We start from the raw sequence: 56,370 nt of genomic DNA, 5'->3' as shown, positions 1-56,370 counted from the left end.
GGTAATCATAGTCACTAAATGTTTGTTTCGCTTTGTCTGGTCGTTGGTTAAGCGAAGCGTTCCTACGACCCCAAACGGAGAAGAGCATCTTGCTCGTAATCGACTCTTCTACTCTCAAGCAATGGTTTATGATATTACTTAAACAATATGAAAAATAGAAATACCCTAATAATTACCTTTTACCTATTGATGGTTTTACTCTGGAATTGCGGTAAAACCAAAGATGTAGTAATATTACCTTACTACGAGAAAACAAATATGTTAAAATTAGAGGTTGACAGTATTTTGTTTCCTCCCGAAATATTAGTATTTCCTGTACGCTTGAAACTTACTAATAATACCAATAAAAAAATAGCAATGTCATTTAAACCTGATGTAAATAAGGAATTTAATAAGAGTTTGATGTTTATTTCCACTAATAATGACACCATTCGATTTAAGTTTACAGATAGCTTGTTAACTTTTAATGAGTATAGTAAAACATCTTTTACTGTTTCTGGACTATACAGCTTAGAGCAGTTTGAAAAAGGTTTCAAAGTATTAAAAAGAAATTTTCAAAACGGGAAATTAATATATACTGGAAATACATATCAAAAGGAGTCAATTAAAATTTCTAAACAATCTTCAATAGATACATTATTTATTCCCTTCTATTTAGAAGCAAGTACCAAAAAGACAAATTTTGTAGATTCATTTTTACAAGGCTCATATTTTCTGGTAACTGATAAAATTGATAAGAATAAGTGAGATAATAATTCCTTAGCTCGTCATAGTAACCCAGTTTGGTTAAAATATATCTAAAAAAGAAGATGGTTAATAAAAAACAAATATTAAGCCTAAATACGACATTAAGTAGTGTGGGGTATTTACTAGGTGCTATTTTAACTATTATTTTTGGTACCATACTCTTTATTTTGAATGCTCAGATACTTTTTGTTATTATTTGTTTATATTCTTCAATAAATATGATTTTAATTTCAACATTTTGTCAAATTTCTAAAAATAACGATATGTTAGAAGTAGATAATTTGTTTTTTGGTAAAAAATATTACAAGAGAATAGATGTTTTGACTATTAAATCAAAAATTGTTCATTGGTATATATTTTTTTTTCCAACGGTTCAAATATCTTTTATTGATGGAAGGAACGCAACATTTATTTACAGAGACTTTATCTCAATGAGATTAGAAAATAAAGATATTTTTTAAATAAAACTTTTGGTAAGGCTGAGTAAATAGATAGTGGAAATCCCTACTCGGCGTTATATTTTCACTCCGTCTGGTCGTTGGTTAAGCGAAGTGTTCCTACGACCTAAAAGTAAAAAAGAGCGTCACCTCATAATTGGCTACCAGCAAAGTTGATGGTAAAATTCACGCTATTAGAGCAATTTGAAAGATTAGTGAAATTAAATTTAAGATAATGCAAATGAAATTTACAAACAAAATTATTGTTGGATTTGCTTACTTGTTCATATTCAGTAGTTGTATATCCTGTAAAGAAGAGAATGGTTCGATTGACAAGTCTAAGCTAATAGGCTCAGATTATAGGCTATTTCAAGACACAAAAGCTTGGGAACTTACCAAAGCAATTCGAGCAGAAGATGTTGAAAATATTGTATCAACAATCAAGAAAGATACTTCGTTATTGAATTTTCAAGAAGAAACAAGAGGGACTTCATTACTTATGATTTCAATTTTACACCGTCAAACAGAAATATCCAAACTACTACTTGAGGCGGGAGCTAACCCAAATCTATATGATAAAAATGGCAGTTCTGCTATTATTATGGCATGTAGGGACAAAGAATTAAATTCTACGATTATTCAGGGTTTACTTAATAGAGGGGCTAATGTAAATGATATGGAGATAGGAGAAAGACGAGAAGGAAATACTACCCGATATTTTCCACTAATGGCTGCGGCACGTAGTGGGAATTTACCTTTGGTAACATTTTTGGTATCACAAGGAGCCTTAGTAAATAAAACAAATGAATATGGTCAAACTGCAATAGCAGCGGCAATTTTACAAGAACATTACGATACAGTTCTTTTTTTGCTAAAAAATGGAGCAAACCCAGATACAGAAATCTTCAAACGTCCAGAGGAAAATAACAAATCCTATAAATTAAAAGATGTTTTACTTGAAGAAAATTCTAACAGTGACTTGAAACAACAAATATTTCAATTCTTGAATAAGACTAAATGAAAGCTTTTTAATTACTGGTTTAAGTGGTAAGCGAAGCGTCACTTATACCTAAATAAAAATTCTGTCTTTAATTGAACAAAAGCTTTACAACATAGTAGTATTCGCCAATCTCATGATTGGCAAAATACTACTAAAAATACCATTTCAGTCATCAACTGCCAGCAAACACTGACCGCTGATGACCGAAAGCTGAAAACATTACATTATTTCTGCCCATAAATTTTCAATTGCCTCATCGACCAAGGAATATCGTCGCCATCTTTTGGAACACTTGCTTCTAGTTTAATTCGCACAAACTTAGCTTTTGTGGAATTCAATGAAATGATATTCTCGCCTTCATTTCCTTTAATATTTTGTATATTTTCCTGCCAAGTGTTGCCATCAACGGACGTTTCAAGAATAAATTCTCTCGGATACGTTTGAATAAACGGAATAGGAGTATTGGGTTTGAACTGCCAACCTTTTTTAACATTCTGTGGCGCATTAAAATGTATTTCCGAAACAGCCATAACCGTAGGAAGTTCTACTTGATACCACATTCCTTTTTCTTGATTAATCCCAGTTGACCAACCTTCATAAGTAAAGGCACTCAATGGAGAAACGTTTCCGCCAATACGAGTGGAAGCTGTATGGCTTGCAGTAACTTTCAAACCATCTTGTACTAAGATTTCTTTCGGAACAGATTTTAATAATTTATCATGTTGATAGATTGTTTTTTGCTCCGCCGTTCTAGCCCTAATTTTCGCTACTTGTTGAGGCGTAATCAAAGAAGCATCATTCGATAAACCATTTCTGATATAGGAAACTACGTCTGCAACCCATTCGTCAGATTGTTCTTTCATACTTGCCATGATGCCTGCAGTATAAGTTTTACCGTCAATGGCTCCTTCCATTCCATGCAAAATTGCTCTTACTGCATACTCTGGATGTGACTGAATACGAAGTGACCCAGCCAAAGCTGGTGCCATTAATTTGCCAGCTCCAGCAGGAGTACCCATTCCATTATTTCCATGACATTGCGAACATAATTCATTGTAAATTACTGAACCTCTGGCCACTATTTCTTTTTGTTCTTTACTTAATTCTGGCGCACCAAATGGTCCCATATTTCTGCTTTTAGGAGGCGTGATAATTTGTTCACCAATTAATTTTACACCTAGAGCTTTGTCCTTTTCCATCGCCATTTTGATATTGCTATCTAAATTGGGTAAATTCAAAAACTTAGCCGTCATCATCGCTTGAATCACGACGTCTGTATTGAGATCGCTCAAACTACTTGTATAATTTGCTTCTAAACTTTTTTCGCCCGCTTTGTACAAAGTTTCGCTCGCTCTAAGTGCCTGAATGCGAATACGTGGATTTGAATCTTTGAATAGTTTTTGAAGTACATTCGTTTTCAAAGCGCCCAAACCTTCTAATGACCATAACGCATGAATTCTTGCTAACACATTTTTATTAGTCAGCACCATCGCATTTAGAGCTGGCACAACCGACAGGTCTTTTCGTAAAACGATCAATTGTTGTGCTGCATCTCTTCTCCAGCCGTTTGGATGTTCCAAATGTTTTACCAAAGTAGCAGTACTTTCATTCAACATTTTAGGCTGATTTTTATCACGCTCTTTTCCATCATACGTAATTCGCCAAATTCTGCCCAAACCCACTACTTTATCTAATTGATATTGTTCAATTTTAGTCCGAAGATATGTCCCTTTTTGTGTCCATTGTCCTTCTTGAATAATGCCATGATACATATCGACGATGTACATTGTACCATCTGGCGCAGTTGCCATATCGACAGGTCTAAACAATGGGTCAGTTGAACGCAAGAATTCAGATTTTTGGTCTTGATACACATTATGAAGTGTAGTGAGTCCTTCTGTAACCACAGGATTTACTTGTCTGACAATTCTTGCTACAGGTTCACCATAGAAGTATTGTCCTTTCAGTTTATCAGGAAGACGGTCGCCACGAAAAACATCATTTCCAGCCGAGCCAGTTACTCTGTTCAAAGAACCGTCAGGCTGACGCACTTCATCCATACCACCTTGTACGTCAGCTAATTTTATCGCTGCACCCCAAGGAATATCAAAGCCTTTCGCAAACTCGTTCGGTACTTCAAAATTGCCATATTGAACAGGAAACTGAAAATGAGAAGGCAAGCCACTTGCTCCACCTTGAAACCAGAGTTTCCCGTCATCATCATGTGTTACACCCCATTGCGCTCTGTTGAAACCTGTTTTCTCTCGAATTACTCCGTTGGGAGTTTCTCTTACTCTAAAAGCATTTACAGTACTGTATAGCCAGTTGTCCATGCCATAATACATAAAAGCTTGCTGATGTTCTACATTGCCAGAACGACCATATTTCGTTGTAAAAAGCTCTTTTTTGTCCGCTTTTCCGTCGCCGTTTGTGTCAGTATATTTATAAACATTATCCGCATCCGATTCCATCGTGAGAATACAATCCTTACCATAAGGCAGTACAAAACGAGGGAAAATCAGGTTGTCAATGAAAGTTGTTCCAGATTCATATACGCCATCATTATTTTTATCTTCCCAACGAGAAATTCTGCTGGTTGGCTCTAATTCATTTTTAGAATCTGCATCCAACATATACGAACGAAGCTCTAACACATACATTCTGCCGTTTCCATCAAAGGCAATAGCACCCGGCTGTTGAATAGCGGGTTCAGTAAGAATTGGTTGAATATGATAACCTGGAGGTAATAAAAAATGTTTGGTTTCTTCATCTGCTGTTAATGGCTGAACAGGCTGTTTAGGAGTTAAATCTATGCCTTTCCAATTTTCATCGTTAGGGTCAACGCCATCAGGAAGTTTTACTTTTGGAAGACTATCCAATGATACAAATGGAAGTTTTTGGATAAAGTATTTTTTCTTTTGAGGATCAGAAATGATAAAAGAACATAATACAAATGCCAGTAAAGTAACCATTAAACCAACTTTAATCTTTGATTTTGAATGAGCAACCTGAAACTTATTTTTCATTTTTTTATGATATAATTGGATTAAAATAATGATTTTCAAAAGTAGCTATTTTAGATTAAAGTATTTGAAGAAAAACGACCATTACCATATAATACCAGACAACTTGACCTTTAGAACCGATTTTAAGCATTTGTTGATAGATGAACAGCATAATTGAAACAGAAACCTTTTTTAAGAAGATTCATGAAGAAGAGTATCAATAGAAAAAATCAGTCATATGAGTTTCCCTCAATAAACATAAAAAATCCACTTAGATTATAAGTGGATTTTATTAAAATGAATATCAAAAACAATTTTCAAAGGAAAGCTATTAAAACGCCAACTTTAATTTCATTATCCCTAATTTCATCAAAGTTCTCTTTTCTTCAAGGCTTTCACGGCATAATCTGCGGCACGAGCGGTTAAAGCCATATAAGTAATGGAAGGATTTACACAAGAAGAAGAAGCCATCGCTGCACCATCAGTCACGAAAACATTTTTTACTGCGTGTACTTGGTTGAAAGCATTCAAAACTGATGTTTTAGGGTCACGACCCATACGAGCGGTTCCCATTTCGTGAATACCCAAACCTAAATGTACTTCTGGACGATTATAACCAGTAACATTTTTGAAACCAGCAGCATCCATCATTTCCATTGCCGAATTCATAATATCTTTACGCATCATAATTTCGTTTTCGCCAAAAGCTGCATCAAAAACAATCATTGGTACGCCCCATTTGTCTTTTCTGTTAGCGTCGAGAAACATACGATTTTCTGGATTTGGTAATACTTCTCCAAAACCACCAAAACCGATAGACCACTGCCCCGGTTTGGTTAAATCTTTTTTGAAATCTGCGCCAAAACCATCAGCATTTACGCCTCTGTTCCAACCCTCACGACTTGCTCCGCCCTGATAACCAAAGCCTCTGAGATAAGATTGTTTATCATTTCCCCAATTTCGGAATCGTGGAATGTATAGGGCATTAGGGCGTTGTCCGTAAACATAATCATCCAGAAAACCTTCAACAGTTGCCGTTGCACCCACGCCCAAGTGATGGTCCATAATATTTCTACCTACTTGGTCGCTATCGTTTCCTAAGCCATTCGTAAAACGACTTGATTTTGAATTGAGCAATAAAGCCGCTGTATTCATTGAACCTGCATTCAAGAAGATAATTTTTGCAAAATACTCTTCTACTTGCATGGTGTTTTGATTAATCACACGTACACCTGTGGCTCTTTGTTTTTGTTCGTCATAAATAATTTCCGAAACGATGCTATCATGCAAAATACTCAATCGTTTGGTCAAAATTGCTGCAGGAATTGCCCCTGATAAAGAACTGTAATACGCACCATAGGGACAGCCACGAGCACATTTATTGCGGTACTGACACGAAGCTCTGCCCAATTTGGTATGTATTTCTTGTGGCTGAGAAAGGTTTGCAACACGCCCAACCGTAACAGGACGGTTGAATTTATCAAGCATCATTTTTTTGAAATGAAGTTCTGGAGCAAACAAAGGCATGGCAGGTAAGAAATGTCCGTCGGGCAAAACATCTAAACCTTCTTTCTGACCACTAACGCCTACGAATTTTTCTACATGAGTGTACCACGGCTCTAAATCTTCATATCTAATTGGCCAATCTATGCCTACACCTTCTTTGGCATTGGCTTCAAAATCTTGTCTATTAAATCGGTAAGATTGTCGTCCCCAGTGCATCGATTTTCCGCCAGTATGATAGGCACGAATCCAGTCGAATGGACGTTTTTCTATATACGGATTGTTTTTATCATTGGTAAAGTGTCCGCCAGTTTCTTCATTAGCTAAATTACCAAAACGCTTATTGGCCCAAAGTTCTTCCGCCGAATGTGCCGTTACTTTTCCACGATGCTCAAAATCCCAAGGTTCTTTCATGGCAGTGTCATAATCTTGCGGATGCTTGATTTCACGACCACGCTCTATCATCAATACATTCAGTCCTTTTTCCGTCAGTTCTTTTGCGGCGAAGCCACCCGTCATTCCCGAACCCACCACTATCGCATCAAAAGTATTATTTTTATTGGCTTTTATATTCAAATTCATAATTGAAAGGTTTTTAAAATTGAGTGATTCATGATTGATTTCAAAGTTTCAATCACAAAGCTTTTATTGAAATTCCTAAATCACATTGTAAATCAATAAGCATACGATTTTTGGTTAGGCTTTAATTTGATATTTTCAACTTTTCCCGGAATCTGTACGTACTCAAAAGAAGCTTTGATACCTGCTTCGGAAGTGAAATAGCCCAAGAGCGTTAATTCTTTAATCAACCGCCAGAAAGGCAGTCCTTTAGGTGCTTTTTTGATGTCCTCGTGGTCATCGTTATCGCCCATTTTGGTTTGTTTCATTTGGCGAGCTTTCATTTCTGATTTAGTCTCTTGTTCCAAATATTTAAGTACTCCATGGCGTTCGCTCTGATTCATTTCCAAGAACTTGGCTTGTTCTATCGAAGTCAAACCTTCTACAAAACTCAAATGTTCGGCTTGTGCGTAGCAATCTTTGAGCATCATTTCGATAAAGGCAGGAACGCCCACATCTTTTGCTCCGGGCGACGCTTCGCCGTGAGTATCGGTTTTGGGGATAATCAATTCTGCAATTTCAGCAACAATCTTTCGCTGTGTTTCTGTTAGACTGAAAGCAGCAATACTGGTATTGGTTTTTATTCCTTGCTCCCAATGATTCATCGCCATGAGTGTTGGAGCAGAAAATGTTCCACCCAATATCAAAGCTACATTTTTAATGACCTCTCTTCTGTTCATTTTATTTACAGGATTGAATAATTTTAAGAAACAAATATATTTATTCAATACTGAATTCCATTCACAATGGCTTATTTTAATTCTTATCTATTTTATTTTGAGGGTAGAGTACATGGATTTATAAGCAGATACAGTTTAATGTCTATCATTTGCCCAAACTTTGTTCTATAAAAAGTGAAGGGAAATAACAAGAGTGTTCATGATTTGAATATGTATAATTTATGAAGGAATTGAAGAAGGTGTAAAACCAGTACTCAAGTTCGAGCATCCAAAATCGTTTAACGATGGATGCTCGAACTTGAGTGCTCTTTTGTAAAAAACCATTATGGATAAATCATTTCACTTCTAAAAAATCAAATTCTTTTTTCAAAAATCCTGCTTTAGATTCTACTTTATCATCCACTACCAAAATTTCTCCTTTTTGTTTGTCATAACTTTTCCATAGCGGTAAGTTTTGTCCATTCGGGTTACCTGTTTTGGCAAAATTGACCCAGTACGATGAAAATGTATTTTCTATTTCTTTGTCTAATGCTTGCCACGGACGATTCCAAGTATGCAAAGTATGAAGTACATAAGGTACTTCGGAAGTATGAAAAGCACCATAATTTGGGAAATTGGGCTTATCTGGTGGCACATGTCCGAATTGATAAACATAACTTGCTTTGCTATTAAAACTTGCTAACAGGTGTGAAGGCAAACCTGCAAAACCTAATAAAGTTAATTTTTGTTTGGCAACTTTTACTTCATCAGTTGTTGTGGCAGGGAAAATACTTAAATAGCTATCAGCTCTATCGCCGTATTTTGTTTGAGCTTCTTTTTTGTAGTCTTCAACAGTCATTTTGGTATCTCCCAAAAAACTTCCATCACCAGTTACCCAACCTGTTAAAATCGGGGTTTGGTTATGCAAGCCTTTTTGAAAATGTTCAAATAAATTCAAAGGTAAAACATAGCCGTCCATCGTTGTTCCAAATCTGCCAACCTCTTGGTTATTGCTCAATATTTGTAATTCTTGAGCTGATTTTTTTCTCAGTTCAGCAATAGAATTAGTATTCGCTTTCTTCATAAAAGCAAGACCTTGCGACTCTGCTTTTTCTAAATTCTGACTAAGCATATTCGATAACAAACCACCACTTTGTGGAATAGCTTTGTGAAATAAGCCTTTTGCCAAAGGTGAAGCTATCAAAGCAGTTACGCTAAAAGCTCCAGCTGATTGTCCGGCAATCGTGACGTTGTTTGGGTCGCCACCAAAGGCAGCGATATTTTTTTGTACCCATTTCAATGCCGCAATTTGGTCTAAAAAGCCATAATTTCCCGAAGCCTGATAACCTGATTCTTTCGTTAATTCAGGATGAGCCATAAAACCAAAAACGCCAACACGATAATTGATGCTCACAAAAACCACTCCTTTTTTTGCCATTTCTTCACCATCGTAAATGGCACAATTTGTAGAACCACTATTTAAACCACCGCCATAAATCCACACTAATACAGGATGTTTTTCGGATTTTGATTTTGCTATTGTCCAAACATTGAGGTACAGACAATCTTCGTTGAGGGGCTCTGGTTGAGCAATAAACTCTTCAGTCCAACAATAAAAAGGCTGAGGTTTATTTTGTATAGGACTTGCCGAAAAGTTTGTACACTCTTTGATACCTTTCCAGTTTTGTACTGCTTGTGGAGCTTTCCAACGCAAATCGCCCACTGGTGGAGCAGCAAAAGGAATACCTTTAAAAATACGAACAGTATTGTCTGAGCTGTTCAAGCCTTGGACTTTACCATTAGTTGTTGTTACAATTGGTTTTTGAGCTTTTACAAACATTGGAAAGCCCAAAAAGAGTAATAAGAGGATTTTTTTCATAGTCTTGTTTTTGGAATACTTGTGTAAATTTCAATAAAATTTACTCATAATCATAAAAACCTTTTCCTCCTTTTTTCATTCTCCTTTGGCTTATTTTTCGACTACTAGGGCGACACTCTAATGGTTTAAACGAATGGAATGGTTGATTGGACTAAAAAGAATATAGAGACAGTCTTCACAATCAATTGTCTCTTATCCAAAAATTTTAAGTTACTATGTCTGTGAATTAATAAAAGCCATGTGCATGTTATGTGCTAAAAGTCTATTTACTCATTTCAATAATTCAACATTTTTCTATTTTCGCCCATTTAGAAGAAGTACATTTTCCTTCAAAATTTTCCATCAATTTATTGAACAAAGGTCTTCGTACCGAAAGAGTAGCATCGTCAATAAGTAGAAGACAATACATAACCACCCAAAAACAATTCTATTGAAAGTATGTTGTAATTAGGAGTCAAAGCCAAATACATGAAAAAAAGCGAACTTCCACAAAAAATTTGTCCTGTTTGTAAACTGCCATTCACTTGGCGAAAAAAATGGGAAAAACATTGGGCTGAGGTTAAGTATTGCAGTGAAAAATGTAAGAGGAATAAAAATATAGAGCATGCGAACAATTAAACTCATATTCCCACATCAACTATTTCAATTTAGTCCATTATTTGCTATCGATGGTCCTATCTATCTGGTTGAAGAGTTTTTGTTTTTTAGACAATATAATTTCCATAAACAAAAAATAGCTTTCCACAGGGCTACCATGAAGTATTATGAAAATTTCCTACTTGAAAAAAACTTTTCAGTAAACTATGTTCAAACAATTGAAAAAGAATCAGATATAAGAAAATTGATTCCTCACTTACATAGTTTAGGAGTAGAGACTATCGTCCTCATTGACCCCGTTGATGACTGGCTACTTAGAAGAATAAAGGCTAGTTGCCATAAATTAAATATAAAAATTAAAGTATTGGAATCGCCCATGTTTTTGAATACCACACAAGAACTGGAGCATTTTTTCAAACCTTCAAAAAAGAAATTTTTTCAAACAGAGTTTTATAAACAAGAAAGAATCAATAGAAAAATCTTATTGGAAGAATCAGGTGAACCGATGGGTGGTCAGTGGACTTTTGATGTAGATAATCGAAAAAAATATCCAAAAGGGAAATCTATTGTAAAGTGCGAATACCCTAAAGTAGATGGCTACACCAAAGAAGCTAGGGAATATACCAATCAATATTTCTCCAACAATATTGGCAGTTTTACAGATAATTTGAACTATCCAATTGGATTTGCAGCAAGTGAACAATGGCTAGACCAATTTCTTGAAAATCGTATGGCAGAATTTGGAGATTATGAAGATGCAATAGTTCACACAGAAATATTGCTAAATCATAGTTTGCTTACGCCAATGCTGAATATTGGAATGCTTAGCCCTACGCAAATTTTAAGACATACCTTGAGCTATAGTCTTGCCAATGATATTGCGATTAATTCCTTAGAGGGTTTTGTTAGACAAATCATCGGTTGGAGAGAATTTATCAGAGGTGTATATATATCAAAAGGTAGAGAGGAGCGAACAAAGAATTATTGGGGCTTTACTAAAAAGATTCCAAAGAGTTTTTATGATGGAACGACTGGTATATTTCCAATAGATGAAACCATCAAAAAGGTTTTGAAAACAGGCTACTGCCATCATATTGAGCGACTGATGGTCCTTGGCAACTTTATGCTATTGTGTGAATTTGATCCTGATGAGGTTTATCGTTGGTTTATGGAGTTTTTTATAGATGCCTACGACTGGGTGATGGTTCCCAATGTATATGGAATGAGTCAGTTTGCTGATGGTGGGATGATGTCAACCAAACCATATATAAGTGCAAGTAATTATCTTATAAAGATGAGCGACTATCCTAAAGGCGACTGGCAGGATACTTGGGACGCATTATTTTGGCGTTTTTTAGACAAACAAAGGGCTTTTTTTCTGAAAAATCCTAGACTTAGTATGCTTGTAAAAACCTTTGATAAATGGGATGAAAGTAAAAAGCAAGCAATACATCATCATGCCAATGACTATCTTAATAGTTTGTAGCTATTTTCATTGTACGGGTGAAGGTACTGCACCCAAAATAATCCCATAGAATCCTGAATCAGATTTACAGTTAATACTTTATTTCATTGCATTATTGACAGGCAGACTATCTACAAACTGTTCAAAGTTGATGATTTTCCCATCTTTCAATTTCCAAATATGTGCTACTCTGGCTTCAAAAGGTTTTCCTGTAAGCTTGTATGTTCCTGTGTATGTGCCGTAGGCTACTACTTTATCATCGCTGGCAATATAGTCTTCAGGAGTAAATTTATAATCTATCCATTCGCTTCCTAATCTACTAAAAACATTTTGGGTAACATTTTCTAAACCAACATAAGTACCAGCATAGGGGAAGCCTTTAGCTTCTGTCCAAGTAATGTCTTCAGCTACATATTTAGCTAAATTTCTACCGTTTTCTTCCGACGTTTTACCCTCGTAAGTACTTTTTATAATTTCGAGATTTGTCATTGCTTTTTTGTTAGAAGAACAACTTGACAATGTAAAGAACATTGCCAAGTTGAAGATGATTGATTTTACCATTTCATTTCTCCAGTGTTCACTTTTGCACCAATTTGCAAAGCAGTATCAAAAGTAAGTGTTGGGTATTTTGCTTTGATGGCTTTAATTAAATCTTCTGAAGTTTTATTAGTTTTCAATGCCTCTTCATAAAATTGGATATAACTTTTGGTGTGTTTTACTGCTGAAATATCGAATGGAGAATTTGAATTTGCGTGTGCTGGAATCACAATTGTTGGATGTAATGCTTCAATTTTATCTAAAACATTTATCCAGTTTTTGCGAGCTTCTGCAGTTTGTGCATCCGCCATCCAAAGATTAAAAGTCGTTCCAAAGACATTGATACCGCCAATTACTGCTTTAATTGAAGGAATCCAAACAAAAGTTTTTGAAGGAAATTCTTCTAAACCTACAATTTCTAATTGCTGACCTTCCAATTCAATGCTGTTTCCTTTTAAAACTTGTGGTAAAACAACATTTGAGGTGATGGCTTTACCTAATCTTCCTCCCCAAATGTCTAATTTTTTCTGTGCTGTAGCCTTGATAGATTCAACCGTTGCTGGCGAAGCATAAGCAGTAACTTCAGGAAAATACTTTTTGAATACTTCTAAGCCAAAGTAAAAATCTGGGTCTGTGTGAGAAACATAAATAGTCGTCAGTTTTTTACCTGAATTTTTGATTTCCTGTGCTACTTTTTCAGCATCAGCTAAAGTAAATTGAGCATCAATTAGTACTGCATCGGTTTTTCCTGATACAATTACTGATGCTACTCCAAAACTGTTTTCAGAAGCATTATATACTTCAATTTTTAAATTACTTGTTTCAATCGTTTTGAAACTTTGTGCTTGAGCGTCCATTTTGAATAAAATTAAGATTGTTAATAATATTGTTGAAATAAGGTTTTTCATCTTTGCTTTTGTTTTAAATTAGTGATGCAAAGATGGTCTCAAGTAAGGCACAAAAACTTTAAAGTAGTTTAATAAAAGTAGGAGAGGGGCTATTTTTTTAAAGAAATCTTCTTTCGAATATTGCTCAAAAAAACATTGGTAATGCCCAAATAGGCAGCAATTTGTAGGTTTGAAAGGCGTTGGATAAGTTGTGGGTATTTTTCAGAAAATTCCAGATAACGTATTTCAGCAGTTTTGCTTAGATTATCTATCATCCTTCTTTGAAGAGCAACATGAGTTTTTTGAGTCATTACCCTAAATAGTTTTTCTATTTTTGGCAAATTCATATAGGCAAATTCTTTATCCTTTTTTGATATTAGCAGTACCTCACTATCTTCGATGGCTTCTATAAAAAGTTGCGAAGGTTTATCATTCGTAAAACTATCAATGTCGGTAATCCACCAATTTTCAAAGGCAAAATAGAGTATTTGTTCAACACCGTCTTGGTCAATATGATACACCCGAAATAGCCCTTTGACAACGAAACCTTCAAACTTGCAAACTTCGTCTTTTCTTAATAAAAAACTCTTTTTCTTAATACTTTTGAGTTGAAATAAATTACAGAACTCTTCTATTTCATTCTTTGAAAGAGAGATATGTTTGGATATATTTTGTTTGAGAAGGGTTTTCATGTTGTAGGTTGTATTAATTCACCAATGATGGTTTTAACTTCTGTAAAGATACTATATTTTTTAAGCGAAGTTCAGAGCCAAAATAATTGTTGATTACCTTTGAAAATAGAAAAACGGAGAAATACCAGCGTTGAATAGCATGTAGATAGCAAAATGGTGGACAGTCAAGTAAACTAACATTACGAAACATTCTTTATACCTTTGTATCTGCTTTATTTAATCATCAAAATCAATGCACAAAAACCTTTTGACATACATTAATCAATATAGTAATTTACCCCTTACAAGCGAAGAGGAAGCCTTAATTGAAGCTACTTTTCAACCCAAAAAACTCAGAAAAAAACAATATTTTTTGCAAGAAGGTGATGTCTGTAAGTATGTTGGATTTATTGTAAAAGGGGCTATGCGACAGTACAGTGTTGACGAAAAAGGCGTAGAGCATATTGTTCATTTATACATTGAAAACTATTGGGCAGGCGACCGTGAAAGCTCTATTATGCTTACGCCATCCAACTATAATATTGATGCTTGGGAAGATACCGAAATGCTTATTATTACAAGAGCTGAAATGATGGATTTGATGGAAAAAATACCTGCATTGGTAAAAATGATACGACTAATGGACGAAAGGAATGCGATAGCTAACCAACGAAGATTAAGCTCTACCATCAGTAACACGGCCGAAAAACGCTATGAAGAATTTGCAGATAATCACCCACAATTTATTCAACGATTTCCGCAACATATCATAGCTTCTTTTTTAGGTATTACCAAAGAAACTTTAAGCAGAATCAGAAAACAAGCGATGAAGTAGCCTTCCATTTTAAATCTTGGTTTTACAGAACCGTTGACATTTGTCAACGGTTTTTTTTATCATTTCTCATCGTTTGAGGGCTTGTTCTTGATGCAATTTTGTATCGTTAAATCAATTAAGAACAACAATAAAAATTAAGAAAATGGAAAATACAACAAACACAGCAGCAACTCAACTTCTTCGTAATAGTTTAGATACATTTCTTGCCAAGGATATGAAAGGTTGGTCAGAGCTTTGTGCTGAGGATGTAGTTGCCGAATTTCCTTTTGCCCCAGAAGGTACACCTGCAAGGTTTGAAGGTCGTGAAGCACTTTATGAATACTTACGCAACTACCCAAGTTTTATAGATGTAAAATCTATTCCTACCTTAAAAATCTATGCTACTGATGATGCTAACGTTGCCATTGCAGAATGGAGTGCTTCTGGTGTAGTAATTAGCAATGGAAATCCTTACGAAATGAGCTATGCCACTTTTGTAACTTTCCGTGATGGGCTTATTGTAAACTACCGTGAATACTGGAATCCACAAGCTTTTATGAAAGCAATGAGTGGTGGAAGTTTTGCTGAATAATAGCAATACCAAGTTGAAACGGTATCGTTTTCAATCAAATTTCAAAAAAGCGTTGACTTTTATCAACGCTTTTTTTTACCAAATCTCATCGTTTTAGGGCTTCATTCTAGTGCAATTTTACATTATCAAAACATATAAATATGAAAAAGAAAACAAGTTTTTCAACAAAGGGAAGTAGTGCTGATTTAGGTCCTTTAAGTATCAGTAGAATGTTGCCCAATCGCTATGCCGACAAAGTTGGGCCTTTTGTATTTCTCGATTATGTAGCGCCTGCCATTAAAGAAACCATCACTAAAAATGGCATGGGGGCGCATCCGCATCGGGGCATTGCTACATTGACTTACATTCTTCAAGGAGAAGTGGAACATTTTGACAGTGCAGGAAATACTGGCGAAATACACTCTGGCGGGGTGCAATGGATGAAAGCAGGCAATGGAATAATCCATGATGAAAATTTTAATTATGATAGCCAAACGCACAGTAAGTATATTCAAGGCTTTCAGTTTTGGATTAATCTACCTGCAAAAAACAAAGCTGAGAAACCTGCGCACATAGCGATTCAAGCTAATGAAGTACCTGAAAAAGTATTGTCTAATGAAGATGGATGGATAAAAGTAATCGTAGGAAATTATCAAGGATTAATCTTTATCATTCCAACTTATTCAGAGCAGTTTTTATATCATATTCATCTGGAGGCTGGGAAACAATTTTCATTGAAAATGGAAGATAAAATTGAAGTTGCTGCTTTTTTACCAACGCAAAATGTAGTATTAAATGATACCGAATTTCAAAAAGGAGAGTTTGTAGAATTTGATAGAGAAGCAGGTGAAATTGAGCTAAAAAACGCATCCGACATAGCCATTGATATATTAATTTTTGGAGGTGAAGAATATACAGAGCCTGTAGTAGCCGAAGGTCCTTTTGTGATGAACACCCAAGGCGAAATAGCAGATGCCTATCGGGATTTTTATGCTGGAAAATACGGGAAAATTAAATAAACAACAAATAATCTCACAACGTTTAGTTAATCATGACAGCCTCAAGAAAAAGAGTAGCACTAGTAACAGGAGCAGCAACAGGCATCGGTCGTGCTATTGCCATCCGTTTAGCGCAAGATGGCATCGCAATAGCCGTTAATTACATGGGAAACCCCAATCAAGCTGATGAAGTAGTGGATAAAATCAAAGAAGCAGGCGGAACGGCAATAAGATTTCAAGCAGATGTTAGTTCGGTAGCCGAAATCACTAAGCTTTATAATGATGTCACTACAGCATTTGGCGGTATTGATATTGTTGTAGCCAATGCTGGTATTGCGGTTATGGGTATTCCTATTGCTGATGTTACCGAAGCTGACTTCGATCGTATCAATGCAGTAAATTATAAAGGAACTTTCTTTGTGTTGCAACAGGCAGCCAAACACGTTAGGAATGGTGGACGGATTATTCAGATTTCTTCCACAAGTTCACTTTATCCAGCAGCGGGTCTTGGTATTTATGCTCCTAGTAAAGCCGCTGGCAAAGTAATTACTGAAATATTGGCACAGGAACTTGGTCATCGTCAAATTTCAGTGAATAGTGTTTTCCCTGGCCCAACAAAGACTCCTTTAATGGAAAAAGAGGTTTCAAAAGAAGAACTGGAAAGGATTGGTCAAGCTATGAACTTAGGAAGAATGGGCGAACCAGAGGACATCGCAGGTGTAGTGGCATTTCTTGCTAGTCCAGAGGGAGCTTGGGTAAATGGTCAGCAAATAATTGTAAATGGTGGTGGTAGAGTATAAGGTTGTATCAAAAAAATTAATGGTATTTAAGCCTAATAGCGATTTAAAATATAGTTATCAACCAAAGGGGTAATAAGTATTTTGGGTCGTAGGAAACAACCTTCTAGCAACCACTTTAATTTATTGATTTGGTTTGTAATCGCATTGTCCACCTTCGCCAATTTCATACAGCCGTTTCAATATTTTTTCATCTATCCCACCATATCTTAACCCTGAAATGCAAGAAACTACAATGGCATTTATAGCTCTTTCAATTTCATCTTCAGTCTTAGGATGCTTTTTAAAATAGCAATGCTATACTCGATTTTGTTTTGCTTGAGCATGTTTGTACTATGCTAACCGCTGTAATAATACCCTAGCTATTCACTGTCGCAACAGCATTGTTGTTTGAAGTCCACGTAATGTTCAGATTGGTAGCTAAAGCTAAAGGTAGTTCTAAGTGCTTGTGTCCCACCTAAAGCAATTGTAGCAGAAATTGGTAAAACCGAAAATCCAGTTAAAGGAGTTGTATTTTTTGTAAACCGTATCTTAAACGATAATTATATAAAATTCAATAAACAAAAGAGACTGACCTTTTCGGACAGCCTCTTTATTCAGAATTAATATATTAATCATTATTATCAAAGCTGTAGCTTTAGCGTCTTTGAATAAAGAAGGTCAGCTATTCCGACCGTCTTAACCCCTATACGTGCATATATAAATCCTGTTTTGGATAAAGTAGCCTTTTGAGATGCTGATAGTGTTTTTAAATCAAGGAAAATACTATTATTACCAACTGATAAATTAGTAAATGCCTTTTCATATACTTTGGAAGTATTATCAACAATTGACGTAACGCCTAAATATATTACTACTTTTTCCAATACAGCTGTTGAAACATTTTTTTCTAAATTAAATGTTGCTTTATAAGTAGAATCACTGACCTCATTGGCATAATTAGATAACCAAAAGTAAGGTGTAACTTCAAAGTTGACATTAGTTTTAGTTCCTTGTAATGAAAAACGTAATGTATCTTTATTGGTAACCCAAGGACCTTTACCAGGTGTAATTACTAGATAATAATCCCCATCAAATGTATTTATAGTGTATGTGCCATCTTCTCTACCAAACATTTTGATATATCCTACATCCCACTTTTCTGGTCCAACCTGATTGAGTTGAAGCATATTTGTACCCGTAACATCCGAGGCAGTTCCCATTAGTTGCAGAGGTTGCCCCTTATAAAGGAATTGACCTGATATAACCGAAGTGGGATAGCTCCAGTTATCAATTTCTTTGCTACATGCCGTAATGCAAATCAGCACAACTAACATCAATGCTGAAATACTATATATATTTTTTTTCATATTGTCGTATTAAAATAGTTATTGATTAGGATTGATTACAAGCCTTGGATTATTGGTAATCCAAGAGCTCTCGATAGTTCCATAATAATTTGTGATAGGGAAATATAAAGGAGTGGTTGCTCTTTTATACGATACTTGTTTTGTAAAAACCCATTTGCCATTGTTAGGGTCTCCTTGACTAACTACCTTATATGGAAATAATGAAAACATTTGTGCCGTAGCATCGCCAGGAACACCATTCCAAAGTGTATGTGCTAGTCTCCATCTTTTAAGATCCCAAAAACGATGATCTTCAAATGCGAACTCAACACGGTATTCATTTACAATTTTATCAAATGTAATTGTTGAAGTAGTTAAAGGTTGAATACCCCCTCTGTCTCTAACTATATTGATATATTGAACAGCCAAAGCTGTTTGTCCTAATTCAAATGCCGCTTCAGCCGCTATAAGATATGCTTCAGCAATTCTGAAACGAGGCATCCACATCGCACTAAAAGTAGGATTTAAACCTGCTCCAACAGTTTCATCAAGAAATTTGCGAACTAGAAACCCTGTTTTGTTCACATAGTTATTAGAGTTTGCAATGGGGCCATTGATAGATGTCAAAACATCTCCAGCGTTCATACTTCCTGTTGCCCCAGCATTTATCACATAATTACCTGAGGTATTTTTGTTAATTTGTCCAGCCTGTAAACTTACTGCCAGATTTCGGTAAGTTGCGTTAGGCCAAATAACTGTACCCCAAAGCCTAGCATCTTTCGCTGTAAATGGATCTTCTACGCTATTGTAAAAGACATAGCTACCATCTGTGTTATTTGTTTTAATAGCTGAATTGCTTCCATCCTTGTTTTCAAAAGCCTCTACTAAGTTAAGGAGTGCTCCTAACGCATTTCCTTCAGTATAGTCACGCAACGAATAAGGCATTGCATAATTAGTAAAAGTTGTTACCACATTTGGAGCAAGTCTATCCAATGCCCAGATAACTTCCGTATTACCAGCCTTAACGCTTGTAGCTTTGTAAAACGCCAATCCCGGATTAGCCGCATCTTTCTGTATTACATACGGGCTTTCCGCAATTACCTTCTGTGCAGTAGCCAGTGCCAATGTATAGAATGCTGTTGCACTGTCTGCTGGAATACCAGCTTCCCAACCAGTTGTACGGACAGTCGGCGTTTTTAGATTACCATATTTCGCTATGGAAGCCGCATATATAGCCGCTCTGGATTTCAACATTAATGCAGCCCATTTATTAACTACAGCCGAGTTGGTTGTTTTTGAAGTGGTGAGCCGTGGTATTATTTGGTCGCATTGGTCAATGATATATCGGTATATTTGTGCTTCTGAAGAACGAGGAACTCTCCACCCAGTGACATCTACCCCTGCCTGATATGTATAAACTGTATCGCCTATTATTGGCATGCCGCCAATTGACCGAGCCATACTAAAATAATACCATGCACGCAAAAATTTAGCCTGAGCTTCCATATTTAAACGTTCAGGTTCTGGCAAAGAGGGTAAAGACTTTGCTGTCGAAGAGTTTATCCCTTTCAAAAACTGATTAATTCTTCTTACTAATCCATAGTCGTACACTCTATAAAAATTACGAGGTATTTGTTTTTCATCATCTGTGGTAGTGGCTGCACCATATTGCACATTGGCCTCGTCGAGTATATGGTAAGATCCATAGTCTCCATTCTGTTGTCCATAATTAACAGAAGTATAAAAGGCCGCAAGGGTTGATTGAATCAAAGTTTTATCATTATATACTACACTTTCAGGTAAATTATTAACCACTTCTCCATCAAGTTCTTTTACACAACTGCATAAAGCTGTTGAAAGTAAGGCTAATATGCTAAATATTGTTATTATTCTATTTTTCATTTAATTGAGATTTTGAAGGTCATTAGAAAGATGCTTGGAAACCAAAATTATACACTTTAGGGTTTGGATAAGAGTTACCAGAACTTGAAGTAATTTCAGGATCCAACCCAGCTGGCATGTTAGAAATAGTGAACATATTATAGCCAGCAAAATAAAATCTAAGATTTGATATCCCTATTTGTTTAGTTACTACAACAGGTAAGGTATAGCCAACTTCTAGGTTACGAAGTTTGACATAAGTAATATTGGTTTGCCAATAATTGTTTGGCCAATGAGTATTCATCCAGTTATTTACCCCTTTTGTTAAAAGTGGATATTTCCCAATGTTAAAACCACTGTTCTTATTCCAAATATCTTTGTACCAAGTTGAATTATCAGCTAGGTATTGTGATACGTTCCCACTAGGGTCAAAATAACGCATATAGCCTTGTTGCTCATAAGTGTACGCAGAAGCTCCTACAAAATCTGCACGCACATCTATTCCTTTCCAATTTGCTCCAAAGTTGAAAGCGAAATTTATCCATGGTGTTCCAGAGTTGGTTCTATAAGTTACATTCTTCATGTCAAGCTCAGTAATATACCCATCTCCATTGGTATCTTGATATATATAGTCACCAGGTCTAATTGTTGTATTTCCTGCATGGTCTTGGTCGATAGGATACTTAGCAATTTCTTCCCAAGTTTTAAACTGTCCAATGGCAATTAATTGAAATGACCCATCTCTGTAGCGACCTTCAGTACTACCAAGATCACGATACTGATTGTATGCAGATGACCAGTGAGGTTTGTATCTTTCGCCTGTTATCCATCTTGAAAAACTAAAATTTCCACCCACCCAGTAATTAATACCTTTAATCTTATCTTTCCAATCCAAAGAAAGCTCAATACCTTTCGTATAATCGCCATTTAAATTTTCAGATGGAAGACCGAAGCCGACTTCATTAGGTAAAAGAACATCATAACGACTACCTAGTTCTCCTGTTTGGTGACGGCTGAACCAATCAAAACCACCTTTTAAACGGTTGTCTAATAATACTACATCTAAAGCAAGGTTTAATGTTTTAACCCGCCCCCAAGTATATATAGTAGGCAAACCAGATACGGTAGTTGTAGTTACATTGGCTCCATTTAATATTGCATTACCTGTATTATAGTTATATCCTGTAATAAAAGACAAGGCAGACCCTAGTTCTTTTCCCGCTATACCATAGGAAGCTCTCAACTTTACATCATTAAAAGTATTACTCAAGAAACTATTATTTTTCCAGAAATTTTCTTGAGATACACGATAGGCTACTGATCCATATGGAAAGATACCAAACCGACTACCTGGTTGATAAAAGTAACTTCCATCATATCGTGTAGAAAATTCTGCAATGTATTTACCTTCAAAATCATAATTTAGTCGCCCTATAAACCCTAGCCTTTTCTGAACATAACTTATATTATCGGTTACAGTAATACCTGGCGTTGCATTTGTTAAATATTGAATCCCATTTGCTACAGGAGAGCCCCAAAGATATACGCTAGGATAGGTCCCTCTTTTGCCTTCCATACCAGTAAACAAAAAAAGATTATGTTTACCGAATGAATTTTTATATTCTAATTGCAAGTTGGTAGTAACTTCCTCATTGTTTTGCATAAACCTTTCAACATAGCGACCGTTTCCAGAATAGGCGACGTTATATTGAGATGCTGTCTTGTCATAAGAGTAAAGAATTGGAGAAAGCTCCAGCAAATCGGTTTTATAATTCTTATACCAATAAGTAAATAAACCTCTTGCTTTAAACCCTTTTGCAATCTCTAGTTCTGCCGATCCATTAATCAGTATAACTCTGGACTCTGCTTGATATTTACCAGATGTTTTGTATCCAACCCATCCATAACTGTATTGAGGATCTATCGTTGTTATAAGTGGATAATCTTCATTACCGTTGTAAAATGGCTTCTTTGTAGGAAGGTTACGAAATGCTGTTTGTTCAGCAAACGAATAGTCATCACCGGGCAGGCCTGGCTGTTCATTGTGTTCTAAACGACCCTGCATACCAAACCCAATTTTGAATCGCTTTGAGATATTAGCATTTATATTAGACTGAAAATTGGTTCTGGAAAAGCCTACAAAGTTTCTCAAAAGCCCTTGTTGTTGTAGATTTCCAACGCTTACATAATAATCTACATTTTCAGACCCTCCAGAAAGATTTATACTATTGTAAAATTGTGGTGCCGTTTGCCAGATATAGTTATACCAATCAAAAGAAGTATGATCATCATCTACCTTATTGACCCATTTTTCATATTCATCCTTTTTGATAGTTCGAGCATTTTCGGATACTCCGTTAAAAGTTTCATCTTGAATAATTGCCCTAAGGTATGTAACTGCATCAGCTGGTTTATTATACCCAGATGCTTTTTGCACGCCAAAATAGCTCTGTAAACCAACTTTTAACTTTTGGTTTCTTTTACCTTTCTTGGTTGTTACTACAATTGCTCCATTGGCTGCCTGCATCCCATAAATAGCAGCACTACCATCTTTCAGTACAGAAACCGATTCTATATCATTAAAATCCATTTGTGAAAAACTACTCATATCACGCACCGCACCATCAATAATTACTAATGGTGTACCGATATTTCTTATTTGAATAGAAGGTTCACTACCAGGTCTACCTGTAGTCTGACGGAAATTCAGCCCAGGTATCTTGCCGACAAGGGCTCCGGCCGCAGTTGCCGTTTTACTATGCGAAAGTTCATCAGCATTCACGGTTGAAATTGCCCCTGAAATAGTTTTTTTATTTTGTGTTCCATAAGCTACCACCACCACTTCATCTAAAGACTTTTGGTCAATTGCCATTGAAATAGTAAAAGAAGTGCGTTTGCCTACAAGGAATTCCTGTTTTGAATAACCTACGTAACTAAATACTAAAACTGTATTTTCATCTTCAACATCTATTTTAAATTGCCCATTTTCATCAGAGTTCGTCCCTTTTACTGTTCCTTTTATAGTAATATTTACTCCTGCTAATGGTTTCCCGTTTTCATCCTTTATTGTACCAGAAACATTTTGGTCGATGATTCCCTCTATATTTTCGAATGATGCCTCATCCATATTTTCACTGGTGGCTCTGGGAGTCTCCACATTGCGAAGTATGATCCTATTACTTACTTCTAAAAAGGTAATATTTAAGGGTTTAAGTACTTTTGTAAGTACTTGCGAGAGTAGCTCATTATTAGCAGTAATACTTACTTGTTTATCAAGTTTTATCATCCTTGAATTAAATGAAAACTTAACATTCGCAGACTTCTCAAGTTTTGTTAATACTTTTTCTAAAGTAGCTTCTTTCATGTTGATACTCACATGTTTAGCCAACATTTCTTGACCATTGACGTTAGTCGCCATGGTAACACTTGAAAAGACAAGTACTATAAAAGATTGTAAAAATGACATTTTCACGATTTGGTAAAGCAACCGCTTGTAGTTAAAAGTTTTTTTCATACTTTTGATTCGTTTTTGTTTAATACTGATTGAGTTGGTATAAGCAAAATAATTCCCACACTCCTTAGCAGAGGAGCGTACATCGAACAGGGAAGGGAAGTCACTGGCGTTAAAAATGTAGCAGCATTTTTAACGCCTTTTTTAATTGGTTTTTATCATATTGTTTTTGTGATTAGATAGTTAGTTGCAGCCATTTGAGTAAATAATTATTTGGTTTCCATTCATTTCATATCTGGTATTATTCCCCAAACTTTCGCAGATAATCTTAAGTTTTTCAGGAAGGGGTTGATCGCTCAAGGATGTTGTAAGATAGCAGTCTTTCAACTTTCCCTGTGGGTAATCTATTTCTATCAAATATGCTTGTTTAAGTGTTGTAAATATCTGGCTCACTGCCACATCTGCAAATTCAAAATTTACTTGTTCTATCGTTTCAACCTGATTAGTAATATCTGGTTTGTTATTATTAATAGTTATAATCTGGTCGAATATCAACTCTTTGCGTTGGAAACGAATAGACTGGTTAGGAAGAAGTACAATGGGTTTATCTGATGCCTGTACACTAGTATTTGAACTGATACTGACCTTACCTGTTCGTACTACCACTTCTACATTAGGATTGTTTTTATAGGCTTTTATCCTAAAACTTGTACCCAGTACTTTAGTGACTAACTCGTTAGCAAATACAAAGAATGGTTTTGCAGGATTTTTACTGATTTCAAAAAAGGCTTCGCCTAAAAGATATACTTTTCGTTCATTGCCTACAAAGAGTTTTGGATAACTTAATTTACTATTCGGTTGTAATAATACCGAACTACCATCCGAAAGTGTAATCAACTGGGGTTTATCAGTATTATTCGCTTGTTCTATCAGTCCGTCGTTTTGTTGACTAATTAATTGTTCATAGTTTAACAATTTTTGAGGAGTAATTTGTTGTTGATACACCCAAACCAAACAGATACCAACCAGTAAAATAGCCGCAACCTTTTGTAAGGTTGATGATTTGAATAAACGCAACCAAAAGTTTCCTTGATTAATACGTTCTTGTTCATTAATTTTCTCCCAAGTATATCCTAAAGCCTCTTGAACATCTGCTTTTTGTATTTCTTGTTCATCAACCTTCATTGCCAATAAATATAAGCGAGCAGATTGCATAAGCTCGGTGGATTCATCTTTAGAAAGAGTCCACTCATGCCACTGATGATGATGTTTCCCTTCAAGTACCCACTCTTTAAAAGAGCTGTCGTTTAGGAAGTCATCTATAGATTGATAAGTTTTTCGCATTGTCCTATGGAAATGGTTTCAAAACTAGAGAGGACAACATTTTTTGGGGATACTCACTTTTTGTATTTTTTTTCGAAAAAAATTAAAAAAACCTTGAAAGCAGTATAAATACAAGGGTTAAATCTCCAGACCAAGCATCTCTAAGATGTTGTAATGCCCTGAATACAAGATTGTTAGCAGATTGATAATTAATATCAAAAGTTTCTGAAATTTGTTCAATCGTTAGTCCTTGATGATAACGAAGATACAATGCTTCTTTTTGCCTAGCAGGAAGAGCATTAATAAGTTTATTAAGATATGTTACTTTAGAAGCTGTTATTTCATCAAGAATGAGTTTTTCTTCAATCGAAAAATCCATTAAAAAATCAAGTCCATCTACTGAAGTCGTTTGACGAAATATATGGTCTCGTTCATGTAATCGAGCAATGCGTTTACGTACACTAGAAAGAAGATATGCTTTTACTACTACTTTATCTTGAAGAGAGTGTCGATACAACCATAAATCTACAAAAACATCTTGTACACAGTCTTGTACTTTGTCGGAATGTGACATTAACGAATTACCATAATTTACCATTGAACGAAAATAACGCTCAAATAAATTTGAAAAAGCCCATTCATTGCCCTCTCTTAAACTTTTCCACAGGGTTTCATCGCTAATATCTAATGCCATATCATTGAAAGAATGATTTGTTGTATAAAACAAAAGTAATTTATTTTTTAATTAATCGAAGAAGTTCACATAATTTTTTCTAAAGCCCAAAAGAGATTATGATTCATAACTACCCTTGCTATAATAAGGAAATGCTTCAAAACAATTAATCTCTAATTTGAAGAATTTATATAAGAAAGCTATTCTAATTTTTTGAAAATGAATCTATGTTCAATAACGTATATCTTATACGACAACAAGCTAACCTTTCCTTGATTTCAGGAAATCAGTTATAATTTATTCTTTATTTTTAAGCAGGATATCGTAAATACCAGATTGTATTCTGACACTTTTTCATTTTTATCAATACTAATTTTACGTCTTAAAACTTTGGTTAATGTGTTAGCTAGATTTCATTTCTACCAATAATTGTATAGTCAAACAAACGTTTGATTGGACTAAAGAATATAGATGACAGGTATTTAGGAAAGTTACTTCATGCAATAATTGAATAAGATTAAGAATTAGAAGAAAGTGGGTTTATTGCTAAGCTTCCTAAGTTTGGATTAAAATTGGCTAACTCTGTTTATTGTATTTCAGATTTTTATACACTTTTCTATTTTCGATTTATTGATAAGGCTGGTAAATATGAGCCCAATATTTGGTTGAATAAAATTGATAATCCAGCTTTTAGAACATGGTCGGGACTTGCTTTTTAGCAAGTTTGCTTTGCTCATATTCCACAGATTAAAAGAGCATTGAATATTTGGAGGAGTAGCCAACGAAACATCTTCTTGGCGAACGAAAGGAGAGGGGGAAACGAAAGGTAGTCAAATACAGTGTGAAAAATAATTCTTATCCCGTAGTTAAAACCGAAAAGGTTAATCAATAAAGATAACTGGGAGACTTCTGTGCGTAGACGATCCCTTAATTTGCTTTTAGTCTTTTTATTATATTTGAATTTCTTAATTTTTCAACATGAAAGAAAAAGTAATTTAGAGAGGTTTATAAGTTTAACAACGAGCTGAAACAGCAAGGTTTTAAAAAAGAATACGACGCATAAACTCGTAGACACAGCCGAAAGAATTCTATAGAATTTGCTTAATAACAACTGGAAAAAAGTAAGTCACATCTACTACGATTGTATTTAACAGTTTTTCTATTGGAACATCTCAATACAAGTATCCACTCAAACCCATGTTTGAGTGGATACTTGGTTTATGATAAATATAATTGTGATAAGAGAAGAGATTGGCTTGATGCCGAATAATAAAACCTTTATTAAAGGACACATTCTGTATATTTATAAATGAACTCTGTGTTTATGTTTAGTATGAGAAATGTTCTAATAGATTTCAGTTTTTCTCATAAAAAATTAAAATATTATATTTTTTGTTGTAAAATGCTTAGATAAGATTTTTAAGTAGGATAGGGGGAATACTGCAATATTCATCCATGATGCCTGTTAAGAAAAAAACTAAATAGCGACGATAAACCAGCATAATATGTAAGGTTTCACACACACTAGAGTATTTGGATTATAATTTTCCTATTTCTCTCCAAACTTTCAGTTCTTCCTTAAACCTATCATTAATTACCTCTAATTTTGTATCAATACGCATGGTAGGGCGCTCTTTTAGATTGTAGGCTTTCCATTCAGGAGTATCTTTTGCAAAAGGCTTTCCTGTTTTGGCAAAGTTTGTCCATAATTCAGCAAAATTGTGAGATGCTGTTTCACGTTCTGGTTTATTACCACCAAAGAAGCTCGGTTTGCTTGCAGACTCATTGAAGAACTTGAATGAAATATCCATAGCATGAGGTGTCCCCATTTCGTAATCAGTGCCTGGTATTTTTATTTCAGATTTATAGCCAAAATTATATAAATAAACTGATGCACCAGCTTGTTTAGTTTTCTTTTCTGCTATATCTATCGATCCGAGTCCCATCATTGTAATGGACGAAATCGCTATATAAATATCTGCTGCTGAAGCATTTGGTCGAGTCTTACGATAGGTGTCAATAATTTTTTGTGTATTTTTTCCATACGTTGGTTCCAATTTTTTGTGTAAATCCTCAAAATCATATTTTACAAAATCTGTTTCTTTTCTCTCCCATGCAAAAAATGCCCACTCATCTTCATTCCAACCAACCAAAAGGGGTTTGTCTTTTGAAACAAGAGGTGCAGTAGGGTCAAAAGGGTGATAAGGTAAAGCTTTACCATCAACCACTGGTCCAAAACCTCCGTAGTTTCTACGCATAAAACCTAAACTTTTGTTTTTCTCCACAAATGGTGGCACAAAAGGTAGTTTTCCTTGTATTTCGAGCAATTTGCTGGCAGGCACATCCAAAACCTTTTTCCAGTCTTTGGTCTCAATTCCTAATTCTTTTAGAAGCATCAAAGTGGTTTCGGCTGCAATTTCTTTTGGAGTCATTCGCACACCTGGTCCACTTTCAATAGATGCTTTATTGAAATACGGTGCAGCAGATGGCATAGCATATAGACATGAAGTTTTTGCTCCACCGCCTGACTCTCCCCAAATCATGACATTATTTGGGTCTCCGCCAAAGTTTTCAATATTTTTATTTACCCATTTCAAGCCTTCAACAATATCCAACATTCCATTATTGCCTGAACCCTCATAGTCTGACCCGCCAATTTCATCCAAATACAAAAAGCCCATTAAACCTAAGCGATGGTTGGTTTGTACCACAACAACATCAAAATGACGGGCTAAATTAGCTCCATCTTGCCCAGCAGAACCTCCTGAACCAATCACAAAACCACCTCCATGACTATAAAACATCACTGGGCGTTTTTTCCCATCGTTCGCAGGTGTCCACACATTCAAAAACAGACAATCTTCTGACGGTTCAGGTTCGTTTCTTCTTGGATTTTGAATAGCAGGAGCTCCAAGTGAAACTGTATCACGCACACCAGTCCAAGGTTCTAGCGGGGCTGGTCGTCGGAATCTTCTTTCACCAGATGTTTTACCAGCGTAAGGAATTCCTTTGAAAATATTTACTCCTTGTTCTCTGTAACCTTTAATTTTCCCATAAGATGTTTCGGTAGTAATAAATTCTTCAATTATTGAAGGTTTTCTGAAAAGGCTTTGTGCAGAAAAAGCATTCTGAGCAAAGACTGTACCTGCTAATCCTAAAGAAAGTTGAGAAATGGCTTGCCTCCTGTTCATGTTTTATAATATTTTGATTTATAATTTTATTTTTTCGGCACTATCCCAATGTTCGGCTATTTTTCCATTTTCAATTCTAAACATGTCAAACCATGTTGTAGTATATTTTTTTGAATTATCGGGAGGCTCTGGCAATTCTCTCACAAAACTTAGTATTACAATATTCCCATCTGCTGTAATAGAAACAATCGGAGCTTTAATAGTACTAAGAATTGGTTGAGGTTTAGCAAATTTCGAAAAGAAATCGACGAAAGCTTTTCTACCAGACGAGACATTGGGGTTATGCTGAATGTATGATTCTGTCAGATATTTATCTGTCAAATCAAGATGTCCACCTTCGAAAACCTCACGCCAGAAATCAAAAACTATTTTTTTATTTAGAGCTAATTCAGCATTGTTACTTTTTAATAAATCTTGTTGGCTTGCTAATGGTTTTACTATATCTTGTGAATAAGCCATATTTAGGCTCGCTAAAACACATAAAAGCAAAATGAGTATCTTTTTCATTTGAAGAATTTTAAATTTTTTGTTTCTAAATTTATTGCGGTATGACTCAAGTGCAACGGCAATAAATTTAGAAATAACATCAAAATAGAATAAGTGAAATTATAATTGAAAACTGTTTGAGCCTTCTTTCAAAGCCATGTCTTTTCCTTTCCAAATGAGGGTTCCTGAGATAGTTTTGGGTAAGTCAACCTGAATTTTCCATTTCCCCTTCTCTAATTTATAACTTACCGAAATACTTCCTTTAGGATGTGGCATACTTCCATTTATATCAGTTATTCGCCCTAAATGGGGCTCAATTCTTACTTTTGAAAATGCTAAGCCATCACTATCTATACCAAGAATTGTTCGGTAAAATTCGATATTAGGGCTTGAACCCCACGCATGGCAGTCGGAACGTGTTTTATCTACATCGGAGGTTTCTGCCCAAGTAGTAAGTCCCATCTGAATATTTTCACGCCATTTATCCAGCCATTTCAAATAGTCATTTCCTTGCCCAGCTTTGATTAAGGCTTGGTGTAAATAATACTTAAAATAGATAGAAGCAGGTGATAAAGATTTGTTTTCAAGAAGTTGTTTCGCAATTTCAGTTGCTTCTATTTGAGAGGTTAATCCTGTTAGAATTGCCAAAGAATTAGTATGTTGAGAGAATTCATCCTTTTCTTCTCTGTCAGCAAACAATTTCTTGTTCTTGTCCCAGTATTTTGTTCGAATAGTCTTTTTCAAAACTTCGACAGCTTGTAGATATTGATTTGCAAAGGCATGGTTGCCCAATTTGTTTTCTAAATCAGCAGCTACTTGATAGGCCCAAAGCAATTGAAAATCAAGTACAGCGGAAGTTCCATTGACACTCATTGGTCCAGCTCCAGCTTTCCATTCTTTGGCATTATCAACCCAGTCTGTGAACATCCATTGAGGCGTATTTTTTAATGAGCCATCGGTTTGTTGGTAGCTTTTGAAATATTCTAAAATTTGACGAACACCTCCTAATTTTGTTTTAACAAATTCAATATCAGCAGCATATCTACTATAATCTTGTAACATTCCAATATACCAAAGCGAAAACGTTGGGATAAATTGCGGTGTATAAGAAGGATGACGGCTCAAAGTAACGCCCTCAGGTGTACGAGAAAAATCTATTAGGTTGATGGCATTTTTTACCAGACGATCATCACCACTATTATAGAGAGATACCATTGCTTGAATCCTTCCATCACCTATGTATTGAAGTTGTTCATAATAAGGGCAATCCATATAGGTTTCATAAGCACAAAGACGTGCTGTACGCCAGCCAATATCAAGAATTTTGTTCATTTCGCCATCTGAAGTGATGAGATTAGCATTCATTTTAAACGGATAGCCTGTGAAAGTACCGTAAATATCATTTAAAGTAAGGGGTTCACTTTGCGTCGTAATACTTATTTGGAGATAGCGATAAGTACGGTAAGTAAGGCTTACAAATTTTTGATTATTGCTTCCATCAGAAACCAAACTGTCTTTACGACCCAAAAACTGTTTCCCTTCGATTTCATTCCTATTGCCTTTTGAAGGATACTTGGTGTACATTGTTTCCGCATAATTCAAACTAATCGAAGCGTCTTTTCCACCACTAAATTCTACATTTGGGTAAGCATTAGTCAGGTAACTTTGGTCTAAAATTACTTTAAATGTTGAATTTGCAGGAATAACTATATCGTTTTTCCTTTGAGGAAATCCATCTGGTAGCGTAATATTTCCTTCTACTTTTACCGTTTTAGCCAATCGCTCATCTTTCAATTCCATTTGAGGAATGATAGATGACACAAGCATCCAACCACTCATAGTTCCAAAAGCCCCTAAAACATTTTTCGGTACTCCTGAACCAATTTGTTTAGCTTTTTGCCAATTTTTATCGTCAAAATTTTCACTTTGCCATCCTTTTAGACTTAAAGCCATGTTCCGAACCTCACCAGCTCCAGCCACATAATAAGCACGAACTGTAAATCGAAGTGGTGCAAAACTGTTGTCTTTTTCACACAGCCAAGTATTATTAGTGTTTATGGCAGATTCAGCAGAAGTAGCACCTTGTAAAATAAAGCCTGTTCGGTATGTTATTTGAGCTTCGGGTTTAAACTCACCTTCATTCCAAACCTGTGCTGCTATGATGTTTTTTCCTGATTTTAAATAGGAAGCAATATCAACCGTTTCAAAATTCCAGTGAGCAATATCTCCACGAGCGGGCCCCATCGAAACCAATTTTTCATTTACATAAAGTTTGTAACGATTATCTCCCGAAACATGAATCTTAAAGTTGTTAGGTTTTGAAGGGAGTTCAATGGTCTTGCGAAACATATACACCCCATAACCATCATTACTTGCACTTGGCACAGTAATCCATTGTGCGTGCCAACGTTTGTTAATAACATCTGGCTCTCCTGTAGGTGGTCCAAACTGAGCCTTTACAAGAATTGATGTTAGTACTACTAGAAGTAGCGTAATTACATTTATTTTTTTCATCATTTTTGTGATTTAAATTGTAATAGATGTTTATTCCAATTCAGCTTTTAAAAAGTTAATCACTTTTGTTCTAATTTCCTCAACGTCATACATTGTTCCGAAATGCGGTGCATCTTTTACAATGGTTAGTTCATTTTTTACACCAAAATGATCCAACCAAGCACTAAACAATTTTGATTGCTTATTTGAAACGATATTATCTTTTTCTCCGTGAAATATGATGAAAGGAGGATCATTTTTATCTATGTAAGTAATGGGACTTGCCGCCTTTGCTAAATCAGGTTTTAATAGTGGGGCTGCTCCAATTAATAAACCTTCTGGCGATTTTGCATCTTCATTACCGGGTAATAAAACTAAATCGGTAGGACCATAAAAATCAACAACAGCTTTGTACTTGAACGGGCGGTAAGTGTCTGGAAAGTACAAACTTTTAACATTATTATTTTGAGAAGTACCCATCAAAGAAGCTAAATGTCCACCTGCTGAAAAACCCATCAAGGCAATTCTGTTTTTATCAAATTTGTACTTGTCTGCATTATCAAATAAAAATGATACTGCTTTATTACAATCTTGCAAGATAGCTGGGAAAACAGCTTGCATCGCAAAACGATAGTCGATAGAAGCAATTGCAAAACCACTTTCAAGCATTGCGTTGATTGTATTTGGCATGTAGCCCATATCTGCATATTTATCATTTCCTATCCATCCACCCCCATGTATAAACACTATGAGTGGCGTATTACCTTTTGCATCAGCAGGTAAATAAATGTCTAATAAGTGTTTTTTAAGGGTATCACCATTATATGGAATATTACCATGAATGACAGTCCCCTTGGGTAAACGAGCATAAATTTGACTCGGAGTAGGAGGCTGTTGGGCGAAAGTAAAGACTGAATTTAAAAGTATTAGTAGTACGATTGATAATTTGTTCATTTTGAGCATTTTAAGGCTTTTTATTGTACTTGTATAATCAAACTTAAAAGTAGAAAATCTACCTTTAAGTTTGATTTGATTTATTCATAAAAAATTAGAAATAAGGACTTAACAATGATTCACTGGCAGGTAAAGGAAAGGTTGTTGTAATTGTTTGGTATGCAGCAGGCGGTGGAGTTACTCCAGCAGGGAAGTAATATGCTGTTGGGTTAGATTTTACTCTTGCTCCATAAGCAGACATGACCGATTGAGCCGTTCCCGTTCTTACTAAATCAAGCCATCTCTTATTTTCAAAAGCTAATTCAACTCTTCTTTCTACTATGATGGCGTTTCTTAAATCAACTTGAGATGCAGCCTTTGTATCAGCTAAACCAGCACGTGTGCGCACTTGATTGAGAAACTTTGCTGCATCTGTCGTTTTTCCAGCTTCGTTCAAGACCTCAGCATAGAGTAAAACTATTTCTGCGTAACGATATACAGGCCAGTTTACACCAGTAATTCCCGATTGAGCGTGGGGTTGAATGTATTTTTTAATATAAGGATACGATCTTCCATTTAACTCAACATTTGCAATTGAAGCGGCTTTTCTTTTATCACCATCTTCATAAGCATTAATCAAATCGAGTGTTGGAATATTGTAGCCTTGGTTATTTAATGCTTGAGGATTGCCAGCACCCATAATAGACGATACTTGTGCAGCACTGATAGGCATTGGCAGAAATTCATAAATAAATGTGCTTGCAAAGCCCTCTGTACCTTCTTTAAACTGTACTTCAAATACAGATTCCCTACTGTTTTTGTTGGCGTTGGTATAAATTGAGGCATAATCGCCTAATAGCGAGTATTCTCCAGAGTCGATAACTTCTTTCAAAAGTGTTTCAGCCAGTGCCCATTTCTTTTGTACTACATAAACATTTGCTAAAAGTGTTTTGGCTGCGCCCGATGTTGCTCTACCTACTTCTTGCTTTGACTTGACTGGAAGAAGTCTGCCAGCCTCAGTAGCATCCTTAATAATTTGAGTATAAATCGCTTCGATTTCTGAAAGAGGCAAAGAAGCCTCTTCTCTATTGACAACAGGTATCAGGTGCAATGGTATTTTACCGAAATATTGTACTAAATCAAAGTATGCTAATGCTCGCAGGAAAAAGGCTTGTCCTTTGATATTATTCTTTGAGTCTTCTGCAAATGTAACGGCATCAATGGGTACTAAAACCTGATTTGCTCTTGCAATGATTTGATAATCGGTCACATATCGTAACGTAGAAACGGTATTAGCTGCATCATTTGTGAAATCTGCTATGGCCTCCTGATTTTGGGTGGCACGAAAACCAGGATTGTACATATAAGTAGAATTATCAGAACGCATTTCTCCCATATAGAACGCACCCGAACCGTTTAGTCCAGCACCATTATATAATGTCCGTAAAGGAGCATAAGCGGCGTTAATTCCTTGTTTAAAATCATTTTCTGATTTAAAAAACGTAGCAGTACTTAATTGCGTTTTAGAAGGTAACTCTAAGAAGCTATCGTTACACGAACCCAAAGTCAGCGTAGCAAAGAATATATATATGATATTTTTTTTCATGTTTTGTCTAATAAGTAATTATTGAATCAAATGGATTAGAAACCAAAATTTAAACCAACTGTAAAAGTCCGTGGAACTGGATATGAACCCCAATCCATTCCTAAATTAAGCGTAGTACCCGTAGTACCGTTTTGTGACGAACTTGTTTCAGGGTTGATACCACGATATTTGGTTATCACTAAGGCTTGTTGAACGGAAGCATATACACGAGCATTTTTGATATACTTAATCTTTGAAGGAAGACTATAACCCAATGTTATGTTTTTGATAGTGAAGTAGTCGCCTGAACTTACAAAACGAGAACTACCCCAGTCACGCTCCATATATGTACCCCCAGTCGTTTTTCCATATTTACCATCACCAGGTTGACTTTCAGATCGCCAACGATTGGCAACATCTTTGGTAACATTAAATACACCGTCTAAATTGGTTGCTCCTTGTTCATACATTACCATTAAATCATTTCCGAATGAACCAGAACCTACGATTGATAAATCAAAGTTTTGATAATTAAAAGTATTGGTAAGTCCCACAAGCATATTAGGGAACGGATTTCCAATAATTGTTCGATCATCATTATCGCCACCAATAGTAATTTTACCATCGCCATTTACATCTTTATATCTCGCCGTACCCACCTGTGAATCAGTTGCTTTTGGTAATCTATTAAATTCTTCCGCATTTTTATAGACCCCTTCATGAATTAATCCCCAAAACTGACCAATTGGTTTACCAACCATTGTAATCGTATTATAATTATTAGGACCACCATAAAGTCTTTCAATACCCGGGGCTAAAGCTAAAACTTCATTTCTGTTAAATGAAAGGTTTAAATTTGTATTCCATTTAAGCTTTCCAACTGAATTTTTTGAGTTTATGCTTACTTCATGTCCCCAAAACTTAATTTCTCCTACATTATCATTGAAATTTGTGAAACCAGATTCTTGAGTAACTGATACATTGTAGAGCAAATTCGTGGTATTCTTTAAATAATAATCATAAGCAATACTTATTCTATCATTCAATAAACCGAGGTCAAAACCTAGGTCAAGCTGTTTTGTTGTTTCCCAACCCAAGTTTGCATTTCCTAACGTTGATACAGCCGCCCCACTAAAAATTGTATTACCAAAAACAGCGTTTGCAGCATTATTGATGAGGGCATATTGTGTGTAGTTTCCGATATTATTATTTCCAATGATTCCATAGCTTGCTCTTATTTTTGCAAAAGAGATTGCTTGAATATTCTTTAAGAAACTTTCTTCTGAGAGTAACCACCCCAAGCCAACAGAAGGGAAATTACCCCAACGATTGTTTGTCCCAAATCGTGAAGAACCATCACGTCTGATTGAAGCAGAAACCAAATATTTTCCTTTGTACGAATAGTTAAATCTTGATAAATAGGATGTTAAAGCCCATTCTTGTACATCAGCACTTGTATTTAATCTATCAATGTTTAGTGCAGACTGGATAGTAGTTATTCTATCATCAGGGAAGTTTGTCGCCCTCACTTGATCATTGTTCAATCTAAATTTTTGATTCGTGTAACCAACCAAAAATTCAATATTATGAGCGTCAAAACTTTTTGAATAAGTTGCCGTATTCTCATTTAGCCAAGATAAATATTTCGTATCACTATTGAATGCACTTGCAATAGTAGGAGGTAGTGATGCAAAAACAGTTGATACTGTTGATGGAGAAAAACTTTTAAATTCCGTATTCCCTAAATCAATATTGAAGGTTGATTTCAGTGCAAAGTTTTTAATGGGAGTGTATTGCAAATAAGCAGTTGTTAACACTCTTGTAGCTTTTGTTTCATTGGTGATTTCATTGGCTGCTCTAATCCAATTTGGGGTTGGAAATACTCCCCCAGGTATTGAAAGCGGAAGAGAACCATCAGCATTTTTGTAAGATAAAATAGGCCAAGTTAATAAAGCATTCGAAATTAATCCACCAGGTACTGCTGCATTGATATTCGTTGCATAAAAAGCACCATCAGAACTTGGTGTATTATTAACAGAGTAAGTAGGAGCAATATTAAAACCTACTTTTACTTTGTTACTAATCTCGTAATCTGTATTGATACGCAATGAGTAACGATTATAATCAGAATTTATCATAACCCCATCTTGCCTGAAAACCCCAGCCACTACCGAAGTACTCAACTTATCTTTACTTGAAGATAAAGTTATATTATAGCTTTGCATTGGTGCTACTCTAAACATCGCATCATACCAGTCTGTACCGCCAGCACCTGCGTACTGAGCTGGATTTTGAAACTGTGCAGGTACAGGTTGTCCTAAAGCTTCGAATGATTCTTTTTTGAATTGAGCAAATTCCTGACCATTCATCATTTGTGGTCTTCCTTTTTGAGGAACACTCTGCCATCCCGTAAAGACGCTAAGTCCTACGCTTGTTTGGTTTTTCTTCGCCTGCTTAGTTGTAATTAATACGACTCCGTTGGCGGCTCTCGAACCATATAAAGAAGTTGAAGCAGCATCTTTTAATACAGAGATGTTTTCAATTTCATCGGGATTTATTGAACTAATATCTCCTACAATTGGGAAGCCATCTACAACATATAAAGGGTCACTACTTGCTAAAATTGATGCTTGTCCACGAATACGAACCGACATCCCTTGCCCAGGCCTTCCACTTGTATTATTAATCTGAACGCCCGCCATTCTACCTTGTAGTTTTTGGGTTATTTGCGAAACAGGAAGGTCTTTTAACTCTGTCGCATTGACGGTTTGGACAGAACCTGTCAAATCTCTTTTGATTTGGCTACCGTATCCAATCACAACAACTTCATTTAATGAATTTACATCTTCATCTAAGACGATTGTTAGGGTATTTGAAGGTACGTTAACGGCAAATTCTTTAGCGACATACCCGATAAATGATACTAAAAGAGTTTGCTTCCCTTTGTCAACATTAGGGATATTAAATCCACCATCAGCACCAGTAGATACTCCTTTTGTCGTACCTTTTAAGCTTACAGAAGCTCCCACTAAAGCATCACCTTTTGAGTCAACAATTTTCCCACTAATGCCTTGAGCAAAAGTAGATATTGCTGTTATTAGTAATAAAAAGATTACTAATCTAACTTTTTGTAGTTTTTTGATCATTATTAAAGTTAATTTTAAAAATAGTTTTGTTATAAAATTTATTTAAAAAGTACAATACAAAATTCGTTATACTTTTTATTCAAACAATCCTATACTTACTACCGACTTAACTTTATTTTGATACTATTTTCTTATGATATTGATAATAAAAAATTATCAATATCATATTAGAAACTTATTTGAGAGTTGATTCTTTTATGGAAGACGAAGACTTGATACTACTTATTACAGAAGAGCTATTGTTGTGCTTAAATATTAATACTTGATTGCATGGAATGATGTTATTTGTTTTATTGTCTGTTTTTAGCGCTATTTTGACAACATTTTTTGTGTGTAGGTTATAAAATGATGGAGCCAATCCAATGCCAAATTTGGCTTCGATAAGACCAATTAGTAATTCAAAAGATGAAACTTCTTGGACAATTTTATTTTCTCTTGATATTCCCTGAGTGTTGAATATTTTTTCTATTTGCTCTCTAAACCTTGACATTGTTTTGGTAACGTCTATCCACTTTTCATTTTTAAGTTGATTGATATTTAACTCACTACTTTTTGATAGAGGATGCGATTTGTAGAGACATACCTGTATGTGCCCTTCTTTCAAAATAAAAAAATCAAACTCATTTTTTTCAAAAAAACTAAGCGATACTCCGAGTAAAATATCGTCTCTCTTTATTGCTTCTTCTACTTCCATATAAGTATGATACTCAATGATATTAATTTCAATATCATTGAGTATCTGTTTTAGGAATTCAATAATCTCTAAAACCCTATATTTAGGCAACAAGTTATAAATGCCGAGTTTTATAACCCTACGTTTGTTTTCAAGTTTTTTAACTCCTTCTACAGCCTCTTTATAATTTTGCAAAATTTTTTGAGCTTCCTTCAGGAAATAAATACCTGCATCGGTCAATTCTACTTTTTTATGTTTTTCTTTTTGTGTTTTATCAAACAAAGAAATCCCCAACTCTTCTTCCAAAAGCTTTATTTGATTTGTAACTGCTGGCTGTGAAATATTTAATTTCATCGCCGCTTTTATAAAGTTTAGTTGCTCAGCAACTTCAACAAAGTACTTTAATTGTCTTAACTCCATACGCTTATTTTAGAGAATCTCTAAAAACAATATTAAAAGGGTTTTGGATTTGTTTTTTTGAATTATCAAGAATTAACCTTGCTGTTGTTTTACCCATCGCTTCGAAATCTGTAGAAATAGTTGTCAGCCCATTCATGATATATTTTTTCGCACGAGTTTCATTGTATGAAATAATGCCTACATCTGTACCAATCAAAAAACCATTAGAATCTATTCTTTCGATAAGCTCAAATAAATCATCCTCCATGACGTTTATATAGACATCTCCGACTTCGATGATTTCATTAGTAAGGTCATAAACTACTTTATTTTCAAAAGCGAAATTCATACAAAAATCTTTAAACCCTGTGATTATCTCTTCTGGATAAAAGCTATTTTCAGGAAAAATCAGTTTAAGTTTTGAGTATTTTTCCAAAGCATTTGTTGCTTGAAAGAGTGCATGATAAATATCTTTAGTGAAGTTTTCATAAACCGAAGCAAAGTTCCCAGTAATTCCTGGGATGAGTTTATCTACCAAAATCAATTTATTTTTTGGAATGGTATTAATAAGTTGATAGGCTGATTCTTCCCCTTCTATAAAATGAGGAATTATTACATAGTGTGTATAAATGTGTTTACGATTTCCTAAAATTTTACAAAAAAACTTAGAGTCATTATTATAAACATAAAAATCAATCGAAGCTTTTTCCCCTAATGCTTGAACGAAAGAATCATAGATGATTTTTTTATGAGTACTCAACTTATTAAACATCAGTAAAATTTTCAAATCTTGGAAAATATCGGTATTTGAAATAAAATACCCCTTTCCTCGATTTGCTACCAAAAAACCCAATTTTCGTAATTCATTATATCCCTTTTCAACAGTAAGCCGAGACATATCAGTTGTAAAACTAACTTCATTAATTGATGGCATACCATCTCCTACCTTCAAAATACCAGATTTAACAGCATCTATCACTAAATTAACTAATTGCTGATATTTGGGAGTTGAAGAGAGTTCGTCAATTACTATCGTATCTAAAAACGCTTTGGAATTATTCATAAAATGTCACTGTAAATATTTAGGTAATAATTGCTTCCAGAACATAGGTTAGCGTAATATTGTTGAATAAGCATTTACTCAGAAATATATATTGCCAACTTAAAGTACTGATAAGTCTTATTTAAAAGTGAAATAATACAAATTTTAGTTTATAACATTCATGTACTCTCTCTAAAAAATATTTAACTATAGATAATCTTTGACATCATGTTCTTGAGCCTTTTAGTTCAAAGTAAGATTGCTTATTACCAATATTAGTAAATGAGCAAATGGTGATAAAGTGGTGAAATAAACCATTAGTAATAAGTTTATTTAGCTTAAAATACTTATTATGTAAAAATAAATACAATAATGAACTTTAATAATATTATTCCAACATCAAAAAGGATAGAACGTTTGCAATATGAAAACCCTTGGTGGATTTCGGGTCAAGTACAACAAACTTACAAGGATATGTCAAAAAAGGCTATATTTTGATTTGTTCTATCCTTTTGTGAAGGAAACCGAAATAAAAAGAGCCGTAGTTTTAATGGGACCACGCCGTGTAGGCAAAACGGTTATGATGTTTCATGCCATACAAGAATTGATTATAGAAAATATTTCCTCTCAAAAAATCTTTTTCATCGGTATCGACAATCACATTTATATGCAACTGGGATTAGAGGACATATTATTGTTGGCAAAAGAAGCCGTTCATTTAGAAAGTCTGGAAGGATATTTTGTATTTTTTTGACGAAATTCAATACCTAAAAGATTGGGAACGCCATCTAAAAGTATTAGTTGATTTTTACCCTAAAACGAAATTTATCGTTTCTGGTGCTGACGTGAGTACTTCCGAATCTTTTGTGTAATCGAGCATAGTTTCTGCTAAATTATTGTTTCCAAAAGCAGTAAGATGGTGTATTGTATTAATACGTCGTTTGTTATTGAATTATTGAAACTTGTAAATCGAAGCAAGTGATGAATTATCTTTTATTCGCAAAGGTAGATAGCAACTATAGCTTTCACCCTTAATCTATCTTATAGAAATACCCTTAAAATAGATTAAGGGAAAATAGATTTAGAAGTTTGAGATTTATTGTATGATGAAAATTCTACCTATTCTGTTTTAGTCAGCATTCATTAACCATGTTAATCTCCTTACGTGTAACGGTATGCCCTATATTTAGGGCAAAATACTCATTTTTCTATATGAATTAATATAACCAGTAAGGTAATTTTGCCACAGCTTGTAGCAAAAATTGTAGTGTCTTGATATTTTATGTATTATGCTTCTCTTCGCTATTATAAATAGTTTTTATTATTCTACAATTATCATCAAGTCTAATTACTCTTACTCTACTCAACTAATGTTGATAGACTTTGGTCTAAAGTGTATTTCCCTCCAAATAATAGTATCGCTTAACGATATACCTAACCAAAATGCTGAACAAATAGCACGAGATACCATCGACAAACAATTAATTTCTTGTGGGTGAATTATTGGATGCATGAAATAGATGGACATTGGCTTATTCATATTCAAGTTCCTTCCAGTTCAAAAATACATAAAACGGTCAATATTGTCTTCGACCGTAGTCATATAAATGTACTCGTGAACACCATTATAAAGCGTTTTATAGTTAGTTTTATTAATGCAGAATCAACAAATACCAAAACCATTAATAAATTAAGTATAATACATTTTTTTAAATAAAATCATCATTTTCTTGCTATTTATCAAAAATTAATCTTCATGCATTCAAAATACATGAAGATTAATTATTATTATGAGTGATGAAAAACAGGTATTTATACTCTAAAATCTATGATGATAAATTTTTACTTTTGTTAAAGAAGTTAATAAATATCTGTTTGCCTCTGATTTAATACTTAACTAAATATAGCTTTACTTAAAATAAATATTGCTGCCAAGAGAATAAGGGCTGACAACCCAGCATGAAAAATTTGTAATATAGTAGAAGAAGCCTGAACCTTCTCAAAAAACGGGGCGTATTCTGAAAAGCCATAAGAGTAGGAAATATCATAAAACAATCACAACATGGAACTTAAAATTCATCCCTCAATTGGAGTTGCTCGATTGGGAAATAGTACAACTGAAATTTGTTTATCGCCAGATAGCATTGGAGGGCTACCTTATGATGCAGATAACTCTGGAAATTTGATTGGGCCTATAAGTAATTTTAAAGATGGCAAAGGGCTCATTAAAAGACAAGGGCAACCATTTAAAATATTTCAAGATGATGGACAAGAAATTACACTTGACACACCTAACGTCACTTCGATAGGATGGACTGTTCATTTAGCCAACAAAAAAGCTGCTTGGTATCAATATAGTGAACTACAGGGCAATTTGTTGTATGGAAACGAAAACAGCTATGAGAATCAAAATATCCCTTTTCGTAATCCAGATATAACGAGTTCAGAAAGACAAACACTAATCATTGATCCAGGCCCAAGAACGATTTCAGGAAAACTTAGCTCAATTGGATTTGACAGAGAAAACGCCCCAGCTAATTATCCTGTTCAATATCCCAATTCAGAGGTAAAGTATGGTGTGGCAGTAACCACTCTCGGAGATTTGTTAACAGACAATAGTGGAAGATTGGTAGTTTTAGGTGGATATGGAAATGCTGGAGGAGATTTACCCCTAACTTCATACGGTGGCTCTAGTACATGGCACGATGATATTTCGGATGGCCCTGTTTATTGTACAGTCACATTTAATGATGGAACGCCTCCTGTTACACTTTCAGCATGGGTTATTGTAGGCTCACCTGATTTTGCTCCAGAGATTGTAAATATCTCTAATTTAAGCGATACGATGTTTGATGTTGGGGTAAGATGTTTTAATCTAGTGCCAGAAATGTGTATCGACGGGCAATACAATCCAAATTACGTTGCAAATTTTCAAAGAGATATTCTTCCAATAATAAATCGAATTAGTAGATATCAATGGGTTGCGAATGTTCAGTCAATGATGGCTTTTGCGAGCTATCAATTTGATTATTCAGACCCTTCAGATGCCAATAAAGCAAATAGACTGAATTACGCCTATTATTTTAGGCAAAATGACGGTCAGCCCCCAGTTCCTCCAACTTTGCCACAAGAACAATTATTTCAAACAAATGGAGATAATTTGTTCCCTATGATGCCATTAAATTCAGGTAGTAATTCGGTAAGTAATACCAATATCATGAAGTTTTTGGCACTAGACCAAACACAACTTTTTCTATTAGAACAGTGGGCGAATGGTTATTTTGTAAGTAACCATTCCTATCAACCATACCCTGTCAATCAATTAGATGCAGCAAGCGTAGGAAACTGTGTTGGTTTACCGATGTGTCCAGGAATTGAAGTTACTTGGAGTATGCAAAATCCTATCGTTTATGCTTCTCCTTATACGATTTTACAATATCAAGATGAAAATTGGTATTTAGCCAATGGATTGACACCTTCAAGAGATGAATGTGAAGGTGGTGGATGTGAACCTGGAGATTTGACAAAAAGAATGGCATGTCCTTGGCAAGCTGACTTTTTCCAATGCACGGTTCAGTATATTAACTTTACCGATCCATCTGTCAATAAAATTAAGCTTCCAGATGGTTCCAGTACTCCATTACCTCCTACTTATTATTCGTACTGGTGGCCGCCTCAAAGTCCTTGGGATGTTTTGGTGGGCGAGTTAACTGAGGAAGGTCAAGTAGCTGGAGGTGGAATTCCCGCTGGTCAACAAATGAACTATGCCCGTGGTATTAATAGTTTCACGCAAATGGTTCAATATTGGTACTCATTAGGTTTTATCCGTGACAAAAATTCGTACAACAATGGTTTTCCTTTCATGCTTGAAACAGAAAGGAACAATGAGGTATTCACATTGAAGGAAGTACCAGTTAGTGCGATAAGTGGAAACCCAGAAGATGCTGAAACAACCATTCCAGTTTTCTTTATTGAATCAAATACTTCCGCAGTAAAACGAAAAAGTAATAAAGCAAGAGTATTGATGGAACACTTTGAAGAAGTTGGTTTTAAGTCCATTGAAATTCATAGCGAAGGACTTGGTTTACCACGTTCTGGAACTCGAAATAGACGTTAACATGCCAAATACAGTTGCAACAGATGTACTTATAGTTGGTGGGGGACCTGCGGGTTCTTCCACCGCTTTAAGTTTGCTTAAATACTCCAATTTGAAGGTAATGATTATTGAGCAAAACGACTTAAATTCCATTCGAGTTGGAGAACAAGTTAATGCAAGCTTATTTGATTTACTTGATTACATAGGCATTAATAAAAGTGATTTTGAAGAGAATAGCTTCTTGCCCGGATACAGTAGTCTAGCCGCTTGGGGAAGCTCGCATATTTCTTCTAGGCATACAATTTTTAGTACCCAAGTAGATAGTTTTCAACTAGATAGAGAGCAGTTTGATTTAATGCTATTGAAACAAGCTTCTGAAAAAGGGGCAATCGTTTTCCCAAGAACAAAATGTATTGATTTTCAGCAAACTGATTCTGCTTGGACTATCGAATTAAGGCATGAAACTAGAGGGGATTTCACCATTAAATCTACTTATTTGATTGATGCTAGTGGACGACAAAGTCATGTGTGCCGTAAATTAGGAATTCCTATCGAAAAATATGACGATTTAGTGGCTATTGGCGCATTTTTGCATTTCAAGGATACTAAAAGAGCTATTAAACAGGAAATTTTACTAGAAACAGTAGAAGATGGTTGGTGGTATTTTGCAGGATTGCCTAATCAAGAAATGGTGGTTTCACTTTTTACAGATTCAACAATTGTAAAAGAAAAGCAGTTACAAAAAACAGAAAACTGGAATGAATTACTTTCAAATACAGTACACATCAAAAAAATGCTTGCAAATACTTCCTCTAACTCCAAACCTTGGGTCAGAAATGCGTTCTCTCACATCTCAAATATAGGAACTAAAAGCAATTTTTTGGCCGTTGGAGATGCTATAGCTTCTTTCGACCCAATTTCATCAATGGGTATTGGCTTTGCTATTAGCTCAGCTTGTCATGCAGCAAAAGCTATAATAGACAACGATAATGATGCGAATACTTTTTTAAATTATCAGGAAAATATTAGTGCTATTTTCAAGCATTATCTCGAAACAAAAACACTTTTCTACAATAAAGAAAACCGATGGAATAACTCTTCTTTTTGGAAAAAAAGAAATTAATTTTCTCCGATAAAGCTATGTTAGATTTTAGAAACACTACCATACTATACCATTGACAACCATTACGCTTTAATTCCCTTGTCTCTTATTTTTCTCCACCACCTAAGCTCCGATACAAATCAGTGATGGCATTAAATTTCTCTTTTTTGATTTCTATGGTTTCTAATTCATTTTGTAAGAAATTGTTTTGAGTACTAATTACTTCCAAATACGTAGCCATTCCACTTTTATAAAGCATTAAAACATCATTTGTAGCTTTTGTGAGCGATGCTTTTTTTAGTTTAACTAAGTCCATTCTTTCATCTGCATACTTAGCTCTGGCAAGTGCATCAGATACTTCACCTACTGCTATTAATAGCGATTGTTTGAAAGTAGTCAAGGCTTTTTCTTGATCAATGACGGCAATATCATAAGCTGTTTTAAGCGATTTTTTCATAAAAATTGGCTGTGTTAAATTGACTCCTATATTTTTTACGATAGAACCGGGCAAATTAAACCAAGTATTAAGTTTAAAAGAATTGACTCCAACCGAGGGCGTAAAACTGATACTTGGATACATGGAAATATTAGCAATATTCATTTTTGCATTGGCTGAAACCACAACATATTCTGCTGATTTTACATCTGGTCGGCGACTCAAAAGCATGGCTGGAACACCCAAAGGAAAAATTGCTGAAAGCATGGTTTCACTCATATTTTGAACCCTAGTAATGCTATTAGGAAATTCTCCACATAAAATACTGAGAGCATTTTCTTGTACTGCAATATTTTGTAATGCCAGAGGAACTAATAATTCCGCCGTTTTCTTTTGTGCTTCGGCTTGCTCTACTGCTAAGGAATTTACTTGTCCAGATTTATATTGAAGCTGAATCATCGCCAAGGTACTATCTCCCAAAACAATGTTACGTTTTGCTACTTTCAGTTGTTCGTCGAGTGCTGTTAAATTATAATAGGCTTGAGCAACCTGAACGATGAGTCTTGTTTTCAAAGCAGAAAATTTTTCTTTTTGTGCGAAATAATCTGCAAGTGAAGACTCTCTGTACATTTTGGCTTTTCCCCAAATATCAGCTTCCCAAGATAGTCTTAAGCTGGCACTATAATCATCCATATAACTTGTCCCTAAGAATTGTTCGGTCAATGAGCCATTCAGCGAACTTTTAGAAAGCCAGTTTCTATTTGCTCCTATGTTCAAATCTACAGACGGATAAAGCCCTAACTTTGACTGTTTGTACATTAAATCTAGCTGTTGCATATTCATCACAGCTACAGTGATTTCATTATTTTTTAAGAGAGTCTTTTCTATCAGGTTAACCAATATAGAATCTTTAAAAAAGGTTCTCCAAGGCAATTGAACAGTATCTGCCGTTAGGTTGACGGTTTCTCTATATTGCTCAGGAATGTTTAAGTGCGTTCGGCTATATTTCTTCCCTACATTACACGAAAAAAGTAGCAATGAAATACTAACGCTTAGTAATATATGTATTTTTGATAATTTCATTTCGGTTTAATTTACGATTGAAATACTTGCTTTTTCCAAGATACTTTTTCTTGCAAGTATTGGAATAACATAAACAATAAAGGGATGACAATTACGCCTAAAACCACACCACTTAACATCCCCATTGCGGCACTGGTACTGATAGAATGATTTCCTGTAGCAGTTCCACCTTTTGAAACCATTAATGGAATCATACCAACAATGAATGCGAGTGATGTCATCACGATTGGTCTTAATCGGGCTTTGGAAGCATCTAATGCAGCATCCAAAATAGATAATCCGGCACGTCTTCTTTGTACAGCGAATTCTACTATCAGAATAGCATTTTTGGCTAATAGACCAATTAGCATAATGATACCAATCTGTACATAAATATTGTTGTCTAGCCCAATACTTTTAGTACCGATAAAAGCCCCTAGAATCCCCGTTGGAATAGATAATAAAACAGCAAGAGGCAATAAATAACTTTCGTACTGAGCTGATAAAAGCAAATACACGAAGAGTAAACAAAGTCCTAAAATGGCTATTGTCTGATTTCCTGCTGATTTTTCTTCCAAGCTTAATCCCGTCCATTCATAACTATAGTCCGCAGGCATTTTATTTAAAATAACTTCCAATCGTTCCATCAAAGCACCATTACTTATTCCGGGCATAGCATTGATGTTGATTGTCAGTGCATTATAAAGATTATAGCGACTTACTGATTCTGGACCATATACTTTATGCAAGGAAATAATTGATTTTACGGGAACCATTACTCCATTATCATTACGAACAAAAACTTCATTGAAAGCTTGTTCATCCATTCTAAATACACCATCAGCTTTGATATTTACTCGATAAAATTTTCCAAATCTTGAAAAATTCAAAGATTGATCGCCTGAAAAATAGCTTTGAACGGTACTTAAAATATTATTAATGCTAAGTCCCATTTGTTTAGCTTTGGCTTCATCTATTTCCAATTCTAATTGTGGATAATCAGCCCTAAACATAGTGTAAGCTAATTGTACTCCATCAACTTTCATCAAGTCAGCAATTACTTTATCAGCCTGTGCTTTCAAGGCGACAGAACTACGACCTTGCCGGTCTTGTAATACAATTTCGACACCGTTCGTAACTCCATAACCATCTACTGGTGGCATTCTCATCGTGAGGATACTTCCTTCGTTAACAGCAGATAGTTTTGCATCTACAATTTTCATCAGCTCGTCGATGTCCTGTATTTTCCCCCGTTGTGTTCGTGGTTTAAATTTAACAAAGCCAACAGCATAAGCAGGACTTGTACTGTTGGTCATAAGGTTAAAACCTGTGATGGTGGTATTATCTTCAATGGCTTCTATTTCCGACAATAACTTGTTGATTTTATCGGCTACTTTGGTTGTTGGAGTTAATGCTGTTCCTGGAGGCATGCTTAGTACGAATGTAAACATATTATCGTCTTCCATAGGCACAAAGCTTTTTGGGGTACTCATAATAGACCAAGTAGCCACGCCAATTATAGAAGCGATAAAGCTTATGCCTAACCATTTGTGTATCGCCAAGAAACGAATACTCTTTACATAACGATTTGTGAGATTTTCAAACCCTGCATTAAACCCAGAGAAAAAGCGCTTACTAAAACTAATTTTGGTCTTACTTTCACTATGTGTATTTTTCAAGAGTAAAGCACATAAAGCAGGCGTAAGTGTCAGAGCATTTACGGCAGAAATAATGATGGCAATAGCCAGCGTATAAGCAAATTGCTTATAGAAAATTCCTGCTGAACCTGTCATGAAACCAATCGGGATAAATACCGCAGACATCACAAGAGTAATAGAAATTACAGCACCCGTGATTTCCCCCATTGCTGAGTGTGTAGCTTCTTTTCCGCTTAAATGCGTTCCTTCCATTTTACTGTGTACTGCTTCCACAACGACAATGGCATCATCCACCACAATTCCAATGGCTAAAACTAAGGCAAAAAGTGTTAAGACATTAATCGTGAAACCTAGTACGAGCAAAAAGAAGAATGTTCCAATAATGGCTACAGGCACAGCTATTGCGGGAATAATCGTAGAACGAAAATCCTGTAAAAAGAGGAATACAACCAAGAAAACAAGCACGAAGGCTTCAAACAAAGTAGATTTTACTTGGCTTGTTGCTTCGTCCAACTTTTCCTTGGTACTCATTAATTTCGAGTATTTTATGCCTGGAGGAAAAGATTTTGACAATCGTTCAATTTCCTTGTCAATCCCAATTTCGATTTCATTGGCGTTCGAACCTGTGGTTTGTAAAATAGCGATGGTAGCGGTATTCCTTCCGTTTGAAGTATTGTTACCACTGTAAGAAATTGCTCCAAATTCAATACGAGCTACATCTTTCAAACGAATAATATTGTTGCCAGTATTTTTTACGATAATATCATCATAATCTTCAGGAAGATTCTTTTTGCCTTTATAACGAATAACGTACTCTAAAGCAGCGTTAGACTCTTCTCCTAATTTTCCGGGTGCGGCTTCTGAACTTTGGTCGGAAATGGCATTACTGATGTCGGCAGGAACTAAATTGTAATTTGCCATTTGGCGTGGATTGAGCCAAATACGCATAGAGTAATCTTTCGTACCAAAAACCATTGCTTGTCCTACGCCTGGCACCCGTTTGATTTGTGGAATAAGATTAATATTGGCATAATTCTGCAAAAATGTCTCATCATATTTTTTATTATCCTCCGTAAACAAATTGAATATCATAATCATGCTATTCTGTTGTTTGGAAGTGGTGAGTCCCATCCTGATAACTTCTTGTGGTAAAATCGGCGTAGCTTGTTGTACACGATTTTGTACATTTACTGCTGCTTGGTCGGCATTTACTCCTTGTTTAAAGATGATTGAAATTGAAAATGTTCCATCATTACTAGCAGTAGATTTGATATACTGCATGTTTTCTACTCCATTAATTTGCTCTTCAAGTGGCGTAACAACCGAACGAATTACAGTTTCGCTATTACCGCCTGGATACGAACCCGACACCGTAACTGTTGGTGGTGAAATATCTGGGAATCGTGTTACGGAAAGTCTATCAAGTCCGACAATTCCTAACACCACAATCACGATAGAAATCACCGTAGCCAAAACGGGTCTATCTATTATTTTTTTTAACATGTCTTTTCAATTTTGAAATGCACTTATTTTCCCAATGAACCTTTTGTGATTTTAGGAATAACCATCATTCCTTCATTCAATAAATCAATACTTGTGAGGGCAATCTTCTCGCCAGCATTAATCCCAGATTTTACGATGTAATGATTGCCCGATTTTCCTTCGATTTCAAATGGTTTCATCGCTACTTTGTTGCTATCAGCCAACGAGAAAACAAAGTATTTATCTTGAATATCTTTGACACTCGCCATTGGTACTAATAATGCTGTGTTGTAAGCTTTTTGTAAAATCACACCAGCGGAACCTCCCGAACGAAGTAGTTTATCAGGATTAGGGAAAATGGCTTTCAAGGCAATGCTTCCAGTAGTGCGGTCGATATTTCCACTGGCAAATTCTAATTTACCTTTGTGTTTATATTCGCTACCATCAGCCATCACCAATGAAACTGTATTAGCATTTTTCTGTAAACCTTTTTCTTTCATAAAAGCAATATAATCTGCTTCTGTGAGCGAGAAATAAACAAAAATCTGATTAATGTCTGAAAGGGTGGTAAGCGGAACAAGGTCGGCTGGCGTTACCAAATTGCCAATTCTGTTTGGAATTCTACCAATATAACCGCTAATAGGAGCTTTTATCAGACTAAATTCTGCATTGATTTTAGAAGAACTCAACATGGCTTTTGCTTGGTTTACTTGTGCAGAAGCAGCCTCATAATTGGCTTGAGCCGTTTGTAATTGGATTTCAGAAACTACTTTTCCTTCTACCAAAGGACGAATCTTTTCAATTTCTAATTTAGCATTAGCTTGTGCCGCCAAGGCAGCTTTGAGTGTCGCCGAACTGTTATTGACCTGTTCGTTGAATACCTCTGCTTTGATTTTGAAAAGAGCTTGCCCTTTTTGTACATAATCGCCTTCTTTTACAAATATTTGCTCTAAGTAGCCTGATACTTGTGCTTTCAAATCAACATTGACGGAGCCTTCAATTATTCCAGGATATTTTTTAGCAACATCAGCATTTGAAAAATCGATTTGAAGAAAATCAACCGCTATTGGCGCATAATTAGCCTGTTCTTGTGTTTGTTCTTTACAAGAAAATAGGATGAATAAACAGAGAAGGAATATCATTCCTTTAGAAACATTCTCTGTTTTAGAAGTGAGCTTTAACATTGAGTATAAGGATTAATTTATACTACAAAGGAAGTTTTACTTACACATTAATTCTGGAGAAAATCACTGAACCGTATATTTTTACTGCTGAATTGAAGATTTACTTTCCCGAATTTTGAAGCGAAAATGAATTGATAAAACGTGTATGAGATAGGGGGACATTCGTTAATAAATCCTTAATAATCCATCCATGATTTGAACAAACCTGCTTTATCACGACTAATAACTACTTCTACTTCTGCGTTCTTAGCAATGTCAATTTTTAATTTTCCATTAAAATAATTGTGTACTTGCTGAATGGCATCAATATGAATAATAATTTGACGATTTGCTCTGAAAAATGTTTTTGGATTGAGTTGGTATTCAAGTTCTTCCATCGTCAGTGGAATGGTTTCTTCAGAGCCATTGAGAAGTTTGGCTCGTGTAATTTTTAGTTTAGAATAGAAAAAAGCGATATCACTTACTTGCACTGTTTTGTAACCATCTTTATAAGGAATCAAGAACCTATTTCTAAAATCCTTTGGCTGTAAAAAATTTAATAATCCTTCTAACGATTTTTGATGAAAATCGCCCGACAAGGTTTCCAATTTTGTAAAAGCCGCCAGTAACTCTTCCTGTTCAACGGGTTTCAATAAATAGTCGATGCTGTTGTATTTGAACGCTTTAACAGCATATTCATCATAAGCTGTTGTGAAAATGATTGGGCAGTTTATTTTTACTTGCTCAAAGATTTCAAAACTAAGCCCGTCCGATAATCTTACGTCCATCATCACCACATCAGGTTTTTCATGTGTGTTAAACCAAGTCACACTATCGGAAATACTATCTAATACCTCAAGAACAATAGCTTTTGGTCTGATTATTTTAATTAAACGTTGTAATCTATCCGCATTGGGCTTCTCGTCTTCTATTATCAGTATTTTTTCTATCATTGTTTTATTAAAGGAATTTTTACCTTAAATGTAGTTTCGTTTTGTATAATTTCAGGCTGTTTTTGCCAGAGTAAATCATATCTTCTAATAATATTTTGGATACCAATTCCTGATGATTCAAGCTGATTTTCGATGGGAAGTAGCATGTTTTCAACAATCAACGTTTGTTCGTCAGTATTATAAATACTAATTTTCAAAGGGTTTTTCTTATTGGTTTTGTTATGTTTTAAGGCATTTTCTACCAATAATTGCAAGGTCAGTGGTGGTAAATACAGTTGTTTATTTTCTTTGTCAATGCTTACTTCAAATGCTACTCCTTCACCTATACGGTTCTTAATCAAGAACATATAAGAATGCAAAAACTTCAACTCATCTTCTAATAGAATTATATCTTTCTTTGAGTTGACCAACATATAGCGATAAATTTTTGAAAAATTCTCGGCATATTCATAGCCTAATTGCTGGTTGACTAATATCAGTTCAGAAAGTACGCTAAGATTATTGAATACAAAATGTGGATCTATTTGAAGTTTTAAAGATTGTAATTCTGCTTCGACAGCGAGTTGGTCGAGTGCGGCTGCTTTCATGGCAGCATTTTTCCAGCTGACAATCAGGTAATTACAGGTGTTTATTCCGATAATCATAAATGCGATAATCGTACTGACTACAATCCATTGTAAAAAACCTCTTACTTGGTCGGCAGTATGAATTTCTATACAAGTTTCAGGATTATCCAATAATTGGTACAATTGGTCTAACATGACAAGACTTACAAAGATAATCACCAAGTTTAGTCCCGTTTCGATAAATAGCCTTTTCAAGGGTTTTTCTGTCCATGAAATTAACACATTGAGTTTGTTACTGATGTAAATACTTGTTTCAGAAATTAACAAGCAGAAAATAAATGACAAAGCCAAGTCTTCTGCTATCGTCAGTACAGAACGGTTGAAATAATAAACCCAATAGGAAGAATAAGGGTCAATAATGTAGGAAACAAGGTTTAATAAGGTAAAAGCGAAAACAACGATGATAATTCGCTTTCCCTTGTTACTTAAAAATGTATCTTTTTTTTCGCTCATTTATTATAAATACAGTAATTGTAAGTTAAATTTATTAATGATGGTTCTTGCTTGAAAGATAAGCATTTATATCCTTATGTATTTAAAGTTTCCAAAATTGGATTATTCTGTTTTTACTTTCTTTTTTTTTCTTACTTAATCTACCTAATTCACGACTGAAAGCTCTAATACAATTACTAAACCGAAGAGCATTTTTTACCTATAGTATTTAAATAAGAACAAAATGACAAATATTGTTGTATTCAATATTTGAACTATAATATTTATTATGTTAAATAATGATATTATATAAACTAACTTAAATATTTGGAATCAATAAATTGAGAATATAAACCTATAAGGATTTGACATTAAAGTTCTTATTATTAGATAATTATATGAATCCTTAATAGGTTTGACTAAATGCTTCCAAATACTTAGCCTTAAAAACTTCCTTTCAAATCAAATTTAAATGGTGACATCGGTAGTCCAACTTCATTGATTATATTACATTTTGGATTTGGGAACCAAGCATATTTTATTTGTGTTACTTGTCGATTTGCTGGTAGCGTAAGAATAATTTTTGTTGTTTGAATTTCAATTTTTTCTGGATAAAAAATGGATTCTTCTGTTCCGCCTAAATTATAGCCTTGCAAAACGAAACTTTTTGGCACTTGCCCGTCTTTAGTTTTTAGCTGTTGCACATGGTCAAAATAAAGGTGTACTTCCTTCCCTTTTTGTTCGTAAGTTCGCAAGACTGGTCCAGAATAGGCATTTTTTTGATGATACGTTTTGGCTAAAGCTAATAAACCTAAACGTTCGCCAACGGTTTTTTTGTCAGTAGGATGCACATCTAAAGAATCTCCAGTATCAATCGTTACCACCATTCCTGAATTGACAATCCGCTTACTTAACTCTTCCTGACTTGCACGAAAAGCGGGCCAAGCACTTCGATTGGCAATGGTTGGTAATTGTACAGTATAAAAAGGAAAGTCTCCTTGTCCCCAAGCCTTTCGCCAGTTTTTTACGAGTGTTTCAAATAGTGGCGTATGAATTTCGGGATGAGTAGCGTTCGATTCTCCTTGGTACCAAATTACACCTTTGATGGCAAAAGGCAACAGAGGTTGAATGCCGTTTTTGTACAAAAATGAACCTGCAAAAGGATGTAAAAACTTCCGATTTGGAACAACATCATTTTTCACTTTTGCTAAATTTTCATTACTCCGTTCAAGTACCCAAGGATGAATATCTTGAGCGCTTTCAAGCCAGTTAGCATCCACAAATTGACGAAGTTGTGGATGAGAAGCCAAACTCGCTGAATCAATATAAGCCTGTGTGGTAGTTCCTCCAACGGCATTGCAAATCAATCCGATTGGAACATTCAGTTGTTGCTGAAGTGATTTGCCAAAATAGTAGCCTACAGCCGAAAACTTGGCGGCGTTTTCGGCTGTGCAAACTTGCCATGTGGTAGGTTCATAGAATTTTCCTGCCTGCAAATCTGCCAGAAGACTATCATCAAAAACCACTTTTGCAGTAGGACGGGCTTTGTCTTGAGCCGTCATACGGAAAAATCTGATTTGAGAATTACTGGCTTGAGAAATTTCTTGTTTAGCTTCTTTGGACTGCTCAAGGCGTAATTCCATATTAGATTGACCCGCACAAAGCCATACTTCACCGACAAGAATATTTTGTAAAGTTTTAGCTTGCTTTTTATCAGAAATACTTAATAGAAAAGGTCCACCAGCCTTATGTGCAGGAATTTTCAGTTGCCAATCTCCTTTTTTATCTGCTCTTGTTTTTCTTGAAATATTATCAAAAGTGACGGTAACTTCACAGTTTTCACAAGATTTTCCCCAAACAGGAATTTCCATGTTTTGCTGTAAAACCATGTTGTCGCTAAAAATTAAAGGAAGCTCAAGCTGTGCTTGTACCGTAAAATGACAGAAAAGTACTAACAAATAAGTTACAAGCGTTTTTACTTCCATGATACTGTGTTAAAAACGATTTGTGTATAGTTACTTTTTTCATATAAAACTCCAATTTCACGCTTGCCAATTGCTATAATATCTGAATAGGCAGTATAGTCATTTTGTTGCTTATCGCTGCTTTTGTCAACCAATTTGGCAATAGGCCAAGTTTGTCCATCATCAAAACTAATTCTCAGGGTTAAATTGTCACGTTTTTGGGTATCGGCGGCGTTGCAGAATGCTAAAATATGTTTGCCTTTTCGTTGTCCTATCGTCAAAATACTCCCTTGACAAACAGGGTCGGGCAAATTGGCATCAAAATAAGTTTTATCCCATGTTTGTCCTCCGTTATTGCTGATTGCCACAATTCTTTGCCTAACGTCACCCTTTTGATTACGGGCATTTTGCATCAAACGATTTCCAGAAATAGGTGTCGCTGTGGCTTCATTTCCACCTTCGGTCGTGATAGTTTCGCTTAATTGAAAACTTTCTCCGTGACTATCAGTATAAAATCCGTGAGCAAAATAATCAGCAGATTGTTTGCGTGGACTCCCTTCTGAATGATTGGCCGCTACATAGATACGGCCTTTGTATTTTCCTGCTAAAAACTGCGTTGCATGCCCCGGCGTATTGGCATACGAGCGCCAATCTTCTTTAAAATTATACATAGGATTAGTTTGTGGCTGATTGGGACGATGTACTTGTGTGGTAATATTCACATCATTACTCCAAGTCAATCCACCATCAGTAGAAGTTTTGTACCATACTTCTCTCAAACCTTTTCCTTTACGGACTTCGCCTTCATGGTTGTTTCCAGTATTGAAAAAAAGAAAAATTCTACCTTTTGGAAAACGCTTATCGGTTAAATCAACCACAGGAGCAGGATTGCCCGCTTGAAGTGTATCATAGTTGACGACTGTTGAAAGTTCTCCCCAAGTTTTGCCGTTGTCTTTACTTCTTTTCAATACAATATTAATATCGCCAAAGTCGCCAGCACCTTGTACACGCCCTTCGGCAAAAGCTAAAAGGTCGCCACTTGGAAGTTTGATAATAGCTGGAATACGATAAGATTTATGTCCTTCAGTACCAGCAGTAAATACTGGAACGGATTGAGCTTTTGACGCAATTGTACCAAAAAATAAAAAGAGTATAATCAGTAAAAGAGTATTTTTCATGAGATTTATTTTTCTAAAAATTCTGCTAAAATTTTATAACAATACCATTCTTGGCGAGGCAAATGAAAGGGACCTTTGAATAGATTCCCTTTAGCAGTTTGTGCTACAGTGCCATCACGGTGTAAATAACCAAACCATTCACCATGCTCTTTATCATGAAAATGTGAATAAGCATAATCATGTACCAAACGGTGCCATTGAGCATATTTTTCGTTGCCTGTCATTAAGTACGCTAACAAAGTGGCAATAATTACTTCGTTATGAGGCCACCAGAATTTCATGTCTTGCCAATATTCTTGCACAGGTTTATCATAAACATCTCTGAAATATAAAATACCTCCATGCTCTTTATCCCAACCACGTTCCCACATATAATCTAGCATTTTACAACCCAAGGCAATTAAATGTTGGTCGTTATTTCGGTAACGT

Annotated in this window: 41 protein-coding genes (1 of these 41 only partly in view); 13 read left to right on the top strand and 28 right to left on the bottom strand. The window is 35.2% G+C overall.

The window, feature by feature from the left end; genetic code table 11:
- Positions 1-147 precede the first annotated feature (147 nt).
- The 3 genes from ABID42_RS08915 (at position 148) to ABID42_RS08905 (ending at position 2,205) form a co-directional block, all read left to right on the top strand.
- Entirely contained in the window at positions 148-747 is a 600-nt protein-coding gene (locus tag ABID42_RS08915; RefSeq protein WP_367283360.1) for a hypothetical protein, read from the top strand.
- A 62-nt stretch (positions 748-809) separates the two neighbouring features.
- On the top strand, positions 810-1,208 hold the full coding sequence (locus ABID42_RS08910; RefSeq protein WP_367283359.1) for a hypothetical protein: 399 nt from the start codon (positions 810-812) through the stop codon (positions 1,206-1,208).
- Positions 1,209-1,425: 217 nt separating this feature from the next.
- Positions 1,426-2,205 carry an ankyrin repeat domain-containing protein gene (locus ABID42_RS08905; RefSeq protein ID WP_367283358.1) on the top strand — a complete coding sequence of 260 codons (780 nt, stop codon included), beginning with the start codon at positions 1,426-1,428 and terminating at the stop codon, positions 2,203-2,205.
- 203 nt (positions 2,206-2,408) lie between these two features.
- Here ABID42_RS08905 and ABID42_RS08900 read toward each other — a convergent pair whose 3' ends face one another.
- The 4 genes from ABID42_RS08900 to ABID42_RS08885 all read right to left on the bottom strand — a co-directional run bounded on the left by ABID42_RS08900 (position 2,409) and on the right by ABID42_RS08885 (position 9,848).
- On the bottom strand, positions 2,409-5,210 hold the full coding sequence (locus ABID42_RS08900) for a DUF7133 domain-containing protein (RefSeq protein WP_367283357.1): 2,802 nt from the start codon (positions 5,208-5,210) through the stop codon (positions 2,409-2,411).
- Between the two features lie 348 nt (positions 5,211-5,558).
- The gene (locus tag ABID42_RS08895) at positions 5,559-7,274 is read right to left on the bottom strand and encodes a GMC oxidoreductase (RefSeq protein WP_367283356.1); all 1,716 of its coding nucleotides are present in this window, start codon (positions 7,272-7,274) and stop codon (positions 5,559-5,561) included.
- Between the two features lie 92 nt (positions 7,275-7,366).
- Complete coding sequence (locus tag ABID42_RS08890) at positions 7,367-7,990, bottom strand: gluconate 2-dehydrogenase subunit 3 family protein (RefSeq protein ID WP_367283355.1); 624 nt, start codon at positions 7,988-7,990, stop codon at positions 7,367-7,369.
- A 334-nt stretch (positions 7,991-8,324) separates the two neighbouring features.
- Positions 8,325-9,848 carry a carboxylesterase/lipase family protein gene (locus ABID42_RS08885; protein ID WP_367283354.1) on the bottom strand — a complete coding sequence of 508 codons (1,524 nt, stop codon included), beginning with the start codon at positions 9,846-9,848 and terminating at the stop codon, positions 8,325-8,327.
- 468 nt (positions 9,849-10,316) lie between these two features.
- Between ABID42_RS08885 and ABID42_RS08880 the strand changes: the two genes are divergently transcribed.
- Both ABID42_RS08880 and ABID42_RS08875 read left to right on the top strand, forming a co-directional pair.
- Entirely contained in the window at positions 10,317-10,466 is a 150-nt protein-coding gene (locus tag ABID42_RS08880; protein WP_367283353.1) for a DUF2256 domain-containing protein, read from the top strand.
- Positions 10,453-11,931, top strand: a complete 1,479-nt coding sequence (locus ABID42_RS08875; RefSeq protein WP_367283352.1) for a cryptochrome/photolyase family protein — start codon at positions 10,453-10,455, stop codon at positions 11,929-11,931. Before ABID42_RS08880 ends, ABID42_RS08875 begins: the two co-directional genes overlap by 14 nt.
- Positions 11,932-12,009: 78 nt before the next feature.
- Here ABID42_RS08875 and ABID42_RS08870 read toward each other — a convergent pair whose 3' ends face one another.
- The 3 genes from ABID42_RS08870 to ABID42_RS08860 form a co-directional block, all read right to left on the bottom strand.
- Positions 12,010-12,399, bottom strand: a complete 390-nt coding sequence (locus ABID42_RS08870; protein ID WP_367283351.1) for a nuclear transport factor 2 family protein — start codon at positions 12,397-12,399, stop codon at positions 12,010-12,012.
- Between the two features lie 65 nt (positions 12,400-12,464).
- Positions 12,465-13,355 carry an MBL fold metallo-hydrolase gene (locus tag ABID42_RS08865; RefSeq protein WP_367283350.1) on the bottom strand — a complete coding sequence of 297 codons (891 nt, stop codon included), beginning with the start codon at positions 13,353-13,355 and terminating at the stop codon, positions 12,465-12,467.
- 89 nt (positions 13,356-13,444) lie between these two features.
- Positions 13,445-14,026, bottom strand: a complete 582-nt coding sequence (locus ABID42_RS08860) for a Crp/Fnr family transcriptional regulator (protein ID WP_367283349.1) — start codon at positions 14,024-14,026, stop codon at positions 13,445-13,447.
- A gap of 232 nt (positions 14,027-14,258) precedes the next feature.
- On the opposite strand from ABID42_RS08860, the gene ABID42_RS08855 reads away from it, so the two are divergent.
- The 4 genes from ABID42_RS08855 (at position 14,259) to ABID42_RS08840 (ending at position 17,188) form a co-directional block, all read left to right on the top strand.
- Complete coding sequence (locus ABID42_RS08855; RefSeq protein WP_367283348.1) at positions 14,259-14,840, top strand: Crp/Fnr family transcriptional regulator; 582 nt, start codon at positions 14,259-14,261, stop codon at positions 14,838-14,840.
- A gap of 142 nt (positions 14,841-14,982) precedes the next feature.
- Positions 14,983-15,411, top strand: a complete 429-nt coding sequence (locus ABID42_RS08850) for a nuclear transport factor 2 family protein (protein ID WP_367283347.1) — start codon at positions 14,983-14,985, stop codon at positions 15,409-15,411.
- Positions 15,412-15,551: 140 nt separating this feature from the next.
- Positions 15,552-16,409 carry a pirin family protein gene (locus ABID42_RS08845; RefSeq protein WP_367283346.1) on the top strand — a complete coding sequence of 286 codons (858 nt, stop codon included), beginning with the start codon at positions 15,552-15,554 and terminating at the stop codon, positions 16,407-16,409.
- Between the two features lie 32 nt (positions 16,410-16,441).
- Entirely contained in the window at positions 16,442-17,188 is a 747-nt protein-coding gene (locus ABID42_RS08840) for a glucose 1-dehydrogenase (RefSeq protein WP_367283345.1), read from the top strand.
- Positions 17,189-17,808: 620 nt separating this feature from the next.
- Here ABID42_RS08840 and ABID42_RS08835 read toward each other — a convergent pair.
- The 13 genes from ABID42_RS08835 to ABID42_RS08775 form a co-directional block, all read right to left on the bottom strand.
- Entirely contained in the window at positions 17,809-18,534 is a 726-nt protein-coding gene (locus ABID42_RS08835; RefSeq protein ID WP_323259344.1) for a DUF3823 domain-containing protein, read from the bottom strand.
- Between the two features lie 18 nt (positions 18,535-18,552).
- A complete protein-coding gene (locus ABID42_RS08830) occupies positions 18,553-20,415 on the bottom strand; it encodes a RagB/SusD family nutrient uptake outer membrane protein (RefSeq protein WP_367283344.1) in 1,863 nt (620 codons plus the stop codon).
- A gap of 22 nt (positions 20,416-20,437) precedes the next feature.
- Positions 20,438-23,908, bottom strand: coding sequence for a SusC/RagA family TonB-linked outer membrane protein (locus ABID42_RS08825; protein ID WP_367283343.1), 3,471 nt, complete (start codon positions 23,906-23,908; stop codon positions 20,438-20,440).
- 180 nt (positions 23,909-24,088) lie between these two features.
- Positions 24,089-25,189: a FecR family protein gene (locus ABID42_RS08820; RefSeq protein WP_367283342.1), complete on the bottom strand. Its 1,101-nt coding sequence runs from the start codon at positions 25,187-25,189 to the stop codon at positions 24,089-24,091.
- An 82-nt stretch (positions 25,190-25,271) separates the two neighbouring features.
- Positions 25,272-25,895 carry an RNA polymerase sigma factor gene (locus ABID42_RS08815; protein WP_367283341.1) on the bottom strand — a complete coding sequence of 208 codons (624 nt, stop codon included), beginning with the start codon at positions 25,893-25,895 and terminating at the stop codon, positions 25,272-25,274.
- Between the two features lie 1,484 nt (positions 25,896-27,379).
- Positions 27,380-29,032, bottom strand: a complete 1,653-nt coding sequence (locus tag ABID42_RS08810; protein ID WP_367283340.1) for a carboxylesterase/lipase family protein — start codon at positions 29,030-29,032, stop codon at positions 27,380-27,382.
- 18 nt (positions 29,033-29,050) lie between these two features.
- A complete protein-coding gene (locus tag ABID42_RS08805) occupies positions 29,051-29,539 on the bottom strand; it encodes a nuclear transport factor 2 family protein (RefSeq protein WP_367283339.1) in 489 nt (162 codons plus the stop codon).
- 99 nt (positions 29,540-29,638) lie between these two features.
- Positions 29,639-32,032 carry an alpha-L-rhamnosidase-related protein gene (locus ABID42_RS08800; protein ID WP_367283338.1) on the bottom strand — a complete coding sequence of 798 codons (2,394 nt, stop codon included), beginning with the start codon at positions 32,030-32,032 and terminating at the stop codon, positions 29,639-29,641.
- A 30-nt stretch (positions 32,033-32,062) separates the two neighbouring features.
- Entirely contained in the window at positions 32,063-32,965 is a 903-nt protein-coding gene (locus tag ABID42_RS08795) for an alpha/beta hydrolase fold domain-containing protein (RefSeq protein ID WP_367283337.1), read from the bottom strand.
- Between the two features lie 94 nt (positions 32,966-33,059).
- Positions 33,060-34,550, bottom strand: a complete 1,491-nt coding sequence (locus ABID42_RS08790; RefSeq protein ID WP_367283336.1) for a RagB/SusD family nutrient uptake outer membrane protein — start codon at positions 34,548-34,550, stop codon at positions 33,060-33,062.
- 35 nt (positions 34,551-34,585) lie between these two features.
- Complete coding sequence (locus ABID42_RS08785; protein ID WP_367283335.1) at positions 34,586-37,675, bottom strand: SusC/RagA family TonB-linked outer membrane protein; 3,090 nt, start codon at positions 37,673-37,675, stop codon at positions 34,586-34,588.
- Between the two features lie 175 nt (positions 37,676-37,850).
- Complete coding sequence (locus ABID42_RS08780; RefSeq protein WP_367283334.1) at positions 37,851-38,768, bottom strand: LysR family transcriptional regulator; 918 nt, start codon at positions 38,766-38,768, stop codon at positions 37,851-37,853.
- A 4-nt stretch (positions 38,769-38,772) separates the two neighbouring features.
- Entirely contained in the window at positions 38,773-39,810 is a 1,038-nt protein-coding gene (locus ABID42_RS08775; RefSeq protein ID WP_367283333.1) for a GntR family transcriptional regulator, read from the bottom strand.
- Between the two features lie 403 nt (positions 39,811-40,213).
- Here ABID42_RS08775 and ABID42_RS08770 point away from each other — a divergent pair, with 403 nt between their 5' ends.
- The 4 genes from ABID42_RS08770 to lodB all read left to right on the top strand — a co-directional run bounded on the left by ABID42_RS08770 (position 40,214) and on the right by lodB (position 45,008).
- Positions 40,214-40,543, top strand: coding sequence for an AAA family ATPase (locus ABID42_RS08770; protein ID WP_367283332.1), 330 nt, complete (start codon positions 40,214-40,216; stop codon positions 40,541-40,543).
- Positions 40,530-40,661, top strand: coding sequence for an AAA family ATPase (locus tag ABID42_RS08765; protein WP_367283331.1), 132 nt, complete (start codon positions 40,530-40,532; stop codon positions 40,659-40,661). Before ABID42_RS08770 ends, ABID42_RS08765 begins: the two co-directional genes overlap by 14 nt.
- A gap of 1,190 nt (positions 40,662-41,851) precedes the next feature.
- On the top strand, positions 41,852-43,906 hold the full coding sequence (lodA, locus tag ABID42_RS08760; RefSeq protein WP_367283330.1) for a CTQ-dependent lysine 6-oxidase LodA: 2,055 nt from the start codon (positions 41,852-41,854) through the stop codon (positions 43,904-43,906).
- Position 43,907: 1 nt separating this feature from the next.
- Positions 43,908-45,008: a lysine-epsilon-oxidase maturase LodB gene (gene lodB, locus ABID42_RS08755; protein ID WP_367283329.1), complete on the top strand. Its 1,101-nt coding sequence runs from the start codon at positions 43,908-43,910 to the stop codon at positions 45,006-45,008.
- Between the two features lie 85 nt (positions 45,009-45,093).
- Here lodB and ABID42_RS08750 read toward each other — a convergent pair whose 3' ends face one another.
- From ABID42_RS08750 to ABID42_RS08715, 8 genes are all read right to left on the bottom strand, one after another.
- Entirely contained in the window at positions 45,094-46,506 is a 1,413-nt protein-coding gene (locus ABID42_RS08750) for an efflux transporter outer membrane subunit (RefSeq protein ID WP_367283328.1), read from the bottom strand.
- An 11-nt stretch (positions 46,507-46,517) separates the two neighbouring features.
- Positions 46,518-49,646: an efflux RND transporter permease subunit gene (locus tag ABID42_RS08745; protein WP_367283327.1), complete on the bottom strand. Its 3,129-nt coding sequence runs from the start codon at positions 49,644-49,646 to the stop codon at positions 46,518-46,520.
- Positions 49,647-49,669: 23 nt separating this feature from the next.
- Positions 49,670-50,809, bottom strand: coding sequence for an efflux RND transporter periplasmic adaptor subunit (locus ABID42_RS08740; protein ID WP_367283326.1), 1,140 nt, complete (start codon positions 50,807-50,809; stop codon positions 49,670-49,672).
- A gap of 176 nt (positions 50,810-50,985) precedes the next feature.
- Complete coding sequence (locus ABID42_RS08735; protein WP_367283325.1) at positions 50,986-51,741, bottom strand: LytR/AlgR family response regulator transcription factor; 756 nt, start codon at positions 51,739-51,741, stop codon at positions 50,986-50,988.
- On the bottom strand, positions 51,738-52,820 hold the full coding sequence (locus tag ABID42_RS08730) for a sensor histidine kinase (RefSeq protein ID WP_367283324.1): 1,083 nt from the start codon (positions 52,818-52,820) through the stop codon (positions 51,738-51,740). The genes ABID42_RS08735 and ABID42_RS08730 overlap by 4 nt, the downstream gene beginning before the upstream one ends.
- Before the next feature lie 422 nt (positions 52,821-53,242).
- On the bottom strand, positions 53,243-54,784 hold the full coding sequence (locus tag ABID42_RS08725) for a sialate O-acetylesterase (protein WP_367283323.1): 1,542 nt from the start codon (positions 54,782-54,784) through the stop codon (positions 53,243-53,245).
- Positions 54,775-55,941: a sialidase family protein gene (locus ABID42_RS08720; protein WP_367283322.1), complete on the bottom strand. Its 1,167-nt coding sequence runs from the start codon at positions 55,939-55,941 to the stop codon at positions 54,775-54,777. Before ABID42_RS08720 ends, ABID42_RS08725 begins: the two co-directional genes overlap by 10 nt.
- A gap of 5 nt (positions 55,942-55,946) precedes the next feature.
- A protein-coding gene (locus ABID42_RS08715) for an AGE family epimerase/isomerase (RefSeq protein WP_367283321.1) crosses the window boundary here: on the bottom strand, positions 55,947-56,370 show its 3' end. 758 nt of this gene lie beyond the right edge of the window; only the last 424 of its 1,182 coding nucleotides appear in the window; the start codon falls outside the window, past its right edge; it ends in the stop codon at positions 55,947-55,949.

It is taken from the genome of Arcicella rosea (assembly GCF_040543805.1).
In the GTDB taxonomy this organism is placed as follows: Bacteria; Bacteroidota; Bacteroidia; order Cytophagales; family Spirosomataceae; genus Arcicella; species Arcicella rosea.
This window is presented reverse-complemented; position numbering and strand designations above follow the sequence as displayed.

What these genes read in the sequence shown, in the direction of transcription:
- ABID42_RS08915 (WP_367283360.1), top strand. Translation starts at nt 148, where the DNA reads ATGAAAAATAGAAATACCCTAATAATTACCTTTTACCTATTGATGGTT.
- ABID42_RS08910 (WP_367283359.1), top strand. Translation starts at nt 810, where the DNA reads ATGGTTAATAAAAAACAAATATTAAGCCTAAATACGACATTAAGTAGT.
- ABID42_RS08905 (WP_367283358.1), top strand. Translation starts at nt 1,426, where the DNA reads ATGAAATTTACAAACAAAATTATTGTTGGATTTGCTTACTTGTTCATA.
- ABID42_RS08900 (WP_367283357.1), bottom strand. Translation starts at nt 5,210, where the DNA reads ATGAAAAATAAGTTTCAGGTTGCTCATTCAAAATCAAAGATTAAAGTT.
- ABID42_RS08895 (WP_367283356.1), bottom strand. Translation starts at nt 7,274, where the DNA reads ATGAATTTGAATATAAAAGCCAATAAAAATAATACTTTTGATGCGATA.
- ABID42_RS08890 (WP_367283355.1), bottom strand. Translation starts at nt 7,990, where the DNA reads ATGAACAGAAGAGAGGTCATTAAAAATGTAGCTTTGATATTGGGTGGA.
- ABID42_RS08885 (WP_367283354.1), bottom strand. Translation starts at nt 9,848, where the DNA reads ATGAAAAAAATCCTCTTATTACTCTTTTTGGGCTTTCCAATGTTTGTA.
- ABID42_RS08880 (WP_367283353.1), top strand. Translation starts at nt 10,317, where the DNA reads ATGAAAAAAAGCGAACTTCCACAAAAAATTTGTCCTGTTTGTAAACTG.
- ABID42_RS08875 (WP_367283352.1), top strand. Translation starts at nt 10,453, where the DNA reads ATGCGAACAATTAAACTCATATTCCCACATCAACTATTTCAATTTAGT.
- ABID42_RS08870 (WP_367283351.1), bottom strand. Translation starts at nt 12,399, where the DNA reads ATGACAAATCTCGAAATTATAAAAAGTACTTACGAGGGTAAAACGTCG.
- ABID42_RS08865 (WP_367283350.1), bottom strand. Translation starts at nt 13,355, where the DNA reads ATGAAAAACCTTATTTCAACAATATTATTAACAATCTTAATTTTATTC.
- ABID42_RS08860 (WP_367283349.1), bottom strand. Translation starts at nt 14,026, where the DNA reads ATGAAAACCCTTCTCAAACAAAATATATCCAAACATATCTCTCTTTCA.
- ABID42_RS08855 (WP_367283348.1), top strand. Translation starts at nt 14,259, where the DNA reads ATGCACAAAAACCTTTTGACATACATTAATCAATATAGTAATTTACCC.
- ABID42_RS08850 (WP_367283347.1), top strand. Translation starts at nt 14,983, where the DNA reads ATGGAAAATACAACAAACACAGCAGCAACTCAACTTCTTCGTAATAGT.
- ABID42_RS08845 (WP_367283346.1), top strand. Translation starts at nt 15,552, where the DNA reads ATGAAAAAGAAAACAAGTTTTTCAACAAAGGGAAGTAGTGCTGATTTA.
- ABID42_RS08840 (WP_367283345.1), top strand. Translation starts at nt 16,442, where the DNA reads ATGACAGCCTCAAGAAAAAGAGTAGCACTAGTAACAGGAGCAGCAACA.
- ABID42_RS08835 (WP_323259344.1), bottom strand. Translation starts at nt 18,534, where the DNA reads ATGAAAAAAAATATATATAGTATTTCAGCATTGATGTTAGTTGTGCTG.
- ABID42_RS08830 (WP_367283344.1), bottom strand. Translation starts at nt 20,415, where the DNA reads ATGAAAAATAGAATAATAACAATATTTAGCATATTAGCCTTACTTTCA.
- ABID42_RS08825 (WP_367283343.1), bottom strand. Translation starts at nt 23,908, where the DNA reads ATGAAAAAAACTTTTAACTACAAGCGGTTGCTTTACCAAATCGTGAAA.
- ABID42_RS08820 (WP_367283342.1), bottom strand. Translation starts at nt 25,189, where the DNA reads ATGCGAAAAACTTATCAATCTATAGATGACTTCCTAAACGACAGCTCT.
- ABID42_RS08810 (WP_367283340.1), bottom strand. Translation starts at nt 29,032, where the DNA reads ATGAACAGGAGGCAAGCCATTTCTCAACTTTCTTTAGGATTAGCAGGT.
- ABID42_RS08805 (WP_367283339.1), bottom strand. Translation starts at nt 29,539, where the DNA reads ATGAAAAAGATACTCATTTTGCTTTTATGTGTTTTAGCGAGCCTAAAT.
- ABID42_RS08800 (WP_367283338.1), bottom strand. Translation starts at nt 32,032, where the DNA reads ATGAAAAAAATAAATGTAATTACGCTACTTCTAGTAGTACTAACATCA.
- ABID42_RS08795 (WP_367283337.1), bottom strand. Translation starts at nt 32,965, where the DNA reads ATGAACAAATTATCAATCGTACTACTAATACTTTTAAATTCAGTCTTT.
- ABID42_RS08790 (WP_367283336.1), bottom strand. Translation starts at nt 34,550, where the DNA reads ATGAAAAAAAATATCATATATATATTCTTTGCTACGCTGACTTTGGGT.
- ABID42_RS08785 (WP_367283335.1), bottom strand. Translation starts at nt 37,675, where the DNA reads ATGATCAAAAAACTACAAAAAGTTAGATTAGTAATCTTTTTATTACTA.
- ABID42_RS08780 (WP_367283334.1), bottom strand. Translation starts at nt 38,768, where the DNA reads ATGGAGTTAAGACAATTAAAGTACTTTGTTGAAGTTGCTGAGCAACTA.
- ABID42_RS08775 (WP_367283333.1), bottom strand. Translation starts at nt 39,810, where the DNA reads ATGAATAATTCCAAAGCGTTTTTAGATACGATAGTAATTGACGAACTC.
- ABID42_RS08770 (WP_367283332.1), top strand. Translation starts at nt 40,214, where the DNA reads ATGAAAACCCTTGGTGGATTTCGGGTCAAGTACAACAAACTTACAAGG.
- lodA (WP_367283330.1), top strand. Translation starts at nt 41,852, where the DNA reads ATGGAACTTAAAATTCATCCCTCAATTGGAGTTGCTCGATTGGGAAAT.
- lodB (WP_367283329.1), top strand. Translation starts at nt 43,908, where the DNA reads ATGCCAAATACAGTTGCAACAGATGTACTTATAGTTGGTGGGGGACCT.
- ABID42_RS08750 (WP_367283328.1), bottom strand. Translation starts at nt 46,506, where the DNA reads ATGAAATTATCAAAAATACATATATTACTAAGCGTTAGTATTTCATTG.
- ABID42_RS08745 (WP_367283327.1), bottom strand. Translation starts at nt 49,646, where the DNA reads ATGTTAAAAAAAATAATAGATAGACCCGTTTTGGCTACGGTGATTTCT.
- ABID42_RS08740 (WP_367283326.1), bottom strand. Translation starts at nt 50,809, where the DNA reads ATGTTAAAGCTCACTTCTAAAACAGAGAATGTTTCTAAAGGAATGATA.
- ABID42_RS08735 (WP_367283325.1), bottom strand. Translation starts at nt 51,741, where the DNA reads ATGATAGAAAAAATACTGATAATAGAAGACGAGAAGCCCAATGCGGAT.
- ABID42_RS08730 (WP_367283324.1), bottom strand. Translation starts at nt 52,820, where the DNA reads ATGAGCGAAAAAAAAGATACATTTTTAAGTAACAAGGGAAAGCGAATT.
- ABID42_RS08725 (WP_367283323.1), bottom strand. Translation starts at nt 54,784, where the DNA reads ATGGAAGTAAAAACGCTTGTAACTTATTTGTTAGTACTTTTCTGTCAT.
- ABID42_RS08720 (WP_367283322.1), bottom strand. Translation starts at nt 55,941, where the DNA reads ATGAAAAATACTCTTTTACTGATTATACTCTTTTTATTTTTTGGTACA.